The following is a 51,024-nucleotide window of genomic DNA, read 5'->3' as shown; positions in this document are numbered from 1 at the left end:
CCCTGCACGTGCTCTGGCGGGACTTGGCGGAGATTCGGGGCCTTGCGGTCCACCCCTTGCGGCAGGGGGAGGGCCTAGGCCGCTGGCTGGTCCTGGGGGCGGAGCGGGAGGCCAGGGACCTGGGCCTGCCCCAGGTCTTCGCCTGGACGCTTCAGGTGGGTTTCTTCCGCTCCTTGGGCTACCAGGTCACCACCCGGGAGGCTTTGCCTCCCAAGGTGTGGAGCGAGTGCAACGCCTGCCCCTTCTACGAGAACTGCCGGGAGATCGCCGTCATCAAGCGCCTTTCCCCAGGGGCCTTCGGAGGCTAGAATGGATGGGATGGGCACCCTGACCCGCTACTTGGAGGAGGCCATGGCCCGGGCCCGCTATGAGCTCATAGAGGACGAGGAGCCCTACTACGGGGAGATCCCAGACCTGCCTGGGGTCTGGGCCACGGGAAAGAGCCTGAGGGAGTGCGAGGCCAACCTGCAGGCGGCCTTGGAGGACTGGCTTCTCTTTTTGGTCTCCCACGGCGAGGCCCCTCCGCCCCTGGGCGAGGTTCGCATTGATCTACCCCGTGGCGAAGCGGCTTAAGCCGGTTTCCCGGAGGGAGTTGGTGGCAAGGCTAAAGGCCCTGGGGTTTGCCGGGCCGTATGCGGGGGGGGCGGCACCAGTTCATGGTGCGGGGCTCGGTGCGCCTGGTCCTGCCCAATCCCCATCGGGGGGAGATCGGCGTGGACCTCCTTAAGCGCATCTTGAAGCAGGCGGGCATAGAGGAGGAGGAATGGCTGGAGTGAAGGAGCGTGCGGTTTTGGTCCTGGAGGACGGCACCGTCTACCACGGCTACGCCTTCGGGGCCCGGGGGAAGACGGTGGGGGAGGTGGTCTTCAACACCGCCCAGACCGGCTACCAGGAGATCATGACCGACCCCAGCTACCACGGGCAGATCGTGGTCATGACCTACCCCCACCAGGGCAACTACGGGGTCAACGTCTACGACATGCAGTCCAACCGCCCCTGGGTGAAGGGCTTTGTGGCCAAGGAGTTTAGCCGCCTGGCCTCCAACCCCAGGGCCCAGCAAACCCTAGGGGAGTTCATGGAGTTCTACGGGGTGGTGGGGATCGAGGGGATCGACACCCGGGCCCTGGTGCGCAAGATTCGGGAAGGGGGGGTGCTGAAGGGGACCATCGCCCACGCCAGCCTTTTTGGCGAACCTCACCACGCCTTCACCCCGGAGGAGCTCAAGGCCCTTCGCCAAGAGGCCAAGGCCTGGACGGACATCGATGGCCGGGACATGACCCCCGAGGTCTCCACCTCCTTGCCCTACGCCTGGCCCACCCTGAAGTCGGGCCGGCGCATCGTGGTCATGGACTTCGGCATCAAGCACGCCATCGTGGAGAACCTGGCGGCCTTGGGCTTTGAAATCCTGGTGGTGCCCGGCAAAACCCCGGCGAGCCAGATCATGGCCTTAGAGCCCCACGGGCTTTTCATCTCCAACGGCCCCGGGGACCCCACCATGCCCCGCTACGCCCACGAGACCATCTGGAAGCTCATGGGGCTTTTGCCCACCTTCGGCATCTGCCTGGGCCACCAGCTCCTGGCCCTGGCGGCAGGGGGGCGCACCTACAAGATGAAGTTCGGCCACCGGGGGGCCAACCACCCGGTGAAGAACCTCCTCACCGGCAAGATCGAGATCACCAGCCAAAACCACGGGTATGCGGTGGACATCGACTCCCTCAAGGAGTTCAGGCCCACCCACATCAACCTCAACGACGGGACCCTCGAGGGCATGGCCCATAGCCGCTACCCCGTCTTTTCCGTGCAGTACCACCCCGAGGCCGCCCCCGGTCCCCACGACGCCCTCTACCTCTTCCGCCGCTTCCTGGAGGAGGTGGAGGCCTTCCACGGGGCCACGGGGCTTCCCGTGGAGAAGCAGCGGGCGGACGGGCACGGGATATAGCCCGGCCCTTGGGGTTTCTCCCGGGGCCCCCACCCTGGCGAAGCCAGGGTGGGGGGGTATCAGTAGTCCATCCCCCGGATGTTCCCCTCCTCGTCCACGTCAATGCCCAGGGCCTGGGGCACCTTGGGCAGGCCGGGCAGGGTTTCAATCCCCCCCATGTAGACCACCACGAACCCCGCCCCAAACCGGCACCTCAGGTCCGTGACCCGCACCCTGAAGCCTTGGGGCCTTCCCCGGAGCTTGGGGTTGTCGGAGAGGGAGGTGGCCGCCTTGGCCATGACCACGGGCAGGGCCTCGCACCCCTCCTTCTTGGCGGCCTTTAGGGCCCTCTTGGCCTCCTCGCTCCACTCCACCCCCTCGGCCCCATAGACCCGCTGGGCGATGGTTTCCACCTTGGCCTCGAGGGGCATCTCCAAAGGATAAAGGGGCCGGTAGGTGTGGGGGAGGGCAAGGGCCTCCAAAACCTTTTCCGCCAGTTCCAGCCCCCCTTCCCCCCCTTTGGCGTAGACCTCGCTTAGGGCAAAGGGCAGGCCCCGTTCCCGGGCGAAGGCCCGCACCAGGGCGATCTCCTCCGGGGCGTCCGTGGGAAAGCGGTTTAAGGCGATCACCGGCTTGAAGCCGAAGAGCTCCACGTTCTCCACGTGCTTTTCCAGGTTGGCCAGGCCCCTGGCCACCGCCTGGGGGTCCGGCATCTCGTAGGCGTCCTGTCCCCCGTGGTAGCGGAGGGCCCGGATGGTGGCCACCAGCACCACGGCCTCGGGCACCAGGCCTCCCGTGCGGGCCACCACGTTCATGAACTTCTCCATGCCGAGGTCCGTGGCAAACCCCGCCTCCTGCACCACGAAGTCCGCCAGGCCCAAGGCCCATAGGCTTGCCCTCAGGGAGTTGGTGCCGTGGGCGATGTTGCCAAAAGGCCCCATGTGGACGAAGGCGGGATTCCCCTCCGCCGTCTGCACCAGGTTGGGGAGGAAGGCTTGCTTTAAAAGGGCGGCCATGGCCCCCACCGCCCCCAGGTCCTGGGCGTAGATGGGCTTTCCCTCGCGGGTGAAGCCCACCCGTATCCTTCCCAGGCGCTTTTTTAAGTCTTTAAAGTCCCGGGCCAGGCTCATGAGGGCCATGACCTCGCTGGCCACGGTGAGCTCAAATCCCCCCTCCCGAGGCACCCCGTGGGCCTTGCCCCCCAGGCCCAAGACGATGTGCCTTAAGGCCCGGTCGTTCATGTCGATGGCCCGTTTGAGCTCAATGCGCCTGGGGTCAATCCCCAGCTCATTGCCCTGGTGCAGGTGGTTGTCCAAAAGGGCGTTCAGGAGGTTCACCGCGCTGGTCACCGCATGGAAGTCCCCGGTGAAGTGCAGGTTGATCTCGTGCCGGGGTTCCACCCGGGCCCGGCCTCCCCCCGTGGCTCCGCCCTTCACGCCAAAAACCGGGCCCAAGGAGGGCTCCCTCAAGGCCAAGGCGGCCTTTTTCCCAAGCCGCCATAGGGCGTCCACCAGGCCGATGGCGGTGGTGGTCTTACCCTCCCCGGCCGGGGTGGGGGTGATGGCGGTGACCAGGATCAGCTTTCCCTTGGCCTTCGGGGGTTCCCCCAGCACCTTCGCCATGTGGGGGCCGTAGAGGTAAAGCCTTTCCCGGCCTAAGCCCAGCTTTCCGGCCACTTCCTCTATAGGTAGAAGCGCTTCCTTCACGATCACGGGGTAAGCTTACCCCTCCTTTCCAGGGAAAGAAGTCCTGCCTTGGGTGTTCGGGTTCCCATAGCTGCTCCATCGGCTGGGGCAGAAGGAGGGCCAGGACTCCCTGGGCTAGGTAGCGGACAGGCACCCTTGAAAATGCAGCATCACGATGCTGGATTTTCCAGGATACCTGGCCTAGGGAGCGAACCTGCGGTTTCCTCCTGAAAGTAGAATGGCCAGGACCTGGGGAAGCCTTTCCCCGTGCTCCAGCACGGCGGCCAAGGGGAGGGCCCCAGTGGGCTCCACCACCTGCTTGGTGCGGGTGAAGAGGAGACCTTCAGCCTCCAGGATGGCCTCCTCGCTCACGGTGAGGATGGCGTCCACCTTCTCCCTCAGGATGGGGAAGGTGTGCTGGCCCAAGGCCAAGGTCCTTACCCCATCCGCCCGGGTCCTGGGTGCTTGGGGAAGGCGCACGATCCCACCCTTTTCCAGGCTTCTCTTGGCGTCGTCCGCCCCCTCGGGCTCCACCCCCAGGACCAAGGTGCTGGGGGAGAGGGCCTTCACCGCCGTGGCCACCCCGGCGATGAGCCCTCCGCCTCCCACTGGAACCAAGACCGCTTCCGGGAAAAGCCCAAGCTCCCCCGCCTGGGCCATGAGCTCCAGCCCCGCGGTGCCCTGCCCGGCCATGACCAAGGGGTCGTCAAAAGGATGGATGAAGGCGTAGCCGGTTTCTAGGAGGAGGGCCCTGGCCACCTCCTCCCGGTTTTCCCCCGTAACCCCTTGGTCCACCACCTGGGCCCCGTAGGCCCGAGCGGCCTCCTTCTTAAAGGGGCTTGCCTCCGCGGGCATGACCACCAGGGCCTTTACCCCCAGGATCCGGGCGGCGTAGGCCACCCCCTGGGCGTGGTTGCCGCTGCTTACCGCCAAAAGCCCCTTGGGGTTTTCCAGGGTCAGGGCCTTGGAAAGGGCTCCCCGGGCCTTGAAGCTTCCCGTCTTCTGCAGGTGCTCGGCTTTTAGAAGCAGGCGCTTGCCCAAGAGTTCATCCAGGAGCCTCGAGGTGAGAAGGGGGGTCCGGTGCACGTAAGGGGCAATGCGCCGGTGGGCGGCGTAGACATCCGCTAGTTCCACACCCCTTTATACTTCCCTGGGACCCCGGGTGGACACATCCTCCCCTTCCCGCTAAAGTGGTAAGGGTATGGACTTCCTTTACACCTTGGTCATCCTCCTCTACCTGGGCGTGGCGGGGCTTTTGGTCTACCTGGTCCTGGTGCAGGAGCCCAAGCAGGGCGCTGGGGACCTCATGGGGGGCTCGGCGGATCTCTTTTCCGCTCGAGGGGTTACCGGGGGGCTTTACCGTCTCACGGTGATCCTCGGGATTGTCTTCGTGGTCTTGGCCCTTTTGATCGGCCTCTGGACCCGTTGACAAACGGCCCTCCCCTCGGTACCATAGGCGTTGCCTGGGGCCGTGGCGCAGTTGGGAGCGCGCCTCAATGGCATTGAGGAGGTCAGGGGTTCGAATCCCCTCGGCTCCACCAGAAACCCCCTGGGGAAACCCAGGGGGGTGCGCCTTTACCGCAGGGCCCTCAGGCCGAGAAGGAGGAAGAGGAGGTTCGCTCCCCAGGCCCCCACCTCCGGGGGCAGGGCCCCAATTCCTGCCAAGGAGCGGCCCAGGAAAAAGGCCCCGTAGTACCCCAGGGCCAGGACCACGCTAAGGCCCAGGGCAAGCCCGGTGCTCCGGCCGTACCTTAAGGCCATGGCCGCAGCCAGGAGGACCAGGACCAGGTTGGCCAAGGGCAGGGCCAGCTTGGAGTGAAACTCCAGCCGGGCCCGCCACTTTTCCAGGGGCGCCAGGAAGGGGTCCCGCATCTTGGCCCAGGCCTGGGAGAGGCTATCCTGGCCAAAGCTGAAGGTGTCGGCGTAGTCGGCGATGGCCCGGGCCCGGGAGAGGTCGGACTCCACCTCCAGCACCTTTCCCTGGCTTACCACCCGGAAGACCTTGCGGGTTTGGGCCAGGAGGTCCTGGGCGGTTTCCAGCCCGGGGATCTGGGCGAAGTCAATGCGGTAGAAGCGGTAGTCCTTCAGGGTGATCACCCGGTCCTCCCAGCTTCCCCGCTCGGCGAAGAGAAAGGTGCCCTCGTTGTTCCTAAAGGAGGCGATGCGCACCCCCACCATCTCCTTTGTCCCCATGTCAAAGTCCTCAAAGTAAAGGCTACGCCCCTGGCCGATGGGGATCTGCAGGCCCTTTAGGCGGAAAAGGCCGGCTCCTTGGGTGTGGATCTCGTCCCACCAGGCCACCCGCACCCGTTCGTTGTAGTAGGGGACCAGCTTCTCCTGCAGGAAAAGGGCCACGAGGCTTAGGAGGGCCCCGGTCCAAAGGAGGGGCAAGGCCGCCCGCCACAGGGGGATGCCCCCGGAGAGCAAGGCGAACTGGGCCCCTTCCGCGGAAAGCCGGCCAAAGACCAAGACGGTGGTGGTGACCAAGGCGATGGGGAAGACCTGGACCAAAACGCCGGGCACGTGGTAGGAGAGCCAGCGGGCCACCTTCAAAAGGGGCACCCCCTCCAGCCACCGGGCCCCGGCGTAGAAGAAGCCGAAGAGGTAGACGGCGGTGAGGAAAAGAAGGGCCAGAAGGAGGACCGGGAGGCTTTCCTTAAGGAGGTGGCGGTAAAGGGTCATGGGAGGCGGTTTGCGTACTGGGCCAGGAGGGCGGCGCCAGAGGGCACCTTGGTGGTGGCCTGGACCTTGCCGGAAACAAAGCGCAGGTAAAGCCGGGCGCTTGGCCCCTGGCCCCTCAGGGTGGCCTTCCCCTCCTGGTAGGTGAAGCTTCCCAGGGCCAGGGCTTCCCGGTCCTTCAGGTTCACCACCAGGGTTTCCGCCTGGAGCCTGGGGCTTTCTGCCCCCACCTTGCCCTTTAGGACCACGATGTCCTCGGCGAAGAGGGCCAGGGCCCTTTCTGCCCGTAGCCCCTTGAATCGGCGTTGCTGAAGGTGAGGCCGGTAAAGCGGGCCTCCTGCTTGGGGATGTCGTGCTCGAGGCTCTGGGCCACAAAGGTCTCCTTCTCCGAAAGGAGCTCGGCCCCCCGGGCCCGCACGAAGCTCCCCTCTTTGTACTCAATGTAGCCTGCCTTTAGGCGCAAGCCGTTTTCGTTGTCCACCAGAATCCCACCCTGGGGCAGGGTGGTGATGCCGGTATCCAGGTTCACCCGCTGGGAGCCAAAGGGCTCCACGCTAAAGGTGGCGAAGCGGGCCCCTAGGGAAAAGCCCAGGAAAATACCCAGGGCCAGAAGGAAGCGGCCCATGCCCTTTTGGCCCTTTTGGATAGGAGGGGTGTGGAGGTGAGGGAGAAGGATGGGGTTTTCCGCGTGTTGCGGGTAGTGGGGCGGAGCGGATTCAGCTTTGTGGACGCCTACCTGCTGTTCCTGGCTCAGGAATCTAGGGGCCAGGAAGGGATAGCCACTTTGGACAAGGCTCTGGCCAAGGAGGCCAAGAGGGAGGCCATGCCCCTTTTGTGGCGAAATACCCTCTGAAGGAGCCTTTTTCGCTGCTTGAAGAAGTGGCTTAGGTTAAGTATAGTAGAAAGCCGGTAGCCCCTTTGGGGGCTTTGGGAAGGGGAAGCCATGTTCGCGATCGTCAAGACCGGCGGCAAGCAGTACCGGGTGGAGCCTGGGCTTAGGCTTCGGGTGGAGAAACTGGAGGCCGAGCCCGGGAGCCAGGTGGAGCTTCCCGTGCTCCTCCTGGGCGGAGAAAGAACCCTGGTAGGGACTCCTTTCGTGGAAGGGGCCAAGGTGGTGGCCGAGGTCCTGGGCCACGGCAAGGGCAAGAAGATCACCGTCTCCCGCTTCAAGGCCAAGGTGCAGTACCGCAGGAAGAAGGGGCACCGCCAGCCCTACACGGAGATCCTCATCAAGGAGATTCAGGGGTGAGCCATGGCACATAAAAAGGGTTTGGGTTCCACCAAAAACGGCCGGGATTCCCAGGCCAAGCGCCTGGGGGTGAAGCGGTATGGGGGCCAGGTGGTGAAGGCGGGGAACATCCTGGTGCGCCAGCGGGGCACCCAGTTCAAGCCCGGCAAGAACGTGGGCATGGGCCGGGACTTCACCCTCTTCGCCTTGGTGGATGGGGTGGTGGAGTTCCAGGATAAGGGGCGGCTAGGCCGCTATGTGCACGTGCGCCCCTTGGCCTAGGCCAAGGGACCCTTTGGATGTTCCAAGACGTCCTCAAGATCACCGTCGCCGCCGGCAGGGGTGGCGACGGGGCCATCTCCTTTCGCCGGGAGAAGTTCGTGCCCAAAGGGGGTCCCGACGGGGGGGATGGGGGGCGTGGGGGAAGCGTCTACCTGAGGGCCAGGGGGAGCGTGGACTCCCTCTCGGAGCTTTCCAAGCGCACCTACAAGGCGGAGGACGGGGAGCACGGCAGGGGAAGCGGCCAGCATGGCCGCGCCGGGCGGGACCTCTACATCGAGGTGCCCCGGGGGACCCGGGTCTTTGATGCCGACACGGGGGAGCTGCTGGGGGACCTCACGGAGGAAGGCCAGGTCCTCCTGGTGGCCCGGGGAGGGGAAGGAGGAAGGGGGAACCTGCACTTCGTCACCCCCACCCGCCAGGCCCCCCGTTTCGCCGAGGCGGGGGAGGAGGGGGAAAGGAGGAGGCTTCGCCTCGAGCTCATGCTCATCGCCGACGTGGGCCTGGTGGGCTACCCCAACGCCGGCAAGTCCAGCCTCCTGGCCGCCACCACCCGGGCCCATCCCAAGATCGCCCCCTATCCCTTCACCACCCTAAGCCCCCACCTGGGGGTGGTGGAGGTGGGGGAAGAGGAGCGCTTCACCCTGGCGGACATCCCGGGGATCATCGAGGGGGCAAGCCAGGGAAAGGGCTTGGGGCTTGAGTTCCTAAGGCACATCGCCCGCACCCGGGTCTTGCTCTACGTTCTGGACGCCACCCAGGAGCCCCTTAAAGCCTTCCACACCCTGCGCCGGGAAATAGAGGCCTACGACCCCCCCCTCCTGAGGCGGCCAAGCCTCATTGCCCTCAACAAGGTGGACCTCCTATCTCCCCAGGAGGTGGCGGCCAAGGTGGCGGAGCTTGCCCAGGAAGGGCTTCCCGTCCTCCCGGTGAGCGCCCTCACGGGGGAGGGCCTAGAAGGCCTTAAGGAAGCCCTTCTTAGCCTGGTGAAGGCCACCCCAGCCCCCGAGCTTCCCAAACCCGCCCCCAGGGTGGCGGTGGAGGCTGGGGTGGAGGTGGTGCCCCTGGAGGAGGGGGTGTACCAGGTGCGGGCCCCCGAGGTGGAGCGGTACCTGAGGCGGCTTAAGGGGGATTTGGCGGAGGCAGCGGGCTACCTGCAGGAGGTTTTCCGGCGCCACGGGGTGGAGGCGGCCCTAAAGGCCAAGGGGGTACGGGCAGGGGACGTGGTGCGCCTTGGGGAGCGGGAGTTTGAGTATATCCCGGACTAGGGGGTTGGTTTGCGGATCGGGCTATTTGGCGGGAGCTTTGACCCCATCCACCTGGGGCACCTGATCGCTGCCGCTGAGGCGCAACGGGCCTTGGGGCTGGACCGGGTGTTCTTTGTGGTGGCGGCCCGTCCTCCCCACAAGACCCCGGTGGCCCCGGATTGGGCCCGCTACGAGATGGTCCTCCTGGCCACGGCAGGGGAGGAGGGGTTTTGGCCCTCGAGGCTGGAGCTGGACCGGCCTGGCCCGAGCTACACCGTGGATACCCTAGAGGAGGCCCGGAGGCTTTTCCCAGGGGATGAGCTTTTCTTCATCACCGGGGCCGATGCCTATCGGGATGTCCTCACCTGGAAGGAGGGGCACCGGCTTCATGAACTGGCCACCCTGGTGGCCGTGGCCCGGCCCGGCTACCCCTTGGACCGGATGCCGGTGCCGGTGGTGCCCCTTTCCGTTCCGGAGGTGGGCATCTCCAGCAGCGAGATTCGTAGGCGCATCAAGGAGGGCCAGAGCGTGCGCTTCTGGGTGCCTCGGCCTGTGGAGGTGTACCTTGAGAAGCACGGTTTCTACCGCTGAGCTAAAGGAGAAGGTGAAGGCCCTGGTCCGCCCCGAGCGCTGGGCCCACATAGAGCGCGTGGCGGCTTTGGCGCGGGAGATTGCCGAGCAGAACGGTCTGGATGGGGAGAGGGCCTACCTGGCGGGGCTTTTGCACGACGCGGCCCGCGACTTGGGCGAGGAGGAGCTCCTTAAGTTGGCCCCTCCGGAAAACGAGGTGGAAAGGGCCCATCCCCTCTCCCTCCACGGCCGGGCGGCCCGGGTTCTGGCCGAGGCCTGGGGGGTGGAGGACGAGGAGGTCTTGCAGGCGGTGGAGGGGCACGTGTACGGGGTGGACCCTGGGAATGCCCTGGGCATGGCCCTCTACATCGCCGACGTCTCCGAGCCCGGCCGGGGGGTGAACGGGGAGATCCGGGAGCTGGCCCTTGCGGGGAGGCTTTCTGAGGCCTACCGCCTGGCGGTGGGGAACAAGGTGGCCTACCTGAAGGCCAAGGGCATTCCCCTGCACCCCAGGACGTTGGCGGTGTACCGTCGCTTGCAGGATGCGCCCTAGGCTTTCCCTTCTCCTCCTTTCCCTGGCCCTTTTCGCCCTTGGGGGGGTGCTTTCCTGGCCCAGGCCTGTGGAGGAGGAAGGGGTGCGGCCCAGGAGGGCCGGGCCCTTGCCCGAAATGGGGGTGGTGGTGGCGGCCCGGGATATCGAGTACTGCGGCTACCACACCCCCTGCGGCCCAGGAAGCCGCACGGACACCATCTTCTACGTGCGCATCCGGGGAGGGGAGGCCAGGGCCTTGGCCATTCCCCGGGACCTCTATAGCCCGGCGGTGGGGGGCAAGATCAACGGCGCCTATGCCCGAGGGGGGGCGGGGCTTCTGAAGCAGGCCGTGGAGGAGGCCACGGGCCTGGTGGCGGAAAGGCACCTCATCCTCACCCTGGAAAGCGTGGCCCGGGTGGTGGATGCGGTAGGGGGGGTAGAGGTCTACTTGGACCGCCCCATGCGCTACACCGACCGGGCGGCCAAACTCTACATCGACTTCCCTGCGGGAAGGCTCCACCTAAATGGGGAGGAGGCGGTGAAGTACATGCGCTTCCGCCACGATGCCTTGGGGGACTATGCCCGCTTGGACCGCATCAAGGGGGTGATCTCCCAGGTGCTCAAGAAGGCCCAGGACCCCCGCACCTGGCCGGCTTTGGCCTTGGCCTTACGGGAGGCTTGGCGGGAGTTGGACACGGACCTTTCCCTGGAGGAGGCCCTGGCCCATCTGCCTGGGGTCCAGGGCCTGAGGCTTTCCCTGGCCACCCTGCCTACCCGGGAGGGGAGGGGGACCTTTCTCTATGTGGACGAGGGGGCCAAGGCCCAGGTCCTGGCCGCATGGATGGGCATGGCCCTGCCCTCATCCCCGCCGCAGGTTCCCGTGCGCCTACGGGGGGAAAGGGACCTGATCCTTTGGGGGCAGGCCCTTTTGGCCCGGGAGGGGGTGGAGGTGCAGGTGGAGGAGGCGGAGGTGGCGCGAAGCGCCGTGTACACCAAGGACCTCGAGGCGGGAAGCTACGTTGCGGAGCTCTTTCATCTGCCCCTTTTGGCCCCCTATGGGCCGGTTTCCGGGGTGGTGGTGGAGCTGGGGCGGGACCTGGTAGAATGAGGTCAGATGGTAAAGACCCTGGAGGCTTTGGAGCTGGTAGCGAGGATCAAGGATCTCCTTTGGGAAAAGAAGGCGGAAAACGTGGTGGCCCTGGACCTGAGGGCGGTGTCCGAGAGCCTGGACTACTTCGTCCTGGCCAGTGCCAACAGCACCCCCCATCTCCAGGCCCTGGAGCGCCACGTGGAGGAAAAGCTGGGGGAGGCGGGGCTTCGGCCCCGGCCCACGGAGGGGCAGAGCCCCCGCTGGGTGGTCCTGGACTACGGGGAGGTGGTGGTCCACCTCATGACCCCCGAGGCCCGGGAGTACTACGACCTGGAAGGCTTCTGGGCGGACGCCGAGAGGATCTAGGCCCCTTTTCCTCGCCTAGTCTAAGGCCAGGTACACCGCGTCCAAGTCCAGGAAGGCGTCCAGGCAGGGAAGCGGAACCTGGCCACCGGTGTAGGCCTCCAAGCGGAAGCCCTTCCCCTCGTGGAAATAACCTTCAAGGCCCCTTTTTTCCGGATCCAAGAGGAGATATGCCTGGAGGCTTTCTAACCCTAGGTAGGCCCGCATTTTTTCCCAGCGGTCCTGGGCCTCCGTGGAAGGGGAGAGAACCTCTATCACCAAGCAAGGGTTTTCCTCGTAGTAGGGGTTCTCCCCTGGTGGGCCACAGACCACCATGAGGTCGGGGTAGTAGACGGTATCGGGTGCCACCTTGAGCTTAAAGGTCTCCGCATAGAGGCGGCATCCCTTTCCCCGGGCTAGGGGGAAAAGGGCCCCCACCAGGGCCACCACCAAAAGGTTGTGCCGCCGGCTGGCCCCGGCCATGGCCCGGGGGAAGCCCCGGACTAGCTCGTGGCGCACACGGCTTTGGGCCTCCCTTTCCAGGTAGGCCTCGAGGGCCAGGGGGTGGAGAACCTGGGCGGGTTCGGCCATCTCTCCTATTTTAGCCGCGGTGGGGCTAAAGGCCCCATGATGAAGCGCTGAAAGAGGAGGTAAAACCCTAGGTAGACCAGGATCTGGAACCAGGTGCTCTGGGCCCAGGGGAGGCCTATGGCGGCGGTAAAGAGGATGAGGAGGGTGGCCGCCATCACCACCAAGGTGGTGCGAAAGAAGAGGCCGGGGAAGTACCTCAGGGCTTCCCGGAAGGTCTTGGGCCGCCTCTCCTCCCATTCCTTAAGGGCCTTTTTCTTGAGCTTTTCCTCCCGCTTCTTCTTGCCCACGGGGAAAGTATACTGAGCCCCGTGAAGGTGGCGCACACCGTGGCCGAGCTCCGGCAGGCCCTACCCCGGGAAGGGGTGGGCTTTGTCCCCACCATGGGCTACCTCCACCGGGGGCATCTGGCCCTGGTGGAGCGGGCCAGAAAGGAAAACCCCTTCGTGGCGGTTTCCATCTTCGTCAACCCTTTGCAGTTTGGTCCCGGGGAGGACTACCACCGTTACCCCCGGGACCTAAAGCGGGACCAGGCCCTTTTAGAGGAGGCGGGGGTGGACCTCCTCTTCGCCCCCGGCGTGGAGGAGATGTACCCGGCGGGGTTTTCCAGCCGGGTCACCGTGGAGGGCCCCCTCACCGCCCTTTGGGAGGGGGAGGTGCGCCCCGGCCACTTCCAGGGGGTGGCCACGGTGGTGGCCAGGCTCTTCCTCCTGGTGGGGCCGAGCCGGGCCTACTTTGGGGAGAAGGACTACCAGCAGCTTCTGGTGATCCGCAAGATGGTGCGGGACCTGGGCTTCCCCCTGGAGGTGGTGGGGGTGCCCACGGTGCGGGAGGAGGATGGGCTGGCCCTTTCCAGCCGCAACGTCTACCTTTCCCCAAAGAGGCGCCAGGAGGCCACGGTGCTTTACCGGGCCCTTTTGGCCATGCGGGAGGCGGCCTCGAGGGGAAAGGGCGTGGCCGAGGCCCTGGAAAAAGGGGAGGAGGTGCTCAAGGGGGTTCCCGAGTTCCGGGTGGACTATCTGGCCATCGTGCACCCGGAAACCCTCCTTCCCCTTTCCCGCTTTGTGCCCGGGGCCAGGGGGATCGTGGCGGGCCGCTTCCCCGAGGTGCGCCTGATCGATAACCTGGAGGTCTACCCATGAGCGAAGCTCTCCCCCAGGAGGGTAGGCAAAGCCTCTTGGAGATGCTCAAGGCCATGGTCCAGGCCCGGGCCTCGGACATCCACCTGCAGGCGGGGGCCCCGCCCGTGATCCGGGTGGATGGGAAGCTGAAGCCCTTTGGCAACCGGCCCCTAACCCCCAAGGACACAGAGGCCATCGCCAAAGCCCTCCTCACCCCGGAGCAGTGGGAGGAGGTGGAGTACCGCAAGGAGCTGGACTTCGCCTACACCATCCCCGGGGTGGCCCGCTTCCGCTGTAACCTCCTGAGGCAGCGGGGAAGCTTCGGCCTGGTGATGCGGGTGGTGGCCGAGGCGATTCCCAGCTTTGAGGCCTTGGGCCTGCCCCGGGAGGTGATGGAGGGGCTCGCCGCCAAGGAGCGGGGGCTCATCCTGGTCACCGGGCCCACGGGTTCGGGGAAGAGCACCACCCTGGCGGCCCTCATTGACCACATCAACCTGCACTACGCCAAGAACATCATCACCATTGAGGACCCCATAGAGTTCCTGCACAAGCACAAGAAGAGCCTGGTGGTGCAGCGGGAGGTGGGGCTGGACACGGATAGCTTCTACTCCGGGGTCAAGTACGCCATGCGCCAAGACCCCGACGTGATCCTGATTGGGGAGATGCGGGACAAGGAAACGGTGGAGGCCGCCCTCATGGCGGCCCAGACCGGGCACCTGGTGCTCTCCACCCTCCACACCTTGGATGCGGCGAGGACCATCAACCGCATCATTGAGTTTTTCCCACTACATGAGCACCAGCAGGTGCGCATCCTCCTTGCCGAGTCCCTTCTTGGCCTCCTTTCCCAGAGGCTTTTGCCCCGGGCGGACGGGAAGGGGAGGGTGCTGGCCCTGGAGGTTCTCATCGCCACCCCCTACGTGCGGGAGCTCATCAAGGATGAGGACAAGACCCCCCAGATCAAGGAGGCCATGATGGAGGGCTCCATCCACGGGATGCACACCTTCGACCAGCACCTGGTGGAGCTCTACACAGGGGGGCTCATCTCCCTGGAGGACGCCCTTTCCGCCGCTACCAGCCCCCACGAGTTTAGGCTTCTCCTCACCAAGGCCACGGGGCAGGCATACTGAAGACTAGGGGAGTAGCCTTTGTAGGCGATAGCGTTTTTTGCCTCCTTTACCTTTAACCTCAAAACGGGCTACAAAGGGAGACGGGGTCTTGCTTAGGAAGCGCTCAACCTGGGCTTGGGCTGCTGCAAACTCTTGGGCCACTTGGAGAAGCCATCCCGGCGTCCGTTCTTTGGGGTTAGGTAAAAGGATCACCCTAGCTTTATAGGCTAAAAGCAACGCCTTTTCTACTTTGTTGAAACGGATCCTTTCGTCTAGGGTTAGGATTACCCAATTTTGCAGGCTTACCCTAGGAATCCAGATTTCGTCTCGTTCCTCTTGTGGGAAATGGTCATCGTGGAGTTCTACAGTGAGACCTAATTCTCGGAGGCGTAGAGGGAACTTCCGGCCAAGATTCCGGTCACAGAAGTAGGTGGGGCTCACGCAGCCCTGCCTTCGAAAACCACCGCTTCCTTCACGTCATCAAGGCTAAGGCCATAGTCTTCGGCCAAGGACTCGGGGGTTTCACCGGCATCGTAACGAAGAGCGATGATATGGGTTTTGATACCTTTCACCGTGGGGGCGCCGAAAGCTACTTCTGGATCCAAAACAATCCGGTCGCTCCGTATCTGACCAGCTACTGGGGGGTGGAAACGAAGTGGCCTTCCCCTTGTATCCCGATCCACCCTAGCCAGATAGCGTTCCAGGATCTTCTCCAAGGCTAACTGGCCAGAACGGGTCAAGGACAATAACCCTTCGGGGTCCTTAATAAAGACGTCGCCAAGGCCGGCCTCCAAATCAAGAAGAAGAGGGCGGTCTACTCCGAGATGCTCCATGGCATACTTCACCATGCGGCGGATTTTGGCCATGGAGATACGATGTTCCTCTCTAAGTGCGGCGAGCACATTGGCTTCCACTAGGTTGTGGAAGGAGAGAAGGGGACTCTCTTGGGGAGGGATTATCAAGGGGGGGGACCACCTTGTTCCCTGGTCCGTAGGGTAGCTCCGCCCACGCACCCAGGTGCGAAGGGTGGCCACGGAAATGCCCAAGTAACGGGCGGCTTCTCGCAGGGTGTAGAAGGGACGGTCCCGGGGGTCCAAACTCAGCACCCAGCTTTCTAGCTCCGCTCCTTTACGCTTCCCCTTATCCATCAGCCTATATATAGATTATCACGCAGGGACCAAAACCAAAGGAGGGGTACGGCCTCTTTGTCGGGGAGAAGGATGCGGAGACGCCTTCCTTGGGCATAAAGGGGAAGCTTGACGTCCCGGTCATGCTCCAGGCTGGATTCGGAGACCTCCATCAAAAGCAGGATGTCCTCGGGGTTGGCAGGGTCTCCCAGGAGTCCTTGGGCCTAAGGGGGGCCAGGTCCGGCTGGGAGGATGGGCGCACGGGGTTTTGCGGCCAGATGGGGCTTTATCCCCTAGGGCCTGCGCGAACCGGGTCACCAAACGGGCCACCACCTCGGCATGCCTAGGACCGATAGGGCTCATCTGGTATACCTCCCCCTCGAGAAGCTCCACCCCAGTAACCCCTCGGAAGAGGCGCTCAAACTCCTCGATGCCGAAGCGGTACCCCTGGGCCATGGCCTTAGGTAGCATGGGGGCATGAACCCGGTGGCGTTCATCCGCGAGAAGCGGGAAGGCCTCAAGCACCGGCGCGAGGACCTGGAGGCCTTCCTCCTGGGCTACCTAAGGGAGGAGGTGGCGGACTACCAGGTCTCCGCCTGGCTCATGGCGGCCTTCTTGAGGGGCTTAGACCGGGAGGAAACCCTTTGGCTTACGGAAACCATGGCCTATTCCGGAAAGGTTTTGGACCTTTCCCACCTGCCCCACCCCGTGGACAAACACTCCTCCGGGGGGGTGGGGGACAAGGTGAGCCTGGTGGTGGGGCCCATCCTGGCGGCCAGCGGGTGCACCTTCGCCAAGATGTCGGGCCGGGGCCTGGCCCACACGGGGGGGACCATCGACAAGCTGGAATCGGTGCCGGGCTGGCGGGGGGAGATGACGGAGGAGGAGTTTCTGGATAGGGCCGGGCGCATTGGCCTGGTCATCGCCGCCCAAAGCCCGGACCTGGCCCCCTTGGACGGAAAGCTTTACGCCCTAAGGGACGTGACCGCCACCGTGGAGAGCATCCCCTTGATCGCCAGCTCCATCATGAGCAAGAAGCTGGCGGCCGGGGCCAGGAGTATCGTGCTGGACGTGAAGGTGGGCAAGGGGGCCTTCATGAAGACCCTGGAGGAGGCCAGGCTCCTCGCCAGGACCATGGTGGAGATCGGCCAGGGGGCGGGCCGAAAGGTGAGGGCCCTCCTCACCCGCATGGAGGCCCCCTTGGGCCGGGCGGTGGGAAACGCCATAGAGGTACGGGAGGCCATCGAAACTCTAAAGGGGAAGGGGCCAGAAGACCTTCTGGAGGTGGCCTTGCGCCTTTCGCAGGAGGCCTTAAGGCTTGAGGGGCTGGATCCGGGCCTGGCCCATGAGGCCTGGGAAAGCGGGGAGGCCCTGGAGAAGTTCCGGGCCTTCCTCGAGGCCCAAGGGGGGGATGCCAGGGTGGTGGAGGACTTCTCCCTGCTTCCCCTGGGGGAGGAGTTGCCCCTTTTGGCGGAAGGGGAAGGGGTGGTGCAGGAGGTGGACGCCTACCGGGTGGGCCTGGCGGTCTTGGCCCTGGGGGGTGGACGAAGGAGGAAGGGCGAGGCCATCGACCCCGGGGTAGGGGTCCACCTGCTGAAAAAGCCCGGGGACAGGGTGGAAAAGGGGGAGGCCCTGGCCCTGGTCTACCACCGCAGGAAGGGCCTGGAGGAGGCCCTGGCCCATCTAAGGGAGGCCTTCCGCTTGGGCCTGGAGGCCAACCCCCTGCCCCTGGTCCTGGATGCTTTGCCCTAAGGGCAAACACATTTGCGTAAGCAAGATGCTTTGCCCTAAGGGCAAACACCTTGGCCTCAGCCCGTGGCCTTGCCCTTAGGGGCGGGGGGGTAGGGTATACTCTTGGCGGATGAAGCGACGCTGGAAAAGGCCCGTGCGCTATACCCTTTTCCTGGCCCGAAGCGGCGGGGGAAGCCGGGCGGTGGTCCTGCCGGGGTGGGCCGTGGCCCTCTTCCTGGCCCTCCTAACCCTTTGGACCGGGGCCAACCTCTACCTTTGGCACAAGGGCCGGGAGGCCCGAACCCTGGAGGTCCGCCTCCAGGCCCTTTCCCAGGAGGCCCGGAGGCTTTCCTTGGCCCTCGAGGCGGAGCGGACCAAAAACGGGGCCCTCTCGGAGGAGGCCAAGCGCACCAAAAGGGAGCTTGCGGAGATCAAGAAGGCCATAGAGGAGCTCCGCCGCCGGGCGGGGCTTTCCCCCTTGAACGCCCTTCCCGTGCGCTACCAGGAGGGGGGCCAGGGGGGTGGGGCCGTGGCCGAGGAGTCCCTGGCGGGCTGGGCGGAGGTGCGCGCCGAGGTCCTGGACCTTAAGAACCAGCTTAAGGAGGTGGTGCCGGCCTTGGAAAGGACCCTGGAGGTGGAGCGAAGCCTCCCCCGGGGCCTGCCCCTACGGGGGTACGAGGGGGTCACCTCCCCCTTCGGCATGCGCAAAAACCCCTTCGGCCCGGGGTACGAGTTCCACGATGGCCTGGACTTCGCCGCTCCCTATGGCGCTCCCGTCTACGCCACGGGAAGCGGGGTGGTGGCCGAAACCGGCTGGATGGGGGCCTATGGCCTTGCTGTCCTCCTGGACCATGCGGAAGGGTACCAGAGCCTCTACGGCCACCTTTCCCGCCTGGCGGTGCGCCCCGGAGAGAGGGTGGAAAAGGGGCAGGTCCTGGGGTACGTGGGCTCCACGGGCCGCTCCACCGGCCCCCACCTCCACTACGGCATCTACCGCTACGGCGCTCCCCTGGACCCCAGGCCCTACCTAGACCCCCTTTGGGCCTCCCGTTAAAATGGGGCGGATGCTGGGGAGAAGGCAGACGGGGGCCCTCACCTACCTGGGGCCCGACACCGAGGTCCTGGGGGACCTGAAGGCCAAGGGCCAGGTGCGCATCGACGGCCTGGTCAAGGGCTCGGTCTACGTGGAAGGGGAGCTGGAGGTGGGCCGCACGGGCCGGGTAGAGGGGGAGAAGGTGGAGGCAGGGAGCGTCCAGATCCACGGGGAGGTCAAGGCCGACTTGGTGGCCACCAAGGTCAGCCTTTCCAAGACGGCCCGTTTCACCGGCACGATTCGGGCCCAGGCCTTGGATGTGGAAGCGGGGGCGGTCTTCATCGGCCAGAGCCTGGCGGGGGAGACCAAGGCCTTGGAGGCCCCCAAGGAGGCATAAGCGTGGCCCTAGAGCGGCTTTTCCGAAGGAAAAGGCCCAGCGGGGAGAACCGGGACGTCCCCGAGCTTTGGACCAAGTGCGAGGCCTGTGGGGCCCAGCTCTACAAGAAGGAGTTTAAGGAGAACCTGTACGTCTGCCCCAAGTGCGGCCACCACCACCGGGTGCCCGCTTCCGAGCGGGTGGAGATGCTGGCGGATGCCGGCACCTTCCAGGAGATCACCCGGCTTAAGCCCTTGGACCCCTTGGGCTTCGTGGACACCAAGCCCTACAGGGAAAGGCTTAAGGCTTACCAAGAGGAAACCGGCCGCCCCGATGCCATCCTGGGGGGCACCTGCGCCATCGGCGGGGTGCCTGCGGTCCTCATGGTCATGGACTACGCCTTTGCCGGCGGCTCCATGGGGAGCGTGGTGGGGGAGGAGATCGCCCGGGGGGCAGAACGGGCGGCAGCGGAGGGCCGGGCCTTGGTGATGGTGGCGGCCTCGGGGGGAGCCAGGATGCAGGAGGCGGCCCTTTCCCTCATGCAGATGGCCAAGACGGTGATGAGCCTGGACCGCCTTTGGGAAAAGCGCTTGCCCTATGTTGCCATCCTCACGGATCCCACCACCGGGGGGGTTACCGCCAGCTTCGCCGCCCTGGCCGACGTGATCTTCGCCGAGCCTGGGGCCTTGATCGGCTTTGCCGGGCCCAGGGTTATCCGCCAGACCATCCGGCAGGAGCTCCCCGAGGGCTTCCAGCGTTCGGAGTTTTTGCTGAAGCACGGCATGGTGGACCGGGTCACGGACCGCAGGAGGCTGAAGGCGGAAGTGGTCCAGGTCCTCCGCCACCTGCACCCCGGGGTTTCCTATGGCACTGGAGTTTGAAAAGCCCATCCTAGAGCTGGAAAAACGCATCGCCGAGCTGAAGGAGACGGCCCGTACCACGGGGGTGGACCTCGAGGCGGAGATCCGCCTCCTGGAAGAGCGCCTGGCCCGGCTCAAGCAGGAGGTCTACGGCAACCTCACCGCCTGGCAGAGGGTGCAGCTGGCCCGAGCCCCGGGCCGCCCCACCACCTTGGACGTCCTGGAGAGGGCCTTCCAGGACTTTTTGGAACTCCATGGGGACCGGGCCTTTGCCGACGACCCCGCCATCGTGGGGGGCCTGGCGTACCTGGAGGGGCAGAAGGTGGTGGTGGTGGGCCACCAAAAAGGGCGGGACACCAAGGAGAACCTCCAGCGCAACTTCGGCATGCCCCATCCCGAGGGGTACCGCAAGGCCATGCGCCTCATGGACCTGGCGGACCGCTTTGGCTATCCCTTCATTTCCTTCATCGACACCCCGGGGGCCTACCCGGGGGTTTCCGCAGAGGAGCGGGGCCAGGCCTGGGTGATCGCCCAGAGCATCCAGCGCATGAGCCGCCTGAGGGTTCCCGCCATCGCCCTCATCCTGGGGGAGGGGGGAAGCGGGGGGGCCCTGGCCATCGGGGTGGCCAACCGGGTCCTCATCATGGAAAACGCCTGGTACTCGGTGATTAGTCCTGAGTCCTGCGCCGCCATCCTCTGGCGGGACGCCAAGGAGGCGCCCAAGGCCGCCGAGGCCCTGAAGCTCACGCCCACGGACCTTCTGGCCCAGAAGGTGGTGGACGCCATCGTTCCCGAGCCCGAGGGCGGGGCCCACAAGGATCCCTTTAGGGCCATCCAGAACATCAAGGAAGCCCTCCTAAGGACCCTCGAGGAGCTCAAGGGGCTTTCCCCGGAGGAGCTCTACCAAGACCGTTACCGCCGCTTCCGCACCCTAGGGGCCTACGCCGAGTCTTAAGGGGCCTTGGCCTTTTTCCCTCAGGATTTTCACAGGGAGGCTTTAGCCTGAGGGCGGAGGTGAGGGCTATGCGGAAACTGCTTTTGGCCATTTTGGGTTTGGGGGCGGCCTTGGCCCAGCAGATAAGCCCCCAGGGCATCATCGTGAACCCGGTGCCCACCGACCTTCAGGTAAGGGTCTGGGTGGACAAGGATCCAGGCAAGCGGGGCACGGGCGTTTATCAGATCGGTGAGCCCATCTTCATCTACGTGAACGTGAACCAGGATGCCTATGTCTACCTTTTCAACATCAACGCCGATGGCAAGATTGACCCCATCCTGCCCAACGCCTTTGAGCGGGATAACTTCCTTAGGGCGGGGGAGACCCGGCGCTTTCCCCCGGAAGGGGCCCGCTACCGCTACACGGTGACCGGCCCGGAGGGGGAGGACCGCATCCTGGCGGTGGCGAGCCGTAGGCCCCTCTCCTTGGGGGAGATCCTGGACGTGGAGGGCAACCGGGTGCGGGTCCAGGGGGCAGAAGGCCTGGCTCGGGCGCTTTCCATCGTGATTGAGCCCCTTCCCCCCAAGGACTGGGTCACGGACTTGGCCCGCTACTATGTGGGCCGGGTGACGGCCCCCCCGCCCAGCCCGGCCACGGCTACCCTGGTGGTGGACTCCAGGCCCGCGGGCGCCGAGGTCTACCTGGATGGGCGGCTTTCCGGGCGCACCCCCCTCACCCTCCAGGTGAACCCCGGCCGGCACGAGGTGGAGCTCAGGCTTGCCGGCTACCAGCCCTACCGGGTCACGGTGAACCCCAGGCCCGGGGAGAGGGTCCAGGTCTTCGCCCAGCTGGTGCCGGAAGCCCGGCAGGGAACCCTGGTTATCTCCTCCAGTCCCTCGGGGGCCGAGGTGTACGTGGAGGGGGCCCTCAGGGGCCGCACCCCCCTTTCCCTAAGCCTGCCCGAGGGTCGGTATGCGGTGGAGCTTAGGCTTTCCGGCTATGAGCCCTACCGGGCCACGGTCCAGGTGCGAAGGGGGGAGACCACCCGGCTGGACGTGCGCCTGAACCCCGTTTCCCGCACGGGCACCCTCCTTCTGGAGTCCAGCCCCACGGGGGCCGAGGCCTACATAAACGGCGCCTTGCGGGGCCGCACCCCCTTGCGCCTGGTCCTGGAGGAGGGAACCTACCAGGTGGAGCTTAGGGCCCCGGGCTACGAGCCCTACCGGGCCGCGGTGCGGGTGGAACGGGGCCGGGAAACCCGGGTTTCCGCCAGCCTTAGGCCCATCCGCACCGGGGAGCTTTACCTGGAGGCCAGGCCTGAGGGGGCCGAGGTCTACATTGACGGCCGCCTCATGGGCCGGGCGCCCCTACGGATGACCCTGGAGGCCGGTTTCCATGAGGTGCGGGTCCTGGCCCCCGGCTACGGGGAGTACCGGGCCCAGGTGGAGGTGCGCCCCGGGGAGTCCGTGAGGCTTTATGTGGAGCTTGTCCCGGTGCGGGCGGTGTTGGAGCTTTACCTGAACGTGGAGGCCCGGGTCTTCCTGGATGGGGAGGAGGTGGGGGTGGCCAAGGGGGGCTACCTGCGCCTCGAGGCGCCCTTTGGCCAGCACGAGCTCACCCTGGTGGCCCCCGGGTACCGCACCCTGGTGGAGACGGTGCAGGTCATTGGGAACCAGGTGCTGCGGTTTACCCTTAGGCCCCTCTGAGTGCCACCTCCAAGGGTGGGTTTCCCGCCGTGGGTTTCCGCGGCGGGAAGCTTTCTAGAGGGGCTTCTTCCGGGCCCGATAGGAAAAGAGGGCCAGGTAAAGGCCCCCTAGGACCAAGGCTACCAGCCAGGCCCAAAGCCAGGGTCCCTCACCCCAAAGAAGGGCCACTACCCAGGCCAAGCAGCCCAGGAGGGTAAGGACAAGGCCTGCCCTCCGCTGGGTTTTCCGCCAGACCTCGAGGTCCGCCAGGGTCCAGGGGGTGCGCACCCCAGCCACGGGATTAGGGGGAAGGTGAGGGAGGAGGAGGCCTAGGGCCAGGAGGACCAGGCCTACCCCCACAAAAAGAGCCCTTCCCAGAGGAAAGGGTATCCCCTGGGCCTGGGCCCAAGCGGCGTAGAGAAAGATGCCTTGCAGGAGGGTAAAGCTCCAAACCAAGGTGGCCTCCAGCCACGGCCAGATGGCAGGTGGTTTCCCCAGAAACCTGGGGGCCAGGGCCAGGATGGGGTAGAGGAGAAGGGTAACGATGAGGGGTAGGAGGAAAACCTCGAGGCGGCTTCCGTACCGGGTGATACCCTTTCCTCCTGTTTCGTTCTCTAAGCCCCAACGAGATGACGCCTACCGGAGGCCCTTTCCGGGGCCCCCACCCTGGCGCAAGCCAGGGTGGGGTGGTATGACCTCCCCTTGGGCGTTCCAGTGGGCGGGGATGGTGGATGGCCGATGGGGATAGGCGTAGAGGGTGAGGGCCCAAAGGAGAAAGAGGCCCAAAGGCGCCAACCAGCGGACCATGCCCAAAGGATAAGCCGTTAGCATAGGGGCGTGGAGGCCATCGTCTTAGGAGGCGGCGAGGAGGCTTGGGCCAGCAAGTACGGGGTAAGGAGCAAGGCCCTGGTGCCCTATCGGGGAAGGCCCATGGCGGAGTGGGTGCTTGCCGCCTTGAAGGAGGCGGGGCTATCCGCCATCTACGTGGGGGAGAACCCGGGGCTAACCCCCTCCCCCCGCCTTACCCTGCCCGATGGGGGAAGTCTTCTTGGCAATCTGGAGGCGGCCCTTGAGCACGTGGAGGGCCGGGTCCTGGTGGCCACCGCGGACATCCCCCACCTGAGCCCAGAGGCGGTGCGCTATGTGCTGGAAAAGGCCCCGGAGGCGGCTCTGGTCTACCCCATCGTGCCCAAGGAGGCGGTGGAGGCCCGCTTTCCCCATACCCGGCGCACCTACGCCCGGCTTAAGGAGGGGGTCTTCACCGGGGGAAACCTTTTGCTTTTGCAAAAGGAGCTCTTCTTCCAGGCCCTACCCCTGGCGCAAAAGGTGGTGGCCCTGAGGAAGAAGCCTTGGGCCCTGGCCCGGCTCATCGGTCTGGATATCCTCCTTAAGCTTCTCCTGGGCCGGCTTACCCTTCCTGAGCTGGAGGAGAGGGCCAGGAGGATCCTGGGGGTGGAGGCCAGGGCGCTCATCACCCCTTACCCCGAGGTGGGGGTGGACGTGGACCGGGAGGAGGACCTGGTAAGCTAAGCCCATGCGCACGGTGAAGGAACTCCGCCTGGCCGGGCTTTTCGCCTATTTGGCTGCCTTGGTGCTGGGCCTTCTTTTTTCCTACCTCCTCCACTCCCTCCTGGGGGGCGGGGGCAGGCTGGGGTGGGAGAGCTTTAACCTTGCCGGCCTCCTAGAGGGGCTAGGGTTTCTCCTCTTCTTCACCTTTGCCCTCTACGTGGCCAAGAAGGCGGTGCGGGTGCCCTGCACCACCTTGCTCACCGCTGGGCTCATCTGGCCCACCCCAGCCCGCCGCCTGGCGAAGCCTTTGCCCCAGGTGGAGGCCCTGGAGGTCTACGAGGGCCGGGGGGTGGCCCTTTTGGTGCACGAGGGGCGTCCGGTGGGGCTTCTGGGCCTTTCCGACCACATCCTGCCCTTAGAGGAGGTGCCCAGCGTGGAGGCCGAGGTGGCGGTGAGCGAGCTTTCCCCCCTTTTCCTGCGTCAACCCCTGGTCCTGGTGGTGAGGGGGGAGGAGGTCCTGGGGGCCATTTCCCGGGAGGCCTTCTTCCGGCACCTGGGGGCCTAAGCGGTTGACAAAGGGCCTGCTGCCCTAAAATAGGGGGGAGCGGTAGCTCGGGAGGTGAAGGATGCCGCACGTGATCTGTGAACCCTGCATCGGCGTAAAGGACCAGTCCTGCGTGGAGGTCTGCCCCGTGGAGTGCATCTACGACGGGGGGGACCAGTTCTACATCCACCCCGAGGAGTGCATTGACTGCGGGGCCTGTGTGCCCGCCTGCCCGGTGAACGCCATCTTCCCCGAGGAGGATGTTCCCGAGCAGTGGAAGTCCTACATTGAGAAAAACCGCAAGCTGGCCGGGCTGGGCTAAGGGGTCAACCTTCGGCCCAGGAGGCTTGGGACCCTCGCCAGGGTGGGAACCTTGGCGGGGTTTTGTTTATAACTCCCGCACGTACCAGCTCAGGGTGGGGCCCCCGTCTTTCACGTGGCGGAAGCCCTGGGCCCGGAAGAAGTCCTTGGCCCGGGCGTTGTTGCCGTAGACCACCGCATAAAGCCGCTCGGCCCCCGTCAGGTGGTTTAGGAGATGCTCCAGGGTCCTCCGCCCCAGGCCCTGGCCCTGGCGGTCTTCCCGGATGAGGAGGAGGCTTAGGGTGGCGTCCTCGGGCTCGGGGTAGTGGAGCTTGTAGTCCAGGTAGCCCACCACCTCCTCCTCCAGGAAGAGGAGGAAGGCCCGGCGGCGGTCGTCCTTCTCCAGGGTGGCCAGGTCCCGGACCACGTCCTCCAGGGCCGGGGGTTCCATACCGATCAAGGCGAAGTACCCTGGGCTTCGCAGGAAAAGTTGGTGGAGGAGGGGTGCGTCTGCAGGGAGCAGGGGGCGTAGGCTCAGGTTAAGGGTCCGCATCCTTCCCATGCTACCGGCCTTGGCCTGAGAATGGGGTGATGCCACCCCACCCTGGCTTGCGCCAGGGTGGGGGCCCCGGAAAGGGCCTCGGGTAGACATCATCTCGTTGCGGCTTAGAGAACGAAACAGGAGGAGAGGGTATGATAGGTTGGCCAAAAAGGAAGCGCCGTGGGTCTTCCCCACGGCGGTTCCCATTGCCCTTTACCTGCGGGCCGGCTCCACCACGGTGACGTTCACCGCCTGGGGGCCCTTGCCGTTCTTGCCCGGCTCCACGTCAAAGGTGACGATGTCGCCCTCGTTCAGGGTGCGGAACCCCTTGGCGTTGATGGCGCTGAAGTGGACGAACACATCGGTGTCGCCCTCGCGCTCAATGAAGCCGTAGCCCTTCTCCGCATTGAACCACTTGACCCGACCCTTCTGCATACCGCTCCTTCTCTTCCGAGCCCTTGGGCTCGTATCCGGGGCCTTAGGGGTTGCTTTAGACCCAAGGGGCCACCCTATAGCGACCCGGAATGCCTCACTATACCACGAAGGGCCTACTTGCGGAAGAACCCCCTTAGCCTTTCAAAGAAGCCTTCGGGGGCCACCTCCTCCCCCACCTCCTTAGCGTAGGCCCGAAGGAGTTCCTTGGCCCTGGGGCTCAGGTGTCTGGGCACGGAAAGCTCCACCACCACCCGAAGGGCTCCCCGCCTGGGCTCCCCCGGGTAGGGGAGGCCTTCCCCGGGGAGTTCAAAGACCTCCCCGTGCCCCGTGCCCGGAGGGATCTCCAGGGGGATGGGGCCCGAAAGCCCGGGGATCTCCACCCGGGCGCCCAAGGCCGCCTGGGCCAGGCCGATTTTCAGCCGGTAGATGAGGTCGGCCCCTTCCCGCTCCAGGTGGGGGTGGGGGCGGATTTTCAGGCGCACGTACAGGTCCCCGAGGCCCCCAGGGGCCAGGTTGCCGTAGCCCGGTACCCGCAGGAGGTGGGTCTCGTCCATGCCCGGGGGGATTCTCACCCGGACCCTTTCCTCCCGCGCCACCCGGCCCCGGCCCCGGCAGGTGGGACAGGTTTCCGCCAGGAGGTGGCCCTGCCCCTTGCAGTGGGGGCAGGTGGAGCGGGTGACGAAGGCGCCGAAGAGGCCCTGACGGTAGCTTTCCAGCACGCCCTTGCCCCCGCAGGTGGGGCAGACCACCCGCCTCCCCCCCTGGCCGCCGCAGGCCTCGCAGGGAATGAGGCGGGCGTAGGCCACCTCCACCTCCTTCCCCTTGATGAGGTCTTCCAGGTCCACCTCCACCTGGGCCTCGAGGTCCTCCCCCCTGGGGGCGGTGCGCCCCGTGCGGAAGCCAAAAACCTGGGCGAAGAGGTCCAAGAGGTCCTCGGTGCGGAACTCGGGCGTTCCCAGAAGCCCCCGGTCGTACTGGGCCCGCTTCTCGGGGTCGGAAAGGACGGCGTAGGCCTCGTTGATCTCCTTGAAGCGCTCCTCCGCCTCCTTGTCCCCGGGGTTGCGGTCGGGGTGGTACTGGAGGGCGAGCCTTCGGTAGGCCTTTTTGATCTCCTCCTGGGTGGCCTCCCGGCTCACCCCCAGGATGGCGTAGTAGTCCTTCATCCAACTAGCACTTTACAAGGAAAGGGGCCTTGGGCTAAAGTAGGCCTCAATGAGGCTCCTGCGAGCTATCCGGTAGGGGGCCCCTTCCTTCGGGAAGGGCCCCCCCGGTCTGGCCGCGGGGGCTTTTCTTATGCCCGCTTCCCACGGGCGTAGAGGAGGCGAGATGCTGCTTCTGACCCCTGGACCCACCCTCATCCCCGAGCGCGTGCAAAAGGTGCTTCTGAGGCCCATGCGGGGCCATCTGGACCCCGAGGTGCTGGCGACAAACCGAGCCATCCAGGAAAGGCTTGCCCGGCTCTTTGACCCCGGGGAGGGTGCCTTGCTGGCGGCTTTGGCGGGCTCGGGAAGCCTAGGCATGGAGGCGGGCCTCGCCAACCTGGACCGGGGGCCGGTCCTGGTGTTGGCGAACGGGGCCTTCTCCCAGAGGGTGGCGGAGATGGCCCAGGTGCACGGCCTGGACCCCACGGTTTTGGAGTTTCCCCCGGGCGAGCCCGTGGACCCGGAGGTGGTGGCCCAGGCCCTAAAGGCCCGGCGCTACCGCATGGTGGCCCTGGTGCACGGGGAAACCTCCACCGGGGTGCTGAACCCGGCCCGGGAGATCGGGGCCCTGGCCAAGGAGGCCGGGGCCCTTTTCTTCCTGGATGCCGTCACCACCCTGGGGATGCTTCCCTTCTCCATGCGGGAGATGGGGGTGGACTACGCCTTCACGGGAAGCCAAAAGTGCCTCTCCGCCCCCCCGGGTTTGGCCCCCATCGCCGTGAGCCTCGAGGCCCGCCGGGCCTTCACCGCCAGGCGGGGCTGGTACCTGGACCTCGCCCGGGTGGCGGAGCACTGGGAGCGGGGGGGGTACCATCACACCACCCCCGTCCTCCTGCACTACGCCCTTCTGGAGGCTTTGGACGTGGTCCTGGAGGAGGGGGTGGAGGCCCGCCAAAAGCGGGCCAAGGAGGTGTACGCCTGGCTCCTTGGGGAGCTTTTGGAGCGGGGCTTTCGCCTCTACCCCAAGGCCAGCCCCCTGCCCACGGTGCTGGTGGTGCGCCCCCCCCAAGGGGTGGAGGCGGATCGCCTGGTGAAAGGCCTTTACGCCCAGGGGGTGGCGGTGGCCGGGGGGATCGGGCCCACCCGGGGGCAGGTGTTGCGGCTAGGCCTCATGGGGGAGGGGGCCAGGCGGGAGCCTTACGGGGAGTTCCTGAAGGCCCTGGACCGGGTCCTGGCCCTAGCGTAGGAAGAAGTAGGCATAGACCAGAGCCAGGGCCATGCGGTAGAGGGCAAAGGGCCTGAAGCCGTGGCGCTCCACAAAGGAAAGCATCCAGCGCACGGTGAGGAGGGCGGTGACCAAGGCGGCGAGGAAGCCCACCCCAAGCAGGGTCCAGCCCCCTTGGGGCACGGCCGGGGCGCTTTTTAGGAGGTCGTAGCCCACCGCGGCCAGCATGGTGGGAAGGGCCAGGAGGAAGCTGAACTCCGCCGCCGCCTTGCGCCTTAGGCCTAGAAGGAGGCCCCCCAGGATGGTGGCCCCGCTCCGGCTGGTGCCCGGGAAGAGGGCGGCAAGCCCTTGGAAAACCCCGATCAGGGCTACCCGGACCAAGGGTAGCTCCAAAACGTCCCCATGGCGGGCCCCTTCCGCCAGGCGGTCCGCCAGGAGGAGGACCAGGCCCACGAAGAAGAGGAAGAAGACCACAAGGCCGTCATTCCCCAGGATTTTCCCCTTGATGAGGGGGTAGAGGAGGAAGCCCATGGCGGCTGTGGGCAGGAAGGCCACCCCGATCCGGAGCCAAAGGGCCCGGTCCACGGCAAAGCGCCTGCCGTAAAGGAGGAGGATGGCCAGGATGGCCCCCAGCTGGATGGCGATGAGGAAGGTTTTTAGGAAGGGGTCTTCCTGGATGGGCAGGCCCAGGAGGTGGAAAAGGAGGGTGAGGTGGCCGGTGGAGGACACGGGCAGAAACTCCGTGAGGCCCTCCACCACTCCCAAGAGAAGGGCTTCCCAAAGGCTCATGGGGCCCATGCTACCATGGGAACGTGGCGGCGTCGCTGGCAGGCGAAGGCCAGATGGTTTCCGTCCTCATCCCCGCGGCCGGGAACGGGGAGCGCTTGGGCCTGGGGCCCAAGGCCTTTTTGCGGGTGGGGGGGAAGACCCTCTTGGAGTGGGCCTTGGGGGCTTTTCAGGAAGCGGCGGAGATCCTGGTGGCCCTTCCCCCAGGGGCGGAGGCGCCCAAGGGGCTTCGCGCCACCTTTTTGGAGGGGGGCAGGACCCGGCAGGAGTCGGTTTCCCGCCTTCTGGAGGCGGCAAGCCTCCCTTTGGTCCTGGTGCACGACGTGGCCCGGCCCTTTGTGAGCCGGGGGCTTATAGGGCGGGTCCTCGAGGCCACCCGCACCACGGGGGCGGCGGTGCCGGTTCTGCCCCTTCCCGACACCCTGATCCGGCCGGAAGGGGAGGCCTACGGGGAGGTGGTGCCCCGGGAGGCCCTGCGCCTGGTCCAGACCCCCCAGGGTTTCTTCACCGCTCTCCTGCGGGAGGCCCATGCCTACGCCAGGAGGCGGGGGCTTTCCGCCACCGACGACGCCCAGCTGGTGAGGGCCCTGGGGTATCCCGTGGCCCTGGTGGAAGGGGAGAGGACGGCCTTTAAGATCACCTATCCGGAGGACCTGCCTTTGGCGGAGGCCTTGGCGCAAGTATGGAACGCCTAGCGGTGGCCAAGGTGAACCTGGGCCTCTCCCTCCTGGGCAAGAGGCCGGATGGCTACCACGAGCTTCATACCCTCTTTGCCGCTCTTTCCTTCGGGGATAGGCTCTTTTTGGAACCCATCCCTGAGGGGATTGAGTTCCGCGGGCGGTACGGGCGGAGGAACCTGGCCTACCGGGCGGCGGCCGCTTACCTGGAGGCGGCAGGCTGGCCCGGGGGGGTGCGCATCGTCCTGGAAAAGGCCCTGCCCGAGGGGGCCGGCCTTGGGGGGGGAAGCTCGGACGCCGCCCAGGTTCTTCTGGGCCTTAAGGAGATCTATCCGGCGGAGGTGGACCTCCAGGCCCTTGCCCTTTCCCTGGGGGCGGATGTGCCCTTCTTCCTCCGAGGGGGGGTGGCGGAGGCCCGAGGGGTGGGGGAGCGGCTTAGGCCCCTTTCCCTTTCCCCTTTGCCGGTGGTGGTCTTCTCCTCGGGCCTGCGCCTTCCTACCCCCAGGGTCTATGCGGAGGTGAAGCCCCACGACTTCGGGCCCGACCTCCCCGTGGGGGAGATCCTTAAGGCCCTGGAAAGGGGGGAGGAGCCCCCCTATTGGAATAGCCTCGAGGCCCCTGCCTTCCGCCTTTATCCAGAACTCCGCCGGGTGAAGGCCAGGCTGCGGGGTCTGGGCTTAAGGGGGGTGCTCATGACGGGCTCGGGTAGCGCCTTTTTTGGGTTTGCGGAGAGCGAGGACCACGCCAGGAAGGTGGCGGAAGCCCTCCGGCATTCAGGGTATGTGCGCCATGGGGTCCTGGGGGGGGATCATGGGGTTGTTTAGGGACCTGTTTGGCTGTTGCCCCAAGGCCCTGGAGGAGATCAAGGCCTTGCCCATCCGCTGGGATGAGGAACGCTTCGCCTTTTGGCTCAAGCAGGACTTCCCCTTTGTGGAGGCCTTATACCGGTTTCAGGTGGGGCTTTTGCGGGATGCCCCTCATCCCCACCGGGCGCCTTTGGTCCAGGCCCTCATGGCCACGGTGGAGGAGCTGGACTGGCTTCTTTCCCAAGGGGCGGATCCTAAGGAGCCGGTTCATCCGGTGCGTCAGGAATACATCGCCCTGCTCCAGGAGATGGAGGGGTTTTCCTACCCGTACCGCCTGGTCTTCTTTTACTTCCTGAACCGCCTTTTCCTGGAGGCCTGGAACGCCCACGTGGAGGGGGATGGTCCCTGGCGGGAGCTTACCGAGCACTGGTCCGCCCCCGAGTTCCAAGCGGTGCTCTTTGACCTGGAGGTGATGGCCCAGGGCCAGGTGGAGGGGCTGGATCCTGGGGTGGTTGAGCGCTACCTGGCCCGCATCCTGGAGATGGAAAAGAAAGTCTGGAGCCTCCTCCTCTGATACCACCCCACCCTGGCGCAAGCCCGGGTGGGGGCCCCGGAAAACGCTTTGGGTGGCGGAGAGCTAGGCATAACCCGGGGAAGGGTACACGGAAACAGGGTATAAGCGGGATGGGAAGGGGCCCCGGATTCCGGGGCCCCTGGTCAGCCAAGCGTTTCCTCAGTTCAGTTCTTCGCCCCAGGCCTCCTCAAAGAGGCGTTTCGCTTCCTGAACGGTGATCTCCAGGGTCTGGGAAACCTCTTCCGCCAGCAGGTAGATGGCCCGCCTTAGGGCCTGGCGGTCCAGGTCCGGCAGGCCCCGCTCCAGCTCCCAGGCCCTTAGCTGGCCCGCCATCTGGGCGATGCGGTAAGGGTTCCCGTCCGCCAGGATCTCGCTGGTCTTGCGGTGCCGGGCAGCCCACTGCTTGGGCAGGGGCATGCGCCCATTTTTGAGGAGGTCTAGGATCACGGGTACCTCCTCCGGGGCCAGGGCTTTGCGCATGCCCACGCTTTGGGGGGCTTCCACGGGTACGTAGGCCTTGGAGCGGGAACCGGGGAAGTCCACCTGGTAGTAGGCCCGACTTACTCCGCTCACGCTCCTTTGCGCTATGCCCGCCACCACACCAACCCCGTAAGGGGGCAGGACCACCTTGTCGCCGGGACGGAACTCTTTCACGGCGCCACTCCTTTCCGGAGCACCTCTAGGAGGTGCTCCAAATAAGCCTCCACCTCGAGCTGAGGCGTACACCCCAAGGCCGCGATCACGTGGGCGGTGGCCCTGGGGGAAAGCCCCGGGCGCACGGCCCCTTCCTCCTGGCCGCTTCGCACCAGCTCCTCCAAAAGGTCCAGGTAGTGCTGGTGAAGCCCTTTGAGCCAAGGGGTGGGGTCCTCCATGGCCTCCCGGGCTACCGCGGCCCACAGGCCTCGCCATTCGGCGATCCAGGCCAAGCGCTTTTGCAAGAGGGCTTCCAGGCGCACAAAAAAGGGCGCCTTTTGGCGCACCACCTCCTCCACCTCCCGATAGAAGGCCCAGGTCCTTTCCTCCACCAGGTTTTTCAGGAGGTCCTTCTTGTCGTGGAAGTAGAGGTAGATGGTGCCCTTGCCCACCTCCGCCCGCCGGGCCACCTCCTCCATCTTCAGCCCGGAAAGCCCCATCTCCCGGAGGATTTCCAAGGTGGCCTCGAGGATGGCCTTCTTCTTGTCCTTGGAGAGCGCCCCCGGTGGGGATACCATCGCGGCCACGATTTCAAGTCTACCACACCACCCTTTCCCTTTCATGAGGAGGGCATTACCCTAGAGTATGAGGAGGTCAGGTATGCGCCAGGGCTTTTTCGCCTTGCTCACTGCCGATCCCCTTCGGGGTGCCTTGCGTCCGGTGGAGGCCAGGCTCCTGGAGGAGGCCCGGGGTGAGGCCCTCTTTCTGGTGCCCTATCCCTTGCGGGACCTGGCGGAGGCCTGGCGGCTCGCCTACCGCAGCCTGGGCCTTAGGCAAGGGCGGGTGCTTTACCTCAGGCGGCGGGAGGAGGCCTTTGATCCCCTGGTGGCCCAGGCGGTGGCCCAAAGCCCCTTGGTCTTCTTGGCCGCGGAGGGATTGCCGGAGTTTTTGGATCTAATACGGGGAAGCCCGCTCCTTCAGGCCCTATTGGAGGTTCACCGCCAGGGGGGTGGGGTGGTGGCCTTGGGGGAGGCGGCGGGCCTTTTGGGGGAGGCGGCCTTCTACTCCCTGGAAGGGGAGGTGAGGGCCGCCTTGGGGCTGGCCCTTCTCCGGGGCCTGGTCTTCCTCCCCCGGGTGGAGGAACGGGGGCGGTTTCTGGCCCTTTCCCGCCTGGTGGCCGACAACCCGGACCTGGTGGGCCTGGGCCTATTGGAAAACACCGCCCTCCGCCTTCTTCGGGGCTTGGGCGAGGTCTGGGCGGGGGAGGTCACCTTGGTGGATGCCGGAGGGGCGGAGTACACGGGCCGGGGGGTTAAGGGGCTACGGATGGATGTCCTGTCGGCGGGGGAGCGTTTTCCCCTACCTGCCCTTTAGGATGGCCTTATGCCCTCGGGGCGGGTGCACGAGGCCATCAACCTGACGGTCCTGGGTGGGGGGGGCGTGGCCTACCTGGCCTACGGGGGCTCCCCGGAGGAGCCCCGGGCCCTGGCCTTTGCCCTGGCCTACCTGGCGGGGACCTTTCTCCTCTCCCCGGACCTGGACTTGGCGGAGAAGGGGACGCGTTCCCAACGCCGCTGGGGCCTCTTGGGTCTTCTCTGGCGCCCCTACGGCTGGTTGTTCCGCCACCGGGGGCTTTCCCACACCTGGGTGCTAGGGCCCTTGACCCGCCTGGGGTACCTGGTGGGGCTCCTTGGGGGCTTGGCGGTTCTGGTCCAAGGCCTTGCAGGGTACCTGGGCATGGGGTTTTCCCTGAGGCTACCCTCTTGGCCTTGGAAGGTTTGGGGCTTTGCCCTTTTGGGCTACTACCTTTCCCAATGGCTTCACCTGGTGGCGGATGGCATCTGGCCGGACCATGACCTGAGGCGCCTAAGGCGGCCAAGGTGAGGTGGTTTACATACCTATCCCTGCTAGGGTAAACAATGGAAGCATGCTCAAGCGCTGGATAGGGGCGGTGCATCTCTTGCTTCTGGGGCTAGCCCTTGCGGTGGGGCCGGGCCAGCGCCTGCCCGAGTTTGCCCTTTTGGATCCCAAAGGTAACCTGGTTACCCCTGCCACCATGAAGAAGCCCGCGGTCATCGTCTTCTGGGCCAGTTGGTGCCCGGTGTGCCGGGCGGAGTTCCCGGGGCTTCACCGGGTGGCGGAGGAGACCAAGGTGCCCTTCTACGTGATCAGCCGGGAGCCCAAGGACACCCGGGAGGTGGTGCTGAGCTACATGAAGGCTTACCCCCGGTTCATTCCCCTGTTGGCCTCGGACAAGGACAAGCCCCACGAGGTGGCGGACCGCTTCAAGGTGGTGGGCCAGCCCTGGACCTTTGTGGTGGACGCGGAGGGGAAGGTGGTGGCCCTATTCGCTGGGCGGGCGGGGCGGGAGGCCTTGCTGGATGCCCTCCTCCTGGCCGGGGTGGAGCTGCCATAGCTGGGCGAGGCGCACCTCCCCTTGGGGGGTGAGGCGGAGGAGGAAGTCGGCCCTTAGGGCTTCGGGATCCCCCCATTCCACCAAAAGGAGGCGGGCTCCTTCCCGGGCCGCTTCCAGGTGGGGGAGAAGGAGGTTGGGGTCTTGGAGGCGGTAAAGGTCCGCATGGACCAAGGGGCCTTCGGGGGTGGGGTAGGTGTGGATCAAGGTGTAGCTGGGGCTTGTGACCCTTCCCCCAAAGCCCAAGGCCTGGGCCAGGAAGCGGACAAAGGTGGTCTTGCCGGCCCCCAAGGGGCCTTCCAGGACCACCAGGCTTCCTTCCGGCAATAGGGGCAGGACCTCCCCGGCCAGGGCCTGGGTGTCCTCGAGGGTCTTAAGGGTGCGCTCCAGGAGAAGCCCCATAAAGAAAAAGGCCCCTTTAGGGCCTTTTGGTGCCGGGAGCGGGACTTGAACCCGCACGCCCTTGCGGGCACCACCCCCTCAAGATGGCGTGTCTACCAGTTCCACCATCCCGGCAGGGCGCGCCTTACGCGCAAGGTTCAGTTTAGCAAAAGGCCTTGCTTTGTCAAGGTTGCCCCCTTCCTGGCGGGGGCTGCCGGAGGGTGGGACATTTGTCCCTTATCCTTTGCGTTACTGTACCCATGAGTAAACTTTGCTAAAGGGTAGGCACGGGAAAGGCCAGCCTGCTTATGGAATCGCCGGAACCCCTTGATTGAACTTTCCCCCTCCTGCCCGTAGTCTTGCCCTTTAAGACTGGAGGTGGCATGCGGCGGCGCAACCGATGGGTGAAAACCTTCTTTTGGGGAGCGGTTTTAGGAGTGTTCGCCCTCCTGGTGGTGGTGTTTTCCGGGGTGGCGGTGGGGGCTTTTGAGTACCGCACGCAGCCTGTGGCGCAACCCGTGCTCTTCAGCCATGCCTTTCATGCTGGGGGGCTGGGGCTTTCCTGCCGCTACTGCCACTCCAGCGTGGAGCATGCGGCCTACGCCGGCCTGCCACCCACGGAGACCTGCATGACCTGCCACACCTTCATCAAGCCCGATAGCCCCAACCTGGCCCTGGTGCGCAAGAGCTGGGAGACCGGGGAGCCGCTTCGCTGGAACCGGGTCATCAACCTGCCGGACTTCGTCTACTTCAACCATGCGGCCCACGTGGCCAAGGGGGTGGGGTGTGCGGAGTGCCATGGCCGGGTGGACCAGATGGCGGTGGTTTTCCAGCCCCAGGCCTTCACCATGAAGTTCTGCCTGGACTGCCACCGCAACCCCGAGGCCCGCCTTAGGCCCAAAGACCAGGTTTTCAACATGGCCTATACCCCGGACCCTGAGCTGGGCAAGAGGCTAAAAGAGGTCTACCAGGTGCGTTCCGTGGAGGCCCTTACCAGCTGCAACACCTGTCACCGCTAGGAGGCCCCATGAAGGAGCGGCGCGGCTATGAGGATTCGTTGGAACGGGAGCTTTTCCGCGAGGAGTTTCCCTTTGGACCCGTAACCCGGCGCGGGGTGTTGGCCCTAGGGCTTTTGTCCCTGGCCGCCTGTACCCCGGTGGTGCGGCGCAAGGGGGTACCCTATGTGCGCCAGCCGGAATGGGTGGTGGAGGGGGGTGAGGCGGAGTTTGTCACCGCCATAGCCCATGCCGGTTTCGCCGAGCCGGTGCGGGTGAAGGTCTACCAGGAGAGGCCCCTTTTCCTGGCTCCTCTGGAGAGGGCCATGAGCCCCTACCCTTTGGCGGGCCTCTACGCCCTGTACGATCCGGCTCGCCAGAGGAAGGCGCCGGACTGGGAGGGGTTTTACGCCGCCTGGCGGAAGGCCTTGGGGGAAGGGGAGACCCTCTTGGTCCTGCCCCGCCTCACCTCTCCCCGGCTCGAGGGCCTCTTGGAAAGGGCCCAGGCCCGCTTCCCCAACCTGCGGGTGGCCCGGTTTGAGGCCTGGAGCCTGGAGAACATCTACCAGGGAGCGGAGGTAGCCTTTGGGCAAAGGGCCTGGCCCGTTTACGCCCCAGGGAGGGCGGAAACGGTTCTCCTACTGGATGTAGACCTGCACGAACACCCTGCGGGCTACCTCTGGTGGGAGGCCCTAAGCCAAAGGCGCGTCCCCCCCATGAACCGCATCTATGCGGTGGAAAGCGGGGCGGGCCTTTTGGGTAGCATGGCGGACCACCGCCTGGCCCTAAAGCCCAGCCAGGTGGAGGCCTTCCTCCTGGCCCTGGCCCAGGCCCTGGGGGTGGTGCCGGGGAGCCCGGCCTCGGAGTACGGGGGGTTCCTTCCCGTATTGGCGGAGGACCTGAGGAGGGGTGGGGTGGTTCTTCCTGGCCCCCAGCTTTCCCCCGGGGCCCAGGCCTTGGCCATGGCCATCAACCAAGCCCTTAAGGCTTCGGTGCGCTACGTGGAGCCCCCAGAGCGGGAAGTGGCCACGCCCAAGGCCTTTGCGGAAGCGGAGAGGGCGCAGAGGCTGGTGTGGGCGGCGGAGGGCCCTTTGCCTAGCCTTTCCGACAAGGCTTTTTCCGCAGCGCTTTCCCTTTACCCCACCAAGGCGGCGGTCTGGAGCCTGCCCTTGGCCCACCCCCTCGAGGCCTCCGCCCAGCATCGGGATGCCGAGGGGCGGCTTTGGCCCGCCCAGGCCCTCATCCAGCCCCTTTGGGGTGGGAAGAGTCTGGAGGAGGTGGTGGCGGGGCTTATTGGGGAAGAGGTTCCTGCCCTTAGTCCCGAGGAGAAGCGGGCTTTGGTGGAGGGACGCCCTCTGGCCCAAGCCCAGGAGCTCTCTGTGGAGGTGGTACGGGGCCTCGAGAGCCGGCTTCCCCCGTTGCGCCAGGAAGCGCCCTTGGAGGTTTCCTTGCGCCCCGACGCCAGCCTTTACGACGGGCGCTACCGGGGAAACCCTTACCTGGAGGAGCTTCCCCGGCCCCTAAGCCGCCTGGTGTGGGATGGGGCCCTGCTCCTGGGGGAGGGGGATACCGAGGCCCTGGGCCTTTTGGGGGACATCCGGAACAGGGAGCGGAGGGCGGACCCCAAACGGCCCCTCATGCGGGTTAAGGCTGGGGAAAGGGAGGCTCTTCTTCCCCTTTGGCCCCTTCCCGGCTTGCCCAAAGGTAGCGGTGTGGCTCCCCTTTCCCACTTCTTCCATCCCGAAGGGGTGGTCTGGTCCGCGGAGGTAGCCCCCACGGGCCGGCACTACCCCTTGGTGTCCACCCAGTACCACGGGTATCTGGGCGAGGTGGAGGCGGTGAAGGTGCTGGAGGAGGCCAAGGCCCTCGAGGCCGAGGCCCACAAGGAGAAGCGGGTTTCCTTCTACCCCCCTTGGCCCCAGGGGGAGCATGCCTGGGCCATGACCGTGGACCTAAGCCGTTGCCTGGGGTGTGGGCTTTGCACCCTGGCCTGCCAGGTGGAGAACAACATCCCCGTGGTGGGGAAGGAGGAGGTGCAGAAGGGGCGGGAGATGCACTGGATCCGCATCGACCGCTACTTCGCCGAGGAAGGGGTGGCGCACCAACCGGTCATGTGCCAGCACTGCGAGAAGGCTCCGTGTGAGGCGGTCTGCCCTGTGGCGGCCACGGAGCACTCCAGCGAGGGGCTGAACCTGATGGTCTACAACCGCTGCGTGGGCACCAAGTACTGCTCCGCCAACTGCCCCTACAAGGCCCGGCGCTTCAACTTCTTCCCTTACGGGGAGGCCTTCGTGGGCAAGGGGGATCCCCGCAAGGCCAAGGAAAGCCCCTTGGCCCTCCTCATGAACCCCGAGGTGACGGTGCGGAGCCGCGGGGTGATGGAAAAATGCACCTACTGCGTGCAACGCATTGAGAACACCCGGGCTAAGGCGGCCCAGGAGGGCCGGAAGATCCGCACCGGGGAGATCCAGACCGCCTGCCAGGAGGTCTGCCCGGGGAAGGCCATCCACTTCGGGGACCTTCTGGACCCGGAGGACCCCATCCAGGCCCACCGCAAGGAGGGGCGGCACTACGCCCTTCTGGAGGAGGCCAACACCTGGCCCCGCACCACCTACCTGGCCCACCTGAAAAACCCTAATCCCAAGCTGAAGGAGGGGGAGCATGGCGCATAAGGAACCCCATCCCGACCACGACCTGATCCAAGGGGAGTGGACGGAGAAGACCTTGGTGGAAAAGCTTTTGGAGCCGGTGGAGAAGCCGGCCCCCAGGCCTTGGAGGGCGGTCTTGGCTGTGGGCGGGGCCCTAACTTTGGCTTGGCTTTACGCCATCTTCGTCACCTTTGTGAAGGGCCTTGGGGCCTGGGGCATCAACCAGCCCGTGGCCTGGGGGTTTGACATCGTGCACTTCGTCTGGTGGATCGGCATCGGCCACGCCGGGACCCTTATCAGCGCCATCCTGGTCCTCATGCGCCAGAACTGGCGCGACTCCCTAAACCGGGTGACCGAGGCCATGACCCTCTTCGCCGTGCTGGCGGCGGCCACCTACCCCCTCATCCACATGGGCCGGCCCCAGCTCTTCTACTGGGTCATGCCCTACCCCACCCACATGGCCCTCTGGCCCCAGTACAAAAGCCCCCTCTCCTGGGACGTCTTGGCCATCATGACCTACCTGACCATCTCCACCCTCTTCCTCTACCTGGGTCTGATCCCGGATCTGGCCCTCCTGAGGGAAAGGAGCACGGGCTGGCGGCGAAAGCTTTACGGGTGGCTCTCCTTGGGTTGGACGGGGAATGCCGTGCACTGGCAACGCTACAGGGCGGTGTACGTGCTCCTGGCGGGCCTGGCCACTCCGGTGGTGATCTCCGTGCACTCGGTGGTGAGCATGGACTTCGCCTACGGCCTGGTGCCGGGCTGGCACCTCACGGTCTTCCCCCCCTTCTTCGCCGCCGGGGCCATCTACTCGGGCTTCGCCATGGCCCTTACCCTGATCATCCCCCTTAGGAGGTGGTACCGGCTGGAAGGGGTGATCACCGAGCGCCACCTGGACTGGATGGCCAAGGTGACCCTGGCCAGCGGCCTTGGGGTGGCCTACATCTACCTCCTGGAGATCTTCATCGCCTGGTATGCGGGGGAGCCCGCAGAGTGGGCGCAGCAGATCTGGCGCATGACCGGGCCCTACGCCCCCTACTACTGGGCCATGATGCTCATCAACGTGGTCCTCCTCCAGACCCTTTGGTTCCCCCGCTTCCGCAAGAACCTCACGTGGCTCTTCCTCTTCTCCATCCTGGCCAACGTGGGCATGTGGCTGGAGCGCTTCGTGATCGTGGTCATCAGCCTGTCCAAGGACTTTTTGCCGGGTAACGCCCAGCTTTACTACCCCACCTGGGTGGACTGGACCCTCTTCTTGGGAACCATCGGCTTCTTCCTCTTTGGGCTTTCCCTTTTCATCCGCCTCTTCCCCCCCATCGCCGTGGCGGAGATGGTCCACCTCTTCCACCGCTTGAGGAAGCACTAGGAGGGAAGCATGCTCTACGGACTCATGGCCTATTTTGACTCGCCAGAAAAACTCCTCGAGGCCCTGAAGGTCCTGAAGGCCGAGGGGTACCGGCGCCTGGAGGCCCTCACCCCCAACCCCGTGGAGGGAATCGAGGAGGTGTTGGGTGGGGATGGGCGCATCCCCTGGATCGCCTTCTTCCTGGGGGTCTTGGGTGTGGGTCTGGGCCTCTTCCTACAGATCTACACCACCCTGGACTACCCCCATAACGCCGGGGGCAAGCCCCTTCTGGGCTGGCCCGCCTTCATCCCCGTGACCTTTGAGCTCACCATCCTTACCATCACCGTGGGGATCTTCCTTTTCCTCCTCTACAACAACGGCCTGCCCCTTTCCTGGCATCCGGCGGTACAGGCCCGGGAATATGTGCGGGTCCTTTTGGACGAGTACGGGGTTTTCGTCTACGCCACGGACCCCCGGTTCGACCTGGAGAGCACCAAGACCCTGCTTCGGGAACTGGGGGCGGAGGTGGAGGAGGTGCGGCGTGACTAGGCTCCTTTTTCTCCTTCTGCCCCTCCTTTCCGCCTGCGGCTGGATGTGGGACCAGCCCAAGGTGAGGCCCTTCCGGGAAGCCCCCTTGCAGGTCCAGGTGGCCCCGGAGCGGGTTCGTTTTGGGGAGAACCTGAACCTGGAGGTGCGCACCGGACTCAAGCCCGAGGGGGGGTTCGCCGACAACCCCTACGCCTTCACGGAGGGGGAGCTTTTACGGGGCAAGGTCCTTTACCGTTCCTTCTGCGCCATCTGCCACGGGCTAAACGGGGAAGGGGATGGGCGGGTGATCCCTTTGGGGATGCCCAAGCCCCGTTCCTTCCTGGACCCGGCGGTAAAGGCCATGCCCGAGGGGTATTTCTACTTCGCTGCCACCAACGGCTTTGGCCGGATGCTTTCCTATAAGAGCCGCATCCCGGAAAGGGAGCGCTGGCTCATTGCCCACTACATCAAGCAGTGCCTTCTGGAGGAGGCCTGTCCTTTGGAGGTGGTGAATGCAGAGGTCTATTGAGCTGAACCGTTCGGCCCCCTTCTTTTTGGGCATTTTCCTCTACGCCCTAGCCTTTCTCTTTGGGGCTCCGGCAGCCTACTTCCCCTTTGCCTTTTTCCTTCTGCTCTCCTTGGGGGCCTTGTTGGTCCTCCTCTTGCACAACGCCCTCACCAGCCGTTGGGGGGTTCCTTTAGAGCCCTATCTGTACCCCCTGGCCCGCCTCCTTCCCCTTATGGGGCTTTTGGGGCTTCCCTTTTTCCTCTTTCTGCCGGAGTTTTTCCCCTGGGCTCGGCCTGGGGCCAGCTTGGATCCCATCCTGGCCCATCGCTTGGGGTACCTGAACGCTCCCTTCATGCTGTTGCGCTACGTCCTCTTCTTCGCCCTTTTCTCTTGGGTGTTGTTGAAGCTGAGGCCGGGGGAGCACCGCTCCGAGGTGGGGGCCTGGGGGCTGCCCCTGGTGTTCGCCGCCGCCACCTTCCTCACCTATGACCTCTTCATGGCCCTCGAGGCCCACTTTTACTCCGCCTCCTTCGGGGCCATCCTCCTTCTTTCCGCTGCCCTTTTGGCGCTTTCGGTGGCCGTGGCCCTGGCGGCCCGCAAGGGTAATGCGGCCCTCATGGGCCAGGCCCAGAACCATACCAATCTCCTTCTGGCCCTTTCCATCATCTGGATCTACGTGGAGGCCACCACCCTGATCATCATCTGGGGGGCGGACCTGCCCCACGAGGTGGCGTTCTACCTGAAGCGCTTGGAGGGCCCCTGGGGAAGCCTGGCGGCTTTGTGGGCGGTGGGAGGGTTCTTCCTCCCCTTCCTCTACCTCCTCACCAACCTGCCCAAACGGGAGGCCCGCTACCTTCTGCCCGTGGCCCTTTGGATCCCCCTCTTCCGCCTATTGCACCTGGCCTGGTACGTGCTTCCCGCCCTGGGGCGGGGGGTAGGGGTGGGGGAGGTGGTGGGCTTTTTGGGCTTGGCCCTCCTCTTCCTCTCCCGACTGCGCGCGCCCTAGGGCGGGGTTTGCGCCTGGCCCCACCCCGGGTGGGGCCTTTCTTTTTGGGCTTCGGGGCATTTGCACCTACCTTCACAAGCAGGCGGGGCGCATCCTGGGGTTAGGGGTACACGGTAAGGGTACCCGGGAGGTGGAAGATGGCAGCGAAGGTTTTGGTCCTAGGGGGCGGTTCGGGTGGTCTGGTGGCGGCCAATAAGGTGAAAAAGCTTCTGGGCAAGGAGGCGGAGGTCACCCTGGTGGATAGGAGCACCCACCACGAGTTCATGCCCGCCTACCCCTGGGTGGCCTTTGGCATGCGGGAGCCTGAGCAGGTGCGTAGGCCCTTGGCCAACTTGGAAAAGCGGGGCATCGCCTTCCTGCAGGCCACGGTGGAGGCCCTGGACCCCGCCAACAATCGGGTTAAGACCAGTGCGGGGGAACTTGCCTACGACTACCTGATCGTTTCCCTGGGGGCCGAGGCCCTGCCCTCCCCCGCCCCGGATGGCCACGCCCCTTGGAGCCTCGAGGGGGCCTTAAAGCTGAGGGAGGCCCTCAAGAACTTCCAGGGCGGCCGGGTGGTGGTGGGGGTTTCCTCGCCCTACTACCCCTGTCCCCCAGCGCCCTATGAGGTGGCGGGCCAGGTGGAGTTTGCCCTGAAGGTAAAGGGTCTTCGCCAGAAGAGCACGGTGGAGGTGTTCCACCTGAATCCTCTTCCGCTGGCGGGCATGGGCCCGGTGATCTCCGGAAAGGTCATGGAGATCCTCCGCTCTAAAGGCATTGCCTTCCATGGGGAGTTTGAGCCGGTGGCCTTTGAGGGGGGAAAGGTGAAGGCTAAGGACGGGCGGGAGCTGGCCTACGACCTCCTCATCCTCACGCCGCCCTTTGCCCCCAACCGGGTGGTGCGGGAATCCCCCCTGGCGGGGCCCAACGGCTTCCCCGAGGTGGACAAGACCACCTTCCGCTCCACCAGGTTCCCCAACGTCTTCGTCATTGGGGACACGGTGAACCCCTCCCTCCTGCTACCCCCCGCCGGGGTGGTGGCCCACTTCCAGGGGGAGTACGTGGCCGGGGTCATCGCCTCCGACCTCAAGGGGGCCTACATTGGCGAGCCCTTCAACCCCGTGGCCATGTGCATTATGGACTTTGGGGATAACGCCCTTCTGCCTCAGTGCTCCTTTGAAAAGCTCCTGGCAGGCACCGGCATGCCTTCTTGTGGCGTAATGGCCGTGGGCAAGTGGGTGCGGGTCACCAAGATGCTCTTTGAAGGATTCTGGTTTGCCACCTTGATCGAGTAGGAGGGACCATGGAAAAGACGCTTACGGTGGAAGAACGGCTAGCCCATATAGAAGAGGTGCTGGAAAAGAGCGGGCTAGGCCTCCTGGCCCAGGTGGGGGCCGGGGAAACCCTAGCGGAGAACCTGGGCCTCCTTTTGGAGCCCAAAAACCTGCAGATGGTCTCCCTCTTGGCCCGCTTTCTGGACCAAGCGGAGGCTTTGGGGAAACTGGCGGACACCCTGGAGAAGTTGGAAGAATCGGGAGCCCTGGCCTTCCTGGGACACCTAACGGAAAACTTCGGTGAGGGCTTGGGCATGCTCATGGAGCCCCAGGTGCTCAGGCTTTTCTCCCACGGGGCCAACGTTTTGGACATCCTTTCCCGGATAGAGCCTGCCGCCATCGGCATGATGGCCTCGGCCTTGCAGCGGGGCCTGGGGGAGACCTTCACCCCCGAGGTCCTGCGGGACCCGCCCCGGGTGGGTCTGGCCGGGATTCTGAGGCAGCTTTCCGACCCCGAGGTGCAGAAGGCCTTGGGCGTGCTTTTCCTCCTCCTTAAGGCCCTGGGCAAGGCCTTTGGCCACCTGAACCAGGACATGAAGGCCCTGGAGGGCCTCATGGCCAAGATGATGCCCAAGAAGTAAGGGTTCAGGCCAGGGTTACCCGGTCCCGGCCCGTTTCCTTGGCCCGGAGAAGGGCGTAGTCGGCCTTTAGGATGCACTCCTCCACCTGGGCCTCGTTCTCGGGAACCTCCCCACCAGCAATGCCCGCGGAAAGGGTGAGGGGGTAGGGAACGGGGTCCACCCGCTGGCTGCGGAAGCGGTAGCGGATGCGCTCCACCACCTCCTTGGCGGCCTCGCGGCCAGCTCCGTAAAGGAGGAGCAGAAACTCCTCGCCTCCATAGCGCACCGCCAGGTCCTCCTGGCGCACGCTGGCCTTAAGGATGCGGCCCAAAAGCCTTAGAACCTCATCCCCCACGGGATGGCCATAGGTGTCGTTTACCCTTTTGAAGCGGTCGATGTCCAGCATGACCACGCTTAGGGGAACCTGGTAGCGCCGGGCCAGGGCCAGGAGTTTGGGCAGTTCAACCTCGAGGCCCCGCCGGTTCAGGAGGCCGGTGAGGGGATCGGTGAGGGCTAAGGTGCCCCACTCCACCTGGCGCAGCACCTGCCTTATCCGCTCCCCCAAAAGGGAGAGGAAGCCTGGGGGGATGGATTCTTCCAAGGGGCCTTGCAGGTAGAGGTAGGCGGCATCCCCGCTTAAAGGAATGGTGAGGGCATAGGGGGTTCGTTCCCCCACCAGGCCCCGCCTCCCCCGCACCTCCAGGCCCACGGCCGTGGGGAGGAGGTGGCGGGTGGCCTCGAGGGCCCCCATGAGAAGAGCCTCTGGGCTCAAGGTCTGGGTCACGCTGGGGGAGAGGCGGGCGAGCTCCTCCAGGAACCGGGTCCAACGCAATCCCTTCTCCTCCGTTCGGTGCCATTCCAGGTAGTTGGCGTAAAGGAGGCCCAACCCTCCCACCAGACCGCCGTAAAGAGCCAGGACCCGCACTTCCCAAGGGGACGGGTCGTTTACCAAGGAAGCGGGCATCAGGAAGAGCCCCCCAAGGGCCAGGGCCTGCCCCAGGAAGGAGGCCCTCACCTTTCGCTCCTCCAGCACCCCCAGGGCCAGGAGGAGGTAGCCCAGGGTCCAAAGCAGGTGGACGGGATGCCCGGTGGGGTACCCCCCGGCCGCCTCCAAGAAGGCGTAGGCCATGTCCGCCACCAAGAGGAGGAGAAGCCCCACGCCCCAGAGAGCTCGTCCTCCCGGGCCCTTCTGGAAGACAAGCTCCAACCTGGGTAAGAGGAGAAGGAGAAGCAAGGCATCCCAAACCATATAGATGCGGTCTATGCCCAGCTTAGGCTGGAGGGCCGAGAGGAGGCCCAGAAGCCCCAGGGGTAAGAGCCCAAGGCTCAGACGAGGGGGGGAGGCGGAAACCTTTAGAAGCCCCAGGGTGAGGAACAGGTAGCCGATCAGGTAGGGAAACTCCAGGTAAAGTCCCCGGGACCAGCCGGTAAGGTCCTCCAGGGTCCACGCCAGATCCCCCAGACCCCAAAAGAGGAGCCCCAAGCCAAAGGCCGCTTCCTTCCGCATCAGGAGAACCCCCCCACCCACCAGGGCCACCAGGGGGGTGAGGAAGCGCTCGCTCCAGGGAGCGGTGGGCGGGAATAGACCCAGGAATAAAATAAGGACCAGAAGCCCAAGCCAATAGGCAACCACGCCTCAAGTTTAGCCTAGGTTTTTGGGGGAAGCGTGGGTTTTGGCCAGGGCCTCGAGGGCTTCCCGTAAGGCCTCTATCCCTTTTAGGAACTCTTCCACCTCTACATGCTCGTAGGGCGTGTGGTCCAAGGCGGAGTCCCCTGGTCCATAGGCCACCATGGGTACGTTCCAGTGGGGGGCCAGGACGTTCATGTCGCTGGTGCCGGTTTTCAACTTGAAGACGGGTTTGCCCCCCGCCTTGCGGATCCCCTGCCTTAGGGCCCGGGTCAGGGGGGTGTCCTTGGGGCCCAGGTAGGGTACCTCCCGGCCGAAAAACTCCAGCTCAATGGTGGGGGGCGCATAGGCGCTGAGGTGGCGGATGGCCTCCTCCGGGGGTAGCCTAGGGGGTAGGCGCAGGTCAAAGAGCATCTCCGCCACCTGTTTGAGCTCTGCGGGCTGGATGCGAAAATCCCTTAGGGTGTACTGCACCTGGTCAAAGGCCTTTTGCCCCACGTTCATGGCCTCGGCCCAGGCCTTGATGGCCACAAAGTAGCTGATGAGCTCCTCGGCGGCGTTGGGCTCGTGGTGGGCGGAGTGGAAGTTATCCTTTTCCCGCCTTGCCCTTACCAGAAGCCTCCCCTTGTACCCCAAGGTGATGCCTTCCCAGCCCGAGGGCTCCCCGATGATGGCGTAGTGGGGCTTAAGCCTGGGAGCCACGAAGCGGGCGCCCTTGGAACTGGGGGCCTCCTCCTCGGTGGCGCCCACCAGGTGAACGGTAAGGTGCCCCTTCGCCTCCTCCGAAAGCCCAGCGGCGGCGAAAACCATGGCCACGAAGGGGCCCTTGGCGTCCACCGCTCCCCGGCCAAAAAGCTTGTTGCCCTCCAGCCTTACGGGCACCACCCCGGGGACGGTGTCGATGTGCCCCAGAAGGACCACCTGGATGGGCCCATGCCCCACCTGGCCCCGGGCGTTGTCCGCCTCGTCCACAAAGCCTTTAAGGCCGAGCCGTTCCATGCCCTCCGCCAGGTACTCCGCCACCAGGCGCTCTTCACCCGAGGGGGAGGGGATCTTTAGGGCCCCCATCAGGAACTCAACGGGATCTAAGCCGTTTGCGCTCATACTCTTCCTTGCTCCAACCCACATCGCGAAGGATCCCCAAAAGGGTTCCGGGGCGAAGGAGCTCGCCCTCGTGTACGGGTACCGTGGTAGCTCGCCCGTCCGGGTGCTTTAGACGCACGTGGGTTCCCCGCATCCGCACCACCTGGAAACCTTCCCTTTGAAGGAGGCGGACCAGCTCCTTCCCCGCGATGGGGGTTAGGCGGGGGCTCATGCGGCTTCGATCTCCAAATCGCCGGAAAATCCCAGTACGGAGACCTCTTCTTCGGTTTCCAAGGAAACGGCTATGGCCTCCTGCAAGCGTTCAAGCAACTCCGGGAAGCTCCTGGCCTGAGTATGGGCCCTTAGCTCCGGGACGTGGGCCACCAGGTAGCCTTCCTCGTCCCGTTCCACCTCCACGCGGAAGCGCTGCCTCATCCTGCTAGCTTAGCACAGCCCGCACCGCTTCCACTACCCGCTCCAGATCCGCCTTTTCGATCACCAAGGGGGGGAGGAAGCGGATCACCGTGGGGCCCGCCTGCAGGGTCAAAACCCGGTGCTCCTTTTCCAGGCGTTCGATGTACGGGGCGGCCTTTTCCTTGAGCTCGAGGCCCACCATAAGCCCAAGCCCCCGCACCTCGCGGATCTTGGGGGAGGGGATCTCCCTGAGCCTTTCCATGAACCAAGGACCAAGCTCCGCCGCCCTTTCCCAAAGCCGGGTGCGCTCCAGGTAGCGCAAAGCGGCCACCCCGGCGGCCATGGCCAAGGGGTTGCCCCCAAAGGTGGTGCCGTGGCCTCCCTTGGGCATGCTCCTCGCCACCTCCTCCCGCATCACCGCCGCCCCTATGGGCACCCCGCCCCCCAGGGCCTTGGCCAGGGTGAGGATGTCGGGCACCACCCCGTAGTGCTCAAAGGCGAAGCGTTTCCCGGTGCGGCCCATACCGGTCTGGATCTCGTCCAGGATCAGCAGGGCTCCCTTTTCCCGGGTTGCTTCCCGAGCGGCTTCCAAGAACTCCCGGGTGGCGGGGCGCACCCCCCCCTCCCCCTGGACGGGCTCGAGGATCACCGCCGCGGTTTCCTCGTCCACCGCCCTCCTCAGGGCCTCCACATCGTTATAGGGGATGAACTCCACCGGCCCCAAAAGGGGCATGAAGAGTTCCCGGTACTTGGGCTCCCAGGTGACGGAAAGGCTTCCTAAGGTGCGGCCGGAGAAACCCCTCATGGCGGCCACCAGCTTGCGCCTTTTGGTGTGGGCCCAGGCGAACTTGATGGCGGCCTCGTTGGCCTCGGTGCCGGAGTTGGTGGGGAAGACCCGGTTGAGCTCCTGAGGGAGAAGGCCCACCAGGGTGCGGTAGAACTCCCCCCGCATGGGGGTGGGAAGGGTTTGCGGCATGGAAAGGAGGGTTTCCGCCTGCTTCTTGATGGCCTCCACCACCTCAGGGTTGGCGTGGCCCAGGTTGGCCACCCCGTAGCCCCCCACGCAGTCAATGTACTCGTTGCCTTCGGCATCCCAGACCCTAGCCCCTTGCCCTCGCACCCAAAGCAGGTCGTGCTTGGTATAGACGCCGGTATCCAGGGCTTTTTCCGCCTCGAGGAGGGTGCGCCAGTCTTCGTAGACCTCCTTAACCATATGCTCGCCTCCAAAAGAAAAGCCCCCGGGCAGGCCCGGGAAGCCAGGCTTCCCAGGCCCCATTAGGTTTTGCCCCAGGCGGCCATCTCCCCTTCAGGGTAGGGGGATGGGGGCCTCCTGTCAACGGATAGACTGGGAGGGTGCTGGCCTATGTGGGCTTGGGCTCCAACCTGGGGGACCGGGCAGGCTACCTGCTAAAGGCCCTTTCCCTCCTTTCCCGCCTGGAGAAAACCCATTTCCTTCGCCTTTCCCCCGTGTACGAAACCGAGCCCGTGGGCCCGCCCCAGCCCCTTTACCTGAACCTGGTGGCGGAGGTGGACACGGAGCTTTCCCCCAGGGCTTTTCTGGAGGGCCTCTTGACGGTAGAGCAGAGCCTGGGGCGAAAGCGGAAGGAGCGCTGGGGGCCAAGGACCATTGACCTGGACCTCCTCCTATACGGGGACCTGGTCTTGCAGGAGGAGGGCCTCGAGGTGCCCCACCCTAGGCTTTCCGAGCGGGCCTTTGTCCTGGTACCTCTGGCCGACCTTATTCCTGAGGGGCGGCACCCGGTGCTGGGGCGCACCTTCGCCGAGCTCCTGGCCTCCTTGGACCGGAAGGGGGTGCGCCCCTTTGTGCTATAGTGGGGGCATCGCGGATCACCGCCGCGCAAAGGGAGAAGGAAAGTGGACCTAGAAGCAGGAAGTGTGGTAGAGGGCCGCGTGGTGCGGGTTACGGATTTTGGCGCTTTCGTGGAGCTCCCGGGGGGCGAGCAGGGCCTGGTGCACATCTCCCAGATCGCCCATGAGTTCGTGAAGAACGTGCGGGACTTTCTCAACGAGGGGGATATCGTCCAGGTGATGGTAAAGGGCCGGGACGCCAAGGGGCGGCTGGACCTTTCCATCAAGGACCTCACCCCCGCCCCAGAAGGAGCCCCACCTCCCAGGCCCAGGCGCCTGCCCAAGCAATCCCCCGAGTTCGAGAACAAGCTGAAAAGCTTCCTCCGAGGCACCGGGGGCTTCGGCGGCAAGGGGGGCAAGAAGGGCGGCAAGAAGAAACGATAACCCTAAGGGTTCCCCCCGGGGGTGTATGCCCTCGGGGTTTTGTTTTAAAGTGGTGGGGTATGGCGAAGCCCATAGAGGTTACCGACGCCAACTTTGACCAGACCTTAAGCGGACACCCCCTGGTCCTGGTGGACTTCTGGGCGGAGTGGTGCGCTCCTTGCCGCATGATCGCTCCCATCCTGGAGGAGCTGGCCAGGGAGTACGCAGGGAAGGTCTTGGTGGCCAAGCTGGACGTGGACGAAAACCCCAAAACGGCCATGCGCTTTAGGGTCATGAGCATTCCCACGGTGATCCTCTTCAAAAACGGCCAGCCGGTGGAGGTCCTGGTGGGGGCCCAGCCCAAGCGCAACTTTGAGGCCAAGATTCAGAAGCACCTGCCGCCAAGCGCATGAGGATCGCCCTGGACGCCATGGGGGGGGACCGGGCCCCTGGGGTGACGGTCCAGGGGGCCCTCCTGGCAGCCAAGGAAGGGGTGGAGGTCCTTTTGGTGGGAGAAGAGGCCCGCTTGCGGGCGGAGCTTTCCCGCTTAGGGGCCTCCTTGCCCATCCATCATGCCCCGGACTGGATTCCCATGGAGGAGCACGCCACCGAGGTGAGAAAGCGTCGGGAAAGCTCCATCATGGTGGCCATGGACCTCCTGAAGCGGGGCGAGGTGCAGGCGGTGGTGTCCATGGGCCACACCGGGGCCACCATGGCCGCGGCCCTTTTCACCCTGGGGCGGGTGAAGGGGGTGGAACGGCCCGCCCTTTTGGTGGAGTTCCCCAGCCAAAGGGGGCGCACCTTCCTCCTGGACGGGGGGGCCAACGCCGACTGCCGCCCCTCCTTCTTGGTGCAGTTCGCCGCCATGGGCCTGGCCTATGCCGAGGCCAACGGTTTGCCAGCGCCCAAGGTGGGCCTCCTTTCCATCGGCGAGGAGGAAGGGAAGGGGAACGCCCTGGTGCTGGAAACCTATCCCCTCCTTAAAAGCGCCTTGGGGGAGCGGTTTTTCGGCAACGTGGAAGGGCGGGACATCTTCTTGGGCACCACGGAGGTGGTGGTCACCGATGGTTTTACGGGAAACGTGGTCCTGAAGCTGGCGGAAGGGGAGGCCAAGGTGCTCTTGGGCTGGGTCAAGGAGGCCCTTAGCGGAAGCCTTTGGGCCAGGCTGGGGGCCCTTTTGGCCCGGGGGGCCCTGCGAAAGTTGAAGGAAAAGGTGGATCCCTCCCAGTACGGGGCCATGCCCCTTCTGGGGGTGGAGGGGGCGGTTTTTATCGGCCACGGTTCCGCCGACCCGTTAGCGGTGAAAAACGCCCTTCTCCGGGCCAAGGCCTTGGTGGGGGCGGGGCTTTTGCAGCGGGTGCGGGCAGGCCTTTCCGCCCTACACGTCTAGGATCACCTGGGCCCGCCACCTCCCGTTCTCCTGGCTCACCCTTAGGCCGTGAAAGGTGGCGCTCTTCACCTCCCCTTGAAAACCGAAGGCTTCCTGGAAGGGTTCCCCCCAGAGGGTGGCGGTGAGGCGGTAGCCTTCATCCTTCTTTTCTATCCTTACCCGCGCCCCTCCGGGCACGAAGCCCTTGGTCTGGATCAGGTAGATGAGCTCGTTGAGGAAACGCACCAAGAGGGTTTCCAGGTCCTCGGCCTCCAGGGAAAGGCGCCGGCGCCAGCTGCCCCCTTCCGGAGGATAGAGGAACACCACCTGCAAAAGCCCTTTGAGGGCGGCTTGGAAGAGGTCCTCGAGGCTCCTTGCCTCCAGCGCAAAGCCCACGTCGGCGGTGTGGTCCAAGGGCCTTACCACCATGGCCCCTCCTCCGTGCCCTGGAAGCCCGGAAGGTGAAAGGTTTCCGTCCAAAGCCGTTCGGGATATCCTTCCATGAAGGCTAGGATGGAAAGGGCCTGGGTCCGGTGCTGGGCCAGGGCCTTGAGCTTACGGGCCAAGGCCCATTCGGGGAGGCGCAGGCGGTGGGTGACGGGCCAGGGGCCTTCGGGCCGCACAAAGTACACCACCTGGGCCAGGCCTTCCGCCGCCCTTTTGGCGTAGCGGCTCGTGGCCACGTGGTCGGGGTGGCCGTTGATACCGTCTGGGGGAAAGGTGACCACGTACCGGGGCCTAAGGGTAAGGAGCCATTCCCGTATAGCGGCTTCCGCTTCCGGATGGTCTAGGAGACCTTTCCCCGAGGCCAAGCCACGGGGCCCCTCGCCGGCCCCTTTGGGGCCCCTGAACCCCGAATGAACCGCTTGGGGCAGGGCGTTGGGAAAGGGGAGGACCTGGAGGAAATCCACCCCCAGGATTTCCGCTGCCTGTTGGAGTTCCCTCACCCGCACCTGGGGTAGCTCCTCCGGGGAGCATAGCCCCAAGGTCCTTCCTGCTTCCCCCCGGGTGAGGGTCAGGATCCCCGTCCTAAGCCCAGCTTCCTTGGCAAGAAGAAGGGCCCCTCCAGCGCCAAAGCTTTCGTCATCGGGGTGGGGGACCACCACCAAGAGGTCCACCATGACCCCATCTTGACAGAAAAGCCCCCACCTGGTACATTCAATGTTGCGCCGGTTGGACCGGCGGGGGATCTTGAAAGCGCAGGAACAGGGCAACGCACGAAAGATCACGCCTTTAGGCGTTTTTTATTGGAGAGTTTGATCCTGGCTCAGGGTGAACGCTGGCGGCGTGCCTAAGACA

Annotated in this window: 68 protein-coding genes and 2 tRNA genes (1 of these 70 only partly in view); 44 read left to right on the top strand and 26 right to left on the bottom strand. The window is 65.3% G+C overall.

Annotated features, from left to right (window positions below; all coding sequences use genetic code 11):
- The 4 genes in view from DK874_RS08140 to carA are tightly spaced (at most 59 nt apart) and all read left to right on the top strand, a layout consistent with a single transcriptional unit that may run on beyond the window.
- Positions 1 to 308, top strand: the 3' portion of a protein-coding gene (locus tag DK874_RS08140) for an N-acetyltransferase (RefSeq protein WP_114313523.1). It extends 232 nt beyond the left edge of the window; the window shows 308 of its 540 coding nt (coding positions 233–540); the start codon falls outside the window, past its left edge; the stop codon is at positions 306 to 308.
- Between the two features lies 1 nt (position 309).
- Positions 310 to 573 carry a type II toxin-antitoxin system HicB family antitoxin gene (locus DK874_RS08135; protein ID WP_114313522.1) on the top strand — a complete coding sequence of 88 codons (264 nt, stop codon included), beginning with the start codon at positions 310 to 312 and terminating at the stop codon, positions 571 to 573.
- Between the two features lie 59 nt (positions 574 to 632).
- Positions 633 to 776, top strand: a complete 144-nt coding sequence (locus DK874_RS08130; RefSeq protein ID WP_240307635.1) for a type II toxin-antitoxin system HicA family toxin — start codon at positions 633 to 635, stop codon at positions 774 to 776.
- Positions 764 to 1,939 (top strand): glutamine-hydrolyzing carbamoyl-phosphate synthase small subunit, encoded by a 1,176-nt coding sequence (gene carA, locus DK874_RS08125; RefSeq protein ID WP_114313521.1) that lies wholly within the window; start codon positions 764 to 766, stop codon positions 1,937 to 1,939. Before DK874_RS08130 ends, carA begins: the two co-directional genes overlap by 13 nt.
- Before the next feature lie 59 nt (positions 1,940 to 1,998).
- On the opposite strand, the gene DK874_RS08120 is transcribed toward carA, so the two are convergent.
- Positions 1,999 to 3,630 carry a formate--tetrahydrofolate ligase gene (locus DK874_RS08120; RefSeq protein WP_114313520.1) on the bottom strand — a complete coding sequence of 544 codons (1,632 nt, stop codon included), beginning with the start codon at positions 3,628 to 3,630 and terminating at the stop codon, positions 1,999 to 2,001.
- 174 nt (positions 3,631 to 3,804) lie between these two features.
- On the bottom strand, positions 3,805 to 4,737 hold the full coding sequence (locus DK874_RS08115; RefSeq protein ID WP_114313519.1) for a threonine/serine dehydratase family protein: 933 nt from the start codon (positions 4,735 to 4,737) through the stop codon (positions 3,805 to 3,807).
- A 67-nt stretch (positions 4,738 to 4,804) separates the two neighbouring features.
- Here DK874_RS08115 and secG point away from each other — a divergent pair, with 67 nt between their 5' ends.
- Positions 4,805 to 5,032, top strand: coding sequence for a preprotein translocase subunit SecG (gene secG, locus DK874_RS08110; protein WP_114313518.1), 228 nt, complete (start codon positions 4,805 to 4,807; stop codon positions 5,030 to 5,032).
- A gap of 36 nt (positions 5,033 to 5,068) precedes the next feature.
- Positions 5,069 to 5,144, top strand: a tRNA-Ala gene (locus DK874_RS08105).
- Positions 5,145 to 5,178: 34 nt separating this feature from the next.
- On the opposite strand, the gene DK874_RS08100 is transcribed toward DK874_RS08105, so the two are convergent.
- The 3 genes from DK874_RS08100 to DK874_RS11880 are packed head-to-tail and all read right to left on the bottom strand — an operon-like array spanning position 5,179 to position 6,907.
- Positions 5,179 to 6,285: an LptF/LptG family permease gene (locus DK874_RS08100; RefSeq protein WP_114313517.1), complete on the bottom strand. Its 1,107-nt coding sequence runs from the start codon at positions 6,283 to 6,285 to the stop codon at positions 5,179 to 5,181.
- A complete protein-coding gene (locus tag DK874_RS11885; RefSeq protein ID WP_240307634.1) occupies positions 6,282 to 6,530 on the bottom strand; it encodes a hypothetical protein in 249 nt (82 codons plus the stop codon). Before DK874_RS11885 ends, DK874_RS08100 begins: the two co-directional genes overlap by 4 nt.
- Positions 6,521 to 6,907 carry a hypothetical protein gene (locus DK874_RS11880; RefSeq protein ID WP_240307633.1) on the bottom strand — a complete coding sequence of 129 codons (387 nt, stop codon included), beginning with the start codon at positions 6,905 to 6,907 and terminating at the stop codon, positions 6,521 to 6,523. The genes DK874_RS11885 and DK874_RS11880 overlap by 10 nt, the downstream gene beginning before the upstream one ends.
- Before the next feature lie 30 nt (positions 6,908 to 6,937).
- Between DK874_RS11880 and DK874_RS08090 the strand changes: the two genes are divergently transcribed.
- The 8 genes from DK874_RS08090 to rsfS all read left to right on the top strand — a co-directional run bounded on the left by DK874_RS08090 (position 6,938) and on the right by rsfS (position 11,594).
- A complete protein-coding gene (locus DK874_RS08090) occupies positions 6,938 to 7,135 on the top strand; it encodes a hypothetical protein (RefSeq protein WP_162798753.1) in 198 nt (65 codons plus the stop codon).
- A 90-nt stretch (positions 7,136 to 7,225) separates the two neighbouring features.
- Positions 7,226 to 7,531 carry a 50S ribosomal protein L21 gene (gene rplU / locus DK874_RS08085; RefSeq protein WP_114313515.1) on the top strand — a complete coding sequence of 102 codons (306 nt, stop codon included), beginning with the start codon at positions 7,226 to 7,228 and terminating at the stop codon, positions 7,529 to 7,531.
- A gap of 3 nt (positions 7,532 to 7,534) precedes the next feature.
- A complete protein-coding gene (gene rpmA / locus DK874_RS08080) occupies positions 7,535 to 7,792 on the top strand; it encodes a 50S ribosomal protein L27 (protein WP_114313514.1) in 258 nt (85 codons plus the stop codon).
- 17 nt (positions 7,793 to 7,809) lie between these two features.
- Positions 7,810 to 9,057 (top strand): GTPase ObgE, encoded by a 1,248-nt coding sequence (gene obgE, locus DK874_RS08075; protein ID WP_114313513.1) that lies wholly within the window; start codon positions 7,810 to 7,812, stop codon positions 9,055 to 9,057.
- 9 nt (positions 9,058 to 9,066) lie between these two features.
- Positions 9,067 to 9,627, top strand: coding sequence for a nicotinate-nucleotide adenylyltransferase (gene nadD / locus DK874_RS08070; protein WP_114313512.1), 561 nt, complete (start codon positions 9,067 to 9,069; stop codon positions 9,625 to 9,627).
- Positions 9,602 to 10,159 (top strand): bis(5'-nucleosyl)-tetraphosphatase (symmetrical) YqeK, encoded by a 558-nt coding sequence (gene yqeK / locus DK874_RS08065; RefSeq protein ID WP_114313511.1) that lies wholly within the window; start codon positions 9,602 to 9,604, stop codon positions 10,157 to 10,159. Before nadD ends, yqeK begins: the two co-directional genes overlap by 26 nt.
- A complete protein-coding gene (locus DK874_RS08060) occupies positions 10,149 to 11,246 on the top strand; it encodes an LCP family protein (protein WP_114313510.1) in 1,098 nt (365 codons plus the stop codon). The genes yqeK and DK874_RS08060 overlap by 11 nt, the downstream gene beginning before the upstream one ends.
- Before the next feature lie 6 nt (positions 11,247 to 11,252).
- Positions 11,253 to 11,594 carry a ribosome silencing factor gene (rsfS, locus tag DK874_RS08055; protein ID WP_114313509.1) on the top strand — a complete coding sequence of 114 codons (342 nt, stop codon included), beginning with the start codon at positions 11,253 to 11,255 and terminating at the stop codon, positions 11,592 to 11,594.
- A gap of 15 nt (positions 11,595 to 11,609) precedes the next feature.
- Here the strand turns inward: rsfS and DK874_RS08050 are convergent, their stop codons facing one another.
- Positions 11,610 to 12,161, bottom strand: coding sequence for a Uma2 family endonuclease (locus DK874_RS08050; protein ID WP_114313508.1), 552 nt, complete (start codon positions 12,159 to 12,161; stop codon positions 11,610 to 11,612).
- 5 nt (positions 12,162 to 12,166) lie between these two features.
- Entirely contained in the window at positions 12,167 to 12,448 is a 282-nt protein-coding gene (locus DK874_RS08045; RefSeq protein ID WP_114313507.1) for a hypothetical protein, read from the bottom strand.
- 21 nt (positions 12,449 to 12,469) lie between these two features.
- Here DK874_RS08045 and panC point away from each other — a divergent pair, with 21 nt between their 5' ends.
- Together panC and DK874_RS08035 are read left to right on the top strand one after the other, a co-directional pair.
- Positions 12,470 to 13,300: a pantoate--beta-alanine ligase gene (gene panC / locus DK874_RS08040; RefSeq protein ID WP_114313506.1), complete on the top strand. Its 831-nt coding sequence runs from the start codon at positions 12,470 to 12,472 to the stop codon at positions 13,298 to 13,300.
- Positions 13,297 to 14,406, top strand: coding sequence for a type IV pilus twitching motility protein PilT (locus DK874_RS08035; RefSeq protein WP_114313505.1), 1,110 nt, complete (start codon positions 13,297 to 13,299; stop codon positions 14,404 to 14,406). The genes panC and DK874_RS08035 overlap by 4 nt, the downstream gene beginning before the upstream one ends.
- Positions 14,407 to 14,409: 3 nt before the next feature.
- Here the strand turns inward: DK874_RS08035 and DK874_RS08030 are convergent, their stop codons facing one another.
- Complete coding sequence (locus DK874_RS08030; protein ID WP_114313504.1) at positions 14,410 to 14,826, bottom strand: PIN-like domain-containing protein; 417 nt, start codon at positions 14,824 to 14,826, stop codon at positions 14,410 to 14,412.
- On the bottom strand, positions 14,823 to 15,533 hold the full coding sequence (locus DK874_RS12030) for a DUF433 domain-containing protein (RefSeq protein WP_338065448.1): 711 nt from the start codon (positions 15,531 to 15,533) through the stop codon (positions 14,823 to 14,825). The genes DK874_RS08030 and DK874_RS12030 overlap by 4 nt, the downstream gene beginning before the upstream one ends.
- A gap of 456 nt (positions 15,534 to 15,989) precedes the next feature.
- Between DK874_RS12030 and DK874_RS08015 the strand changes: the two genes are divergently transcribed.
- The 6 genes from DK874_RS08015 to DK874_RS07990 all read left to right on the top strand — a co-directional run bounded on the left by DK874_RS08015 (position 15,990) and on the right by DK874_RS07990 (position 22,152).
- Positions 15,990 to 17,264 (top strand): thymidine phosphorylase, encoded by a 1,275-nt coding sequence (locus tag DK874_RS08015; protein ID WP_114313503.1) that lies wholly within the window; start codon positions 15,990 to 15,992, stop codon positions 17,262 to 17,264.
- 109 nt (positions 17,265 to 17,373) lie between these two features.
- The gene (locus DK874_RS08010) at positions 17,374 to 18,297 is read left to right on the top strand and encodes a M23 family metallopeptidase (protein WP_114313502.1); all 924 of its coding nucleotides are present in this window, start codon (positions 17,374 to 17,376) and stop codon (positions 18,295 to 18,297) included.
- 10 nt (positions 18,298 to 18,307) lie between these two features.
- Positions 18,308 to 18,673 carry a bactofilin family protein gene (locus DK874_RS08005; RefSeq protein WP_162798752.1) on the top strand — a complete coding sequence of 122 codons (366 nt, stop codon included), beginning with the start codon at positions 18,308 to 18,310 and terminating at the stop codon, positions 18,671 to 18,673.
- Positions 18,674 to 18,675: 2 nt separating this feature from the next.
- Entirely contained in the window at positions 18,676 to 19,533 is an 858-nt protein-coding gene (gene accD, locus DK874_RS08000) for an acetyl-CoA carboxylase, carboxyltransferase subunit beta (RefSeq protein WP_114313500.1), read from the top strand.
- Positions 19,517 to 20,467, top strand: coding sequence for an acetyl-CoA carboxylase carboxyltransferase subunit alpha (locus tag DK874_RS07995; protein ID WP_114313499.1), 951 nt, complete (start codon positions 19,517 to 19,519; stop codon positions 20,465 to 20,467). The genes accD and DK874_RS07995 overlap by 17 nt, the downstream gene beginning before the upstream one ends.
- A 68-nt stretch (positions 20,468 to 20,535) precedes the next feature.
- Positions 20,536 to 22,152 carry a PEGA domain-containing protein gene (locus tag DK874_RS07990; protein ID WP_114313498.1) on the top strand — a complete coding sequence of 539 codons (1,617 nt, stop codon included), beginning with the start codon at positions 20,536 to 20,538 and terminating at the stop codon, positions 22,150 to 22,152.
- Positions 22,153 to 22,206: 54 nt separating this feature from the next.
- Here DK874_RS07990 and DK874_RS11875 read toward each other — a convergent pair whose 3' ends face one another.
- Positions 22,207 to 22,587, bottom strand: coding sequence for an SdpI family protein (locus DK874_RS11875; protein ID WP_240307630.1), 381 nt, complete (start codon positions 22,585 to 22,587; stop codon positions 22,207 to 22,209).
- Between the two features lie 180 nt (positions 22,588 to 22,767).
- Positions 22,768 to 22,938: a DUF1648 domain-containing protein gene (locus DK874_RS11870; RefSeq protein ID WP_240307629.1), complete on the bottom strand. Its 171-nt coding sequence runs from the start codon at positions 22,936 to 22,938 to the stop codon at positions 22,768 to 22,770.
- 30 nt (positions 22,939 to 22,968) lie between these two features.
- Here DK874_RS11870 and DK874_RS07980 point away from each other — a divergent pair, with 30 nt between their 5' ends.
- The 3 genes from DK874_RS07980 to DK874_RS07970 all read left to right on the top strand — a co-directional run bounded on the left by DK874_RS07980 (position 22,969) and on the right by DK874_RS07970 (position 24,506).
- Entirely contained in the window at positions 22,969 to 23,661 is a 693-nt protein-coding gene (locus tag DK874_RS07980; RefSeq protein WP_114313497.1) for an NTP transferase domain-containing protein, read from the top strand.
- Positions 23,662 to 23,665: 4 nt separating this feature from the next.
- Positions 23,666 to 24,205: a CBS domain-containing protein gene (locus DK874_RS07975; protein ID WP_114313496.1), complete on the top strand. Its 540-nt coding sequence runs from the start codon at positions 23,666 to 23,668 to the stop codon at positions 24,203 to 24,205.
- A 61-nt stretch (positions 24,206 to 24,266) separates the two neighbouring features.
- Entirely contained in the window at positions 24,267 to 24,506 is a 240-nt protein-coding gene (locus DK874_RS07970) for a ferredoxin (RefSeq protein ID WP_015716251.1), read from the top strand.
- Between the two features lie 66 nt (positions 24,507 to 24,572).
- Here the strand turns inward: DK874_RS07970 and DK874_RS07965 are convergent, their stop codons facing one another.
- From DK874_RS07965 to DK874_RS07955, 3 genes are all read right to left on the bottom strand, one after another.
- Entirely contained in the window at positions 24,573 to 25,046 is a 474-nt protein-coding gene (locus tag DK874_RS07965) for a GNAT family N-acetyltransferase (protein WP_114313550.1), read from the bottom strand.
- Between the two features lie 192 nt (positions 25,047 to 25,238).
- Positions 25,239 to 25,460 (bottom strand): cold-shock protein, encoded by a 222-nt coding sequence (locus DK874_RS07960; RefSeq protein ID WP_014516375.1) that lies wholly within the window; start codon positions 25,458 to 25,460, stop codon positions 25,239 to 25,241.
- Between the two features lie 113 nt (positions 25,461 to 25,573).
- Positions 25,574 to 26,623, bottom strand: coding sequence for a DnaJ C-terminal domain-containing protein (locus DK874_RS07955; RefSeq protein WP_114313495.1), 1,050 nt, complete (start codon positions 26,621 to 26,623; stop codon positions 25,574 to 25,576).
- Between the two features lie 163 nt (positions 26,624 to 26,786).
- Between DK874_RS07955 and DK874_RS07945 the strand changes: the two genes are divergently transcribed.
- Positions 26,787 to 27,848, top strand: a complete 1,062-nt coding sequence (locus DK874_RS07945; RefSeq protein ID WP_114313493.1) for an alanine--glyoxylate aminotransferase family protein — start codon at positions 26,787 to 26,789, stop codon at positions 27,846 to 27,848.
- Here the strand turns inward: DK874_RS07945 and DK874_RS07940 are convergent.
- Entirely contained in the window at positions 27,840 to 28,616 is a 777-nt protein-coding gene (locus tag DK874_RS07940) for an undecaprenyl-diphosphate phosphatase (RefSeq protein ID WP_500691363.1), read from the bottom strand. The two genes, DK874_RS07945 and DK874_RS07940, sit on opposite strands and share 9 nt — an antisense overlap.
- Positions 28,617 to 28,669: 53 nt before the next feature.
- Here DK874_RS07940 and ispD point away from each other — a divergent pair, with 53 nt between their 5' ends.
- From ispD to DK874_RS07925, 3 genes are read left to right on the top strand one after another with little or no spacing between them, the layout of a single operon-like run.
- The gene (gene ispD / locus DK874_RS07935; RefSeq protein WP_114313491.1) at positions 28,670 to 29,308 is read left to right on the top strand and encodes a 2-C-methyl-D-erythritol 4-phosphate cytidylyltransferase; all 639 of its coding nucleotides are present in this window, start codon (positions 28,670 to 28,672) and stop codon (positions 29,306 to 29,308) included.
- Positions 29,296 to 30,114, top strand: a complete 819-nt coding sequence (gene ispE, locus DK874_RS07930; protein ID WP_114313490.1) for a 4-(cytidine 5'-diphospho)-2-C-methyl-D-erythritol kinase — start codon at positions 29,296 to 29,298, stop codon at positions 30,112 to 30,114. Before ispD ends, ispE begins: the two co-directional genes overlap by 13 nt.
- On the top strand, positions 30,101 to 30,670 hold the full coding sequence (locus DK874_RS07925; RefSeq protein ID WP_162798751.1) for a TenA family protein: 570 nt from the start codon (positions 30,101 to 30,103) through the stop codon (positions 30,668 to 30,670). Before ispE ends, DK874_RS07925 begins: the two co-directional genes overlap by 14 nt.
- 159 nt (positions 30,671 to 30,829) lie before the next feature.
- Here the strand turns inward: DK874_RS07925 and DK874_RS07920 are convergent, their stop codons facing one another.
- Together DK874_RS07920 and DK874_RS07915 are read right to left on the bottom strand one after the other, a co-directional pair.
- Positions 30,830 to 31,324, bottom strand: coding sequence for a CarD family transcriptional regulator (locus DK874_RS07920; RefSeq protein ID WP_114313488.1), 495 nt, complete (start codon positions 31,322 to 31,324; stop codon positions 30,830 to 30,832).
- Entirely contained in the window at positions 31,321 to 31,890 is a 570-nt protein-coding gene (locus tag DK874_RS07915) for a TetR/AcrR family transcriptional regulator (RefSeq protein ID WP_240307628.1), read from the bottom strand. Before DK874_RS07915 ends, DK874_RS07920 begins: the two co-directional genes overlap by 4 nt.
- Before the next feature lie 73 nt (positions 31,891 to 31,963).
- On the opposite strand from DK874_RS07915, the gene DK874_RS07910 reads away from it, so the two are divergent.
- Genes DK874_RS07910 through DK874_RS07900 form a run of 3 tightly spaced genes read left to right on the top strand, consistent with a single transcriptional unit; the run spans position 31,964 to position 33,719 of the window.
- The gene (locus DK874_RS07910) at positions 31,964 to 32,677 is read left to right on the top strand and encodes a type 1 glutamine amidotransferase family protein (protein WP_114313486.1); all 714 of its coding nucleotides are present in this window, start codon (positions 31,964 to 31,966) and stop codon (positions 32,675 to 32,677) included.
- A 9-nt stretch (positions 32,678 to 32,686) separates the two neighbouring features.
- On the top strand, positions 32,687 to 33,187 hold the full coding sequence (locus DK874_RS07905) for a DUF2227 family putative metal-binding protein (RefSeq protein WP_114313485.1): 501 nt from the start codon (positions 32,687 to 32,689) through the stop codon (positions 33,185 to 33,187).
- Positions 33,188 to 33,230: 43 nt separating this feature from the next.
- Positions 33,231 to 33,719 (top strand): TlpA family protein disulfide reductase, encoded by a 489-nt coding sequence (locus DK874_RS07900; protein ID WP_114313484.1) that lies wholly within the window; start codon positions 33,231 to 33,233, stop codon positions 33,717 to 33,719.
- Here the strand turns inward: DK874_RS07900 and tsaE are convergent.
- Entirely contained in the window at positions 33,648 to 34,118 is a 471-nt protein-coding gene (gene tsaE / locus DK874_RS07895; protein ID WP_114313483.1) for a tRNA (adenosine(37)-N6)-threonylcarbamoyltransferase complex ATPase subunit type 1 TsaE, read from the bottom strand. The genes DK874_RS07900 and tsaE overlap by 72 nt on opposite strands.
- 27 nt (positions 34,119 to 34,145) lie before the next feature.
- A tRNA-Leu gene (locus DK874_RS07890) sits at positions 34,146 to 34,232 on the bottom strand.
- A 248-nt stretch (positions 34,233 to 34,480) separates the two neighbouring features.
- On the opposite strand from DK874_RS07890, the gene DK874_RS07885 reads away from it, so the two are divergent.
- The 8 genes from DK874_RS07885 to DK874_RS11655 all read left to right on the top strand — a co-directional run bounded on the left by DK874_RS07885 (position 34,481) and on the right by DK874_RS11655 (position 43,021).
- Complete coding sequence (locus tag DK874_RS07885) at positions 34,481 to 35,116, top strand: cytochrome c3 family protein (protein ID WP_114313482.1); 636 nt, start codon at positions 34,481 to 34,483, stop codon at positions 35,114 to 35,116.
- 8 nt (positions 35,117 to 35,124) lie between these two features.
- Positions 35,125 to 37,764 carry a 4Fe-4S dicluster domain-containing protein gene (locus DK874_RS07880; protein WP_114313481.1) on the top strand — a complete coding sequence of 880 codons (2,640 nt, stop codon included), beginning with the start codon at positions 35,125 to 35,127 and terminating at the stop codon, positions 37,762 to 37,764.
- Positions 37,754 to 39,106 (top strand): NrfD/PsrC family molybdoenzyme membrane anchor subunit, encoded by a 1,353-nt coding sequence (nrfD, locus tag DK874_RS07875; RefSeq protein ID WP_114313480.1) that lies wholly within the window; start codon positions 37,754 to 37,756, stop codon positions 39,104 to 39,106. The genes DK874_RS07880 and nrfD overlap by 11 nt, the downstream gene beginning before the upstream one ends.
- Positions 39,107 to 39,115: 9 nt before the next feature.
- Positions 39,116 to 39,634: a DUF3341 domain-containing protein gene (locus DK874_RS07870; protein ID WP_114313479.1), complete on the top strand. Its 519-nt coding sequence runs from the start codon at positions 39,116 to 39,118 to the stop codon at positions 39,632 to 39,634.
- A 43-nt stretch (positions 39,635 to 39,677) separates the two neighbouring features.
- Positions 39,678 to 40,142 (top strand): c-type cytochrome, encoded by a 465-nt coding sequence (locus DK874_RS07865; RefSeq protein WP_114313549.1) that lies wholly within the window; start codon positions 39,678 to 39,680, stop codon positions 40,140 to 40,142.
- Complete coding sequence (locus DK874_RS07860; protein WP_114313478.1) at positions 40,126 to 41,127, top strand: hypothetical protein; 1,002 nt, start codon at positions 40,126 to 40,128, stop codon at positions 41,125 to 41,127. The genes DK874_RS07865 and DK874_RS07860 overlap by 17 nt, the downstream gene beginning before the upstream one ends.
- 137 nt (positions 41,128 to 41,264) lie before the next feature.
- A complete protein-coding gene (locus DK874_RS07855; protein WP_114313477.1) occupies positions 41,265 to 42,401 on the top strand; it encodes an NAD(P)/FAD-dependent oxidoreductase in 1,137 nt (378 codons plus the stop codon).
- A gap of 8 nt (positions 42,402 to 42,409) precedes the next feature.
- Positions 42,410 to 43,021, top strand: coding sequence for a helical membrane plugin domain-containing protein (locus tag DK874_RS11655; RefSeq protein WP_162798750.1), 612 nt, complete (start codon positions 42,410 to 42,412; stop codon positions 43,019 to 43,021).
- A gap of 4 nt (positions 43,022 to 43,025) precedes the next feature.
- Here DK874_RS11655 and DK874_RS07845 read toward each other — a convergent pair whose 3' ends face one another.
- Genes DK874_RS07845 through lysJ form a run of 5 tightly spaced genes read right to left on the bottom strand, consistent with a single transcriptional unit; the run spans position 43,026 to position 47,337 of the window.
- On the bottom strand, positions 43,026 to 44,633 hold the full coding sequence (locus DK874_RS07845; protein WP_114313476.1) for a GGDEF domain-containing protein: 1,608 nt from the start codon (positions 44,631 to 44,633) through the stop codon (positions 43,026 to 43,028).
- 9 nt (positions 44,634 to 44,642) lie between these two features.
- A complete protein-coding gene (locus DK874_RS07840) occupies positions 44,643 to 45,731 on the bottom strand; it encodes a [LysW]-lysine hydrolase (RefSeq protein ID WP_114313475.1) in 1,089 nt (362 codons plus the stop codon).
- Positions 45,703 to 45,942 carry a type II toxin-antitoxin system HicA family toxin gene (locus DK874_RS07835; protein WP_114313474.1) on the bottom strand — a complete coding sequence of 80 codons (240 nt, stop codon included), beginning with the start codon at positions 45,940 to 45,942 and terminating at the stop codon, positions 45,703 to 45,705. The genes DK874_RS07840 and DK874_RS07835 overlap by 29 nt, the downstream gene beginning before the upstream one ends.
- A complete protein-coding gene (locus tag DK874_RS07830) occupies positions 45,939 to 46,145 on the bottom strand; it encodes a type II toxin-antitoxin system HicB family antitoxin (protein WP_114313473.1) in 207 nt (68 codons plus the stop codon). Before DK874_RS07830 ends, DK874_RS07835 begins: the two co-directional genes overlap by 4 nt.
- A gap of 4 nt (positions 46,146 to 46,149) precedes the next feature.
- On the bottom strand, positions 46,150 to 47,337 hold the full coding sequence (gene lysJ / locus DK874_RS07825) for a [LysW]-aminoadipate semialdehyde transaminase LysJ (protein WP_114313547.1): 1,188 nt from the start codon (positions 47,335 to 47,337) through the stop codon (positions 46,150 to 46,152).
- A gap of 140 nt (positions 47,338 to 47,477) precedes the next feature.
- On the opposite strand from lysJ, the gene folK reads away from it, so the two are divergent.
- The 4 genes from folK to plsX are packed head-to-tail and all read left to right on the top strand — an operon-like array spanning position 47,478 to position 49,746.
- The gene (gene folK, locus DK874_RS07820) at positions 47,478 to 47,957 is read left to right on the top strand and encodes a 2-amino-4-hydroxy-6-hydroxymethyldihydropteridine diphosphokinase (RefSeq protein ID WP_114313472.1); all 480 of its coding nucleotides are present in this window, start codon (positions 47,478 to 47,480) and stop codon (positions 47,955 to 47,957) included.
- A gap of 42 nt (positions 47,958 to 47,999) precedes the next feature.
- On the top strand, positions 48,000 to 48,377 hold the full coding sequence (locus DK874_RS07815; protein WP_114313471.1) for an RNA-binding protein S1: 378 nt from the start codon (positions 48,000 to 48,002) through the stop codon (positions 48,375 to 48,377).
- A 59-nt stretch (positions 48,378 to 48,436) separates the two neighbouring features.
- Positions 48,437 to 48,769: a thioredoxin gene (gene trxA, locus DK874_RS07810; RefSeq protein WP_114313470.1), complete on the top strand. Its 333-nt coding sequence runs from the start codon at positions 48,437 to 48,439 to the stop codon at positions 48,767 to 48,769.
- Positions 48,766 to 49,746 (top strand): phosphate acyltransferase PlsX, encoded by a 981-nt coding sequence (gene plsX / locus DK874_RS07805; protein WP_114313469.1) that lies wholly within the window; start codon positions 48,766 to 48,768, stop codon positions 49,744 to 49,746. Before trxA ends, plsX begins: the two co-directional genes overlap by 4 nt.
- Here plsX and DK874_RS07800 read toward each other — a convergent pair.
- Both DK874_RS07800 and DK874_RS07795 read right to left on the bottom strand, forming a co-directional pair.
- On the bottom strand, positions 49,735 to 50,154 hold the full coding sequence (locus DK874_RS07800) for an archease (protein ID WP_114313468.1): 420 nt from the start codon (positions 50,152 to 50,154) through the stop codon (positions 49,735 to 49,737). The genes plsX and DK874_RS07800 overlap by 12 nt on opposite strands.
- Positions 50,145 to 50,846: a PIG-L deacetylase family protein gene (locus tag DK874_RS07795; RefSeq protein ID WP_162798749.1), complete on the bottom strand. Its 702-nt coding sequence runs from the start codon at positions 50,844 to 50,846 to the stop codon at positions 50,145 to 50,147. Before DK874_RS07795 ends, DK874_RS07800 begins: the two co-directional genes overlap by 10 nt.
- Positions 50,847 to 51,024: the final 178 nt, after the last annotated feature.

Origin of the sequence: Thermus caldifontis, from assembly GCF_003336745.1 — a bacterium.
GTDB lineage: Bacteria > Deinococcota > Deinococci > Deinococcales > Thermaceae > Thermus > Thermus caldifontis.
Note: the sequence above shows the minus strand (reverse complement) of the source record. Positions and strands in the feature narration are given on the sequence as shown.

Excerpts from the sequence above, each read along its gene's own strand:
- DK874_RS08135 (WP_114313522.1), top strand. The coding sequence starts at position 310 with ATGGATGGGATGGGCACCCTGACCCGCTACTTGGAGGAGGCCATGGCC.
- DK874_RS08130 (WP_240307635.1), top strand. The coding sequence starts at position 633 with ATGCGGGGGGGGCGGCACCAGTTCATGGTGCGGGGCTCGGTGCGCCTG.
- carA (WP_114313521.1), top strand. The coding sequence starts at position 764 with ATGGCTGGAGTGAAGGAGCGTGCGGTTTTGGTCCTGGAGGACGGCACC.
- secG (WP_114313518.1), top strand. The coding sequence starts at position 4,805 with ATGGACTTCCTTTACACCTTGGTCATCCTCCTCTACCTGGGCGTGGCG.
- DK874_RS08100 (WP_114313517.1), bottom strand. The coding sequence starts at position 6,285 with ATGACCCTTTACCGCCACCTCCTTAAGGAAAGCCTCCCGGTCCTCCTT.
- DK874_RS11880 (WP_240307633.1), bottom strand. The coding sequence starts at position 6,907 with ATGGGCCGCTTCCTTCTGGCCCTGGGTATTTTCCTGGGCTTTTCCCTA.
- rplU (WP_114313515.1), top strand. The coding sequence starts at position 7,226 with ATGTTCGCGATCGTCAAGACCGGCGGCAAGCAGTACCGGGTGGAGCCT.
- rpmA (WP_114313514.1), top strand. The coding sequence starts at position 7,535 with ATGGCACATAAAAAGGGTTTGGGTTCCACCAAAAACGGCCGGGATTCC.
- obgE (WP_114313513.1), top strand. The coding sequence starts at position 7,810 with ATGTTCCAAGACGTCCTCAAGATCACCGTCGCCGCCGGCAGGGGTGGC.
- DK874_RS08060 (WP_114313510.1), top strand. The coding sequence starts at position 10,149 with ATGCGCCCTAGGCTTTCCCTTCTCCTCCTTTCCCTGGCCCTTTTCGCC.
- rsfS (WP_114313509.1), top strand. The coding sequence starts at position 11,253 with ATGGTAAAGACCCTGGAGGCTTTGGAGCTGGTAGCGAGGATCAAGGAT.
- DK874_RS08050 (WP_114313508.1), bottom strand. The coding sequence starts at position 12,161 with ATGGCCGAACCCGCCCAGGTTCTCCACCCCCTGGCCCTCGAGGCCTAC.
- DK874_RS08035 (WP_114313505.1), top strand. The coding sequence starts at position 13,297 with ATGAGCGAAGCTCTCCCCCAGGAGGGTAGGCAAAGCCTCTTGGAGATG.
- DK874_RS12030 (WP_338065448.1), bottom strand. The coding sequence starts at position 15,533 with ATGGATAAGGGGAAGCGTAAAGGAGCGGAGCTAGAAAGCTGGGTGCTG.
- DK874_RS08015 (WP_114313503.1), top strand. The coding sequence starts at position 15,990 with ATGAACCCGGTGGCGTTCATCCGCGAGAAGCGGGAAGGCCTCAAGCAC.
- DK874_RS08010 (WP_114313502.1), top strand. The coding sequence starts at position 17,374 with ATGAAGCGACGCTGGAAAAGGCCCGTGCGCTATACCCTTTTCCTGGCC.
- DK874_RS08005 (WP_162798752.1), top strand. The coding sequence starts at position 18,308 with ATGCTGGGGAGAAGGCAGACGGGGGCCCTCACCTACCTGGGGCCCGAC.
- DK874_RS07995 (WP_114313499.1), top strand. The coding sequence starts at position 19,517 with ATGGCACTGGAGTTTGAAAAGCCCATCCTAGAGCTGGAAAAACGCATC.
- DK874_RS07990 (WP_114313498.1), top strand. The coding sequence starts at position 20,536 with ATGCGGAAACTGCTTTTGGCCATTTTGGGTTTGGGGGCGGCCTTGGCC.
- DK874_RS11870 (WP_240307629.1), bottom strand. The coding sequence starts at position 22,938 with ATGGTCCGCTGGTTGGCGCCTTTGGGCCTCTTTCTCCTTTGGGCCCTC.
- DK874_RS07975 (WP_114313496.1), top strand. The coding sequence starts at position 23,666 with ATGCGCACGGTGAAGGAACTCCGCCTGGCCGGGCTTTTCGCCTATTTG.
- DK874_RS07970 (WP_015716251.1), top strand. The coding sequence starts at position 24,267 with ATGCCGCACGTGATCTGTGAACCCTGCATCGGCGTAAAGGACCAGTCC.
- DK874_RS07965 (WP_114313550.1), bottom strand. The coding sequence starts at position 25,046 with ATGGGAAGGATGCGGACCCTTAACCTGAGCCTACGCCCCCTGCTCCCT.
- DK874_RS07960 (WP_014516375.1), bottom strand. The coding sequence starts at position 25,460 with ATGCAGAAGGGTCGGGTCAAGTGGTTCAATGCGGAGAAGGGCTACGGC.
- DK874_RS07955 (WP_114313495.1), bottom strand. The coding sequence starts at position 26,623 with ATGAAGGACTACTACGCCATCCTGGGGGTGAGCCGGGAGGCCACCCAG.
- DK874_RS07945 (WP_114313493.1), top strand. The coding sequence starts at position 26,787 with ATGCTGCTTCTGACCCCTGGACCCACCCTCATCCCCGAGCGCGTGCAA.
- DK874_RS07940 (WP_500691363.1), bottom strand. The coding sequence starts at position 28,616 with ATGAGCCTTTGGGAAGCCCTTCTCTTGGGAGTGGTGGAGGGCCTCACG.
- ispD (WP_114313491.1), top strand. The coding sequence starts at position 28,670 with ATGGTTTCCGTCCTCATCCCCGCGGCCGGGAACGGGGAGCGCTTGGGC.
- ispE (WP_114313490.1), top strand. The coding sequence starts at position 29,296 with ATGGAACGCCTAGCGGTGGCCAAGGTGAACCTGGGCCTCTCCCTCCTG.
- DK874_RS07925 (WP_162798751.1), top strand. The coding sequence starts at position 30,101 with ATGGGGTTGTTTAGGGACCTGTTTGGCTGTTGCCCCAAGGCCCTGGAG.
- DK874_RS07910 (WP_114313486.1), top strand. The coding sequence starts at position 31,964 with ATGCGCCAGGGCTTTTTCGCCTTGCTCACTGCCGATCCCCTTCGGGGT.
- DK874_RS07905 (WP_114313485.1), top strand. The coding sequence starts at position 32,687 with ATGCCCTCGGGGCGGGTGCACGAGGCCATCAACCTGACGGTCCTGGGT.
- DK874_RS07900 (WP_114313484.1), top strand. The coding sequence starts at position 33,231 with ATGCTCAAGCGCTGGATAGGGGCGGTGCATCTCTTGCTTCTGGGGCTA.
- tsaE (WP_114313483.1), bottom strand. The coding sequence starts at position 34,118 with ATGGGGCTTCTCCTGGAGCGCACCCTTAAGACCCTCGAGGACACCCAG.
- DK874_RS07885 (WP_114313482.1), top strand. The coding sequence starts at position 34,481 with ATGCGGCGGCGCAACCGATGGGTGAAAACCTTCTTTTGGGGAGCGGTT.
- DK874_RS07880 (WP_114313481.1), top strand. The coding sequence starts at position 35,125 with ATGAAGGAGCGGCGCGGCTATGAGGATTCGTTGGAACGGGAGCTTTTC.
- nrfD (WP_114313480.1), top strand. The coding sequence starts at position 37,754 with ATGGCGCATAAGGAACCCCATCCCGACCACGACCTGATCCAAGGGGAG.
- DK874_RS07870 (WP_114313479.1), top strand. The coding sequence starts at position 39,116 with ATGCTCTACGGACTCATGGCCTATTTTGACTCGCCAGAAAAACTCCTC.
- DK874_RS07865 (WP_114313549.1), top strand. The coding sequence starts at position 39,678 with ATGTGGGACCAGCCCAAGGTGAGGCCCTTCCGGGAAGCCCCCTTGCAG.
- DK874_RS07860 (WP_114313478.1), top strand. The coding sequence starts at position 40,126 with ATGCAGAGGTCTATTGAGCTGAACCGTTCGGCCCCCTTCTTTTTGGGC.
- DK874_RS07855 (WP_114313477.1), top strand. The coding sequence starts at position 41,265 with ATGGCAGCGAAGGTTTTGGTCCTAGGGGGCGGTTCGGGTGGTCTGGTG.
- DK874_RS11655 (WP_162798750.1), top strand. The coding sequence starts at position 42,410 with ATGGAAAAGACGCTTACGGTGGAAGAACGGCTAGCCCATATAGAAGAG.
- DK874_RS07840 (WP_114313475.1), bottom strand. The coding sequence starts at position 45,731 with ATGAGCGCAAACGGCTTAGATCCCGTTGAGTTCCTGATGGGGGCCCTA.
- DK874_RS07835 (WP_114313474.1), bottom strand. The coding sequence starts at position 45,942 with ATGAGCCCCCGCCTAACCCCCATCGCGGGGAAGGAGCTGGTCCGCCTC.
- DK874_RS07830 (WP_114313473.1), bottom strand. The coding sequence starts at position 46,145 with ATGAGGCAGCGCTTCCGCGTGGAGGTGGAACGGGACGAGGAAGGCTAC.
- lysJ (WP_114313547.1), bottom strand. The coding sequence starts at position 47,337 with ATGGTTAAGGAGGTCTACGAAGACTGGCGCACCCTCCTCGAGGCGGAA.
- trxA (WP_114313470.1), top strand. The coding sequence starts at position 48,437 with ATGGCGAAGCCCATAGAGGTTACCGACGCCAACTTTGACCAGACCTTA.
- plsX (WP_114313469.1), top strand. The coding sequence starts at position 48,766 with ATGAGGATCGCCCTGGACGCCATGGGGGGGGACCGGGCCCCTGGGGTG.
- DK874_RS07800 (WP_114313468.1), bottom strand. The coding sequence starts at position 50,154 with ATGGTGGTAAGGCCCTTGGACCACACCGCCGACGTGGGCTTTGCGCTG.
- DK874_RS07795 (WP_162798749.1), bottom strand. The coding sequence starts at position 50,846 with ATGGTGGACCTCTTGGTGGTGGTCCCCCACCCCGATGACGAAAGCTTT.